Annotated in this window: 53 protein-coding genes and 1 pseudogene (2 of these 54 running past the window's edge); 26 read left to right on the top strand and 28 right to left on the bottom strand. The window is 65.8% G+C overall.

Annotation, left to right across the window (positions count from 1 at the left end):
• From sucC to D7S89_RS09770, 5 genes are all read left to right on the top strand, one after another.
• Positions 1-1009, top strand: partial view of an ADP-forming succinate--CoA ligase subunit beta gene (gene sucC, locus D7S89_RS09790; RefSeq protein WP_121277482.1) — the 3' portion only. 161 nt of this gene lie to the left of the window's left edge; 1009 of the gene's 1170 nt are visible here — the last part of the coding sequence; the start codon falls outside the window, past its left edge; it ends in the stop codon at positions 1007-1009.
• A gap of 41 nt (positions 1010-1050) precedes the next feature.
• Positions 1051-1932, top strand: coding sequence for a succinate--CoA ligase subunit alpha (sucD, locus tag D7S89_RS09785; RefSeq protein ID WP_121277481.1), 882 nt, complete (start codon positions 1051-1053; stop codon positions 1930-1932).
• Between the two features lie 234 nt (positions 1933-2166).
• Positions 2167-2910 carry a TerC family protein gene (locus tag D7S89_RS09780; RefSeq protein ID WP_121277895.1) on the top strand — a complete coding sequence of 248 codons (744 nt, stop codon included), beginning with the start codon at positions 2167-2169 and terminating at the stop codon, positions 2908-2910.
• Between the two features lie 135 nt (positions 2911-3045).
• Entirely contained in the window at positions 3046-3609 is a 564-nt protein-coding gene (locus D7S89_RS09775) for a pilin (protein ID WP_121277480.1), read from the top strand.
• A gap of 146 nt (positions 3610-3755) precedes the next feature.
• A complete protein-coding gene (locus D7S89_RS09770) occupies positions 3756-5534 on the top strand; it encodes a PglL family O-oligosaccharyltransferase (RefSeq protein WP_121277479.1) in 1779 nt (592 codons plus the stop codon).
• A gap of 101 nt (positions 5535-5635) precedes the next feature.
• Here D7S89_RS09770 and D7S89_RS09765 read toward each other — a convergent pair whose 3' ends face one another.
• The 13 genes from D7S89_RS09765 to D7S89_RS09705 form a co-directional block, all read right to left on the bottom strand.
• A complete protein-coding gene (locus tag D7S89_RS09765) occupies positions 5636-5848 on the bottom strand; it encodes a hypothetical protein (protein WP_121277478.1) in 213 nt (70 codons plus the stop codon).
• The gene (locus tag D7S89_RS09760; protein WP_220702135.1) at positions 5845-6273 is read right to left on the bottom strand and encodes a hypothetical protein; all 429 of its coding nucleotides are present in this window, start codon (positions 6271-6273) and stop codon (positions 5845-5847) included. Before D7S89_RS09760 ends, D7S89_RS09765 begins: the two co-directional genes overlap by 4 nt.
• Positions 6274-6518: 245 nt before the next feature.
• On the bottom strand, positions 6519-6998 hold the full coding sequence (gene moaC, locus D7S89_RS09755) for a cyclic pyranopterin monophosphate synthase MoaC (protein ID WP_121277476.1): 480 nt from the start codon (positions 6996-6998) through the stop codon (positions 6519-6521).
• A 119-nt stretch (positions 6999-7117) separates the two neighbouring features.
• Entirely contained in the window at positions 7118-7990 is an 873-nt protein-coding gene (locus tag D7S89_RS09750) for an amidohydrolase family protein (protein WP_121277475.1), read from the bottom strand.
• 118 nt (positions 7991-8108) lie between these two features.
• Positions 8109-8552, bottom strand: coding sequence for a hypothetical protein (locus D7S89_RS09745; RefSeq protein WP_121277474.1), 444 nt, complete (start codon positions 8550-8552; stop codon positions 8109-8111).
• A 253-nt stretch (positions 8553-8805) separates the two neighbouring features.
• Positions 8806-10122, bottom strand: coding sequence for an MFS transporter (locus tag D7S89_RS09740; protein WP_121277894.1), 1317 nt, complete (start codon positions 10120-10122; stop codon positions 8806-8808).
• Between the two features lie 66 nt (positions 10123-10188).
• Positions 10189-10911, bottom strand: coding sequence for a GntR family transcriptional regulator (locus D7S89_RS09735; protein WP_121277473.1), 723 nt, complete (start codon positions 10909-10911; stop codon positions 10189-10191).
• A 179-nt stretch (positions 10912-11090) separates the two neighbouring features.
• A complete protein-coding gene (locus tag D7S89_RS09730; RefSeq protein ID WP_121277472.1) occupies positions 11091-11687 on the bottom strand; it encodes a DUF2946 family protein in 597 nt (198 codons plus the stop codon).
• Complete coding sequence (locus tag D7S89_RS09725; RefSeq protein WP_121277893.1) at positions 11680-12732, bottom strand: YheT family hydrolase; 1053 nt, start codon at positions 12730-12732, stop codon at positions 11680-11682. Before D7S89_RS09725 ends, D7S89_RS09730 begins: the two co-directional genes overlap by 8 nt.
• Positions 12733-12784: 52 nt before the next feature.
• Positions 12785-13237 (bottom strand): nuclear transport factor 2 family protein, encoded by a 453-nt coding sequence (locus D7S89_RS09720; protein ID WP_121277471.1) that lies wholly within the window; start codon positions 13235-13237, stop codon positions 12785-12787.
• Positions 13238-13399: 162 nt separating this feature from the next.
• Positions 13400-14434: a lipopolysaccharide heptosyltransferase II gene (gene waaF, locus D7S89_RS09715; protein WP_121277470.1), complete on the bottom strand. Its 1035-nt coding sequence runs from the start codon at positions 14432-14434 to the stop codon at positions 13400-13402.
• Between the two features lie 203 nt (positions 14435-14637).
• The gene (locus tag D7S89_RS09710) at positions 14638-14832 is read right to left on the bottom strand and encodes a zinc-finger domain-containing protein (RefSeq protein WP_121277469.1); all 195 of its coding nucleotides are present in this window, start codon (positions 14830-14832) and stop codon (positions 14638-14640) included.
• 63 nt (positions 14833-14895) lie between these two features.
• Complete coding sequence (locus D7S89_RS09705) at positions 14896-15819, bottom strand: branched-chain amino acid transaminase (RefSeq protein WP_121277468.1); 924 nt, start codon at positions 15817-15819, stop codon at positions 14896-14898.
• A 192-nt stretch (positions 15820-16011) separates the two neighbouring features.
• Here D7S89_RS09705 and D7S89_RS09700 point away from each other — a divergent pair, with 192 nt between their 5' ends.
• The 9 genes from D7S89_RS09700 to D7S89_RS09655 all read left to right on the top strand — a co-directional run bounded on the left by D7S89_RS09700 (position 16012) and on the right by D7S89_RS09655 (position 25617).
• The gene (locus D7S89_RS09700) at positions 16012-16803 is read left to right on the top strand and encodes an AzlC family ABC transporter permease (RefSeq protein WP_121277467.1); all 792 of its coding nucleotides are present in this window, start codon (positions 16012-16014) and stop codon (positions 16801-16803) included.
• The gene (locus tag D7S89_RS09695) at positions 16803-17126 is read left to right on the top strand and encodes an AzlD domain-containing protein (protein WP_121277466.1); all 324 of its coding nucleotides are present in this window, start codon (positions 16803-16805) and stop codon (positions 17124-17126) included. Before D7S89_RS09700 ends, D7S89_RS09695 begins: the two co-directional genes overlap by 1 nt.
• Before the next feature lie 210 nt (positions 17127-17336).
• On the top strand, positions 17337-18530 hold the full coding sequence (locus D7S89_RS09685) for a phosphoglycerate kinase (protein ID WP_121277464.1): 1194 nt from the start codon (positions 17337-17339) through the stop codon (positions 18528-18530).
• Between the two features lie 279 nt (positions 18531-18809).
• The gene (gene pyk, locus D7S89_RS09680) at positions 18810-20246 is read left to right on the top strand and encodes a pyruvate kinase (protein WP_121277892.1); all 1437 of its coding nucleotides are present in this window, start codon (positions 18810-18812) and stop codon (positions 20244-20246) included.
• Between the two features lie 206 nt (positions 20247-20452).
• A complete protein-coding gene (gene fba, locus D7S89_RS09675; RefSeq protein WP_121277463.1) occupies positions 20453-21517 on the top strand; it encodes a class II fructose-bisphosphate aldolase in 1065 nt (354 codons plus the stop codon).
• A 203-nt stretch (positions 21518-21720) separates the two neighbouring features.
• Positions 21721-22611, top strand: a complete 891-nt coding sequence (locus D7S89_RS09670; RefSeq protein WP_121277462.1) for a phosphoribosylaminoimidazolesuccinocarboxamide synthase — start codon at positions 21721-21723, stop codon at positions 22609-22611.
• Positions 22612-22670: 59 nt separating this feature from the next.
• Complete coding sequence (gene purE, locus D7S89_RS09665; protein ID WP_121277461.1) at positions 22671-23192, top strand: 5-(carboxyamino)imidazole ribonucleotide mutase; 522 nt, start codon at positions 22671-22673, stop codon at positions 23190-23192.
• Between the two features lie 133 nt (positions 23193-23325).
• Complete coding sequence (locus D7S89_RS09660; RefSeq protein WP_121277891.1) at positions 23326-24540, top strand: 5-(carboxyamino)imidazole ribonucleotide synthase; 1215 nt, start codon at positions 23326-23328, stop codon at positions 24538-24540.
• Positions 24541-24567: 27 nt separating this feature from the next.
• A complete protein-coding gene (locus tag D7S89_RS09655; RefSeq protein ID WP_121277460.1) occupies positions 24568-25617 on the top strand; it encodes an L-threonylcarbamoyladenylate synthase in 1050 nt (349 codons plus the stop codon).
• 152 nt (positions 25618-25769) lie between these two features.
• Here D7S89_RS09655 and D7S89_RS09650 read toward each other — a convergent pair whose 3' ends face one another.
• From D7S89_RS09650 to dacB, 3 genes are all read right to left on the bottom strand, one after another.
• Positions 25770-26981 (bottom strand): SGNH/GDSL hydrolase family protein, encoded by a 1212-nt coding sequence (locus D7S89_RS09650; protein WP_121277459.1) that lies wholly within the window; start codon positions 26979-26981, stop codon positions 25770-25772.
• Positions 26982-27083: 102 nt separating this feature from the next.
• Positions 27084-28001, bottom strand: a complete 918-nt coding sequence (locus D7S89_RS09645; RefSeq protein ID WP_121277458.1) for a sterol desaturase family protein — start codon at positions 27999-28001, stop codon at positions 27084-27086.
• 208 nt (positions 28002-28209) lie between these two features.
• Positions 28210-29820, bottom strand: a complete 1611-nt coding sequence (dacB, locus tag D7S89_RS09640) for a D-alanyl-D-alanine carboxypeptidase/D-alanyl-D-alanine endopeptidase (protein WP_121277457.1) — start codon at positions 29818-29820, stop codon at positions 28210-28212.
• Positions 29821-30001: 181 nt separating this feature from the next.
• On the opposite strand from dacB, the gene D7S89_RS09635 reads away from it, so the two are divergent.
• The 8 genes from D7S89_RS09635 (at position 30002) to D7S89_RS09600 (ending at position 36449) form a co-directional block, all read left to right on the top strand.
• Complete coding sequence (locus tag D7S89_RS09635) at positions 30002-30664, top strand: response regulator (RefSeq protein ID WP_121277456.1); 663 nt, start codon at positions 30002-30004, stop codon at positions 30662-30664.
• 11 nt (positions 30665-30675) lie between these two features.
• The gene (locus D7S89_RS09630; protein ID WP_121277455.1) at positions 30676-31995 is read left to right on the top strand and encodes an ATP-binding protein; all 1320 of its coding nucleotides are present in this window, start codon (positions 30676-30678) and stop codon (positions 31993-31995) included.
• 128 nt (positions 31996-32123) lie between these two features.
• On the top strand, positions 32124-33620 hold the full coding sequence (locus D7S89_RS09625; RefSeq protein WP_121277454.1) for a DegQ family serine endoprotease: 1497 nt from the start codon (positions 32124-32126) through the stop codon (positions 33618-33620).
• 98 nt (positions 33621-33718) lie between these two features.
• On the top strand, positions 33719-34213 hold the full coding sequence (locus tag D7S89_RS09620; protein ID WP_121277453.1) for a carboxypeptidase regulatory-like domain-containing protein: 495 nt from the start codon (positions 33719-33721) through the stop codon (positions 34211-34213).
• A 126-nt stretch (positions 34214-34339) separates the two neighbouring features.
• Positions 34340-34705: a DUF427 domain-containing protein gene (locus tag D7S89_RS09615; protein WP_121277890.1), complete on the top strand. Its 366-nt coding sequence runs from the start codon at positions 34340-34342 to the stop codon at positions 34703-34705.
• Positions 34706-34736: 31 nt separating this feature from the next.
• On the top strand, positions 34737-35513 hold the full coding sequence (locus tag D7S89_RS09610; protein WP_121277452.1) for an SRPBCC family protein: 777 nt from the start codon (positions 34737-34739) through the stop codon (positions 35511-35513).
• A gap of 307 nt (positions 35514-35820) precedes the next feature.
• Positions 35821-36057, top strand: a complete 237-nt coding sequence (locus tag D7S89_RS09605; RefSeq protein WP_425470766.1) for a type II toxin-antitoxin system Phd/YefM family antitoxin — start codon at positions 35821-35823, stop codon at positions 36055-36057.
• Positions 36054-36449: a type II toxin-antitoxin system VapC family toxin gene (locus D7S89_RS09600; RefSeq protein WP_121277889.1), complete on the top strand. Its 396-nt coding sequence runs from the start codon at positions 36054-36056 to the stop codon at positions 36447-36449. The genes D7S89_RS09605 and D7S89_RS09600 overlap by 4 nt, the downstream gene beginning before the upstream one ends.
• Before the next feature lie 118 nt (positions 36450-36567).
• On the opposite strand, the gene D7S89_RS09595 is transcribed toward D7S89_RS09600, so the two are convergent.
• Complete coding sequence (locus D7S89_RS09595) at positions 36568-37545, bottom strand: GlxA family transcriptional regulator (protein WP_121277451.1); 978 nt, start codon at positions 37543-37545, stop codon at positions 36568-36570.
• A 204-nt stretch (positions 37546-37749) separates the two neighbouring features.
• Here D7S89_RS09595 and D7S89_RS09590 point away from each other — a divergent pair, with 204 nt between their 5' ends.
• Positions 37750-38394 (top strand): cysteine hydrolase family protein, encoded by a 645-nt coding sequence (locus D7S89_RS09590; RefSeq protein ID WP_121277450.1) that lies wholly within the window; start codon positions 37750-37752, stop codon positions 38392-38394.
• Positions 38395-38488: 94 nt separating this feature from the next.
• Here D7S89_RS09590 and D7S89_RS09585 read toward each other — a convergent pair whose 3' ends face one another.
• Positions 38489-39148 (bottom strand): TetR family transcriptional regulator, encoded by a 660-nt coding sequence (locus D7S89_RS09585; protein ID WP_121277449.1) that lies wholly within the window; start codon positions 39146-39148, stop codon positions 38489-38491.
• A gap of 412 nt (positions 39149-39560) precedes the next feature.
• Here D7S89_RS09585 and D7S89_RS09580 point away from each other — a divergent pair, with 412 nt between their 5' ends.
• Genes D7S89_RS09580 through D7S89_RS09570 form a run of 3 tightly spaced genes read left to right on the top strand, consistent with a single transcriptional unit; the run spans position 39561 to position 45522 of the window.
• Positions 39561-40751, top strand: coding sequence for an efflux RND transporter periplasmic adaptor subunit (locus D7S89_RS09580; protein WP_121277448.1), 1191 nt, complete (start codon positions 39561-39563; stop codon positions 40749-40751).
• Between the two features lie 18 nt (positions 40752-40769).
• Positions 40770-43976 carry an efflux RND transporter permease subunit gene (locus tag D7S89_RS09575; protein WP_121277447.1) on the top strand — a complete coding sequence of 1069 codons (3207 nt, stop codon included), beginning with the start codon at positions 40770-40772 and terminating at the stop codon, positions 43974-43976.
• 7 nt (positions 43977-43983) lie between these two features.
• On the top strand, positions 43984-45522 hold the full coding sequence (locus tag D7S89_RS09570) for an efflux transporter outer membrane subunit (protein ID WP_121277887.1): 1539 nt from the start codon (positions 43984-43986) through the stop codon (positions 45520-45522).
• 161 nt (positions 45523-45683) lie between these two features.
• On the opposite strand, the gene D7S89_RS09565 is transcribed toward D7S89_RS09570, so the two are convergent.
• The 10 genes and pseudogenes from D7S89_RS09565 to D7S89_RS09520 form a co-directional block, all read right to left on the bottom strand.
• Entirely contained in the window at positions 45684-47486 is a 1803-nt protein-coding gene (locus tag D7S89_RS09565) for a methyl-accepting chemotaxis protein (protein ID WP_121277446.1), read from the bottom strand.
• Between the two features lie 252 nt (positions 47487-47738).
• Complete coding sequence (locus tag D7S89_RS09560) at positions 47739-48791, bottom strand: pilus assembly protein TadG-related protein (protein ID WP_121277886.1); 1053 nt, start codon at positions 48789-48791, stop codon at positions 47739-47741.
• 22 nt (positions 48792-48813) lie between these two features.
• The gene (locus D7S89_RS09555) at positions 48814-49242 is read right to left on the bottom strand and encodes a TadE/TadG family type IV pilus assembly protein (protein ID WP_121277445.1); all 429 of its coding nucleotides are present in this window, start codon (positions 49240-49242) and stop codon (positions 48814-48816) included.
• Between the two features lie 23 nt (positions 49243-49265).
• Positions 49266-50024, bottom strand: a pseudogene (locus D7S89_RS09550) (tetratricopeptide repeat protein); the annotation flags it as partial.
• 55 nt (positions 50025-50079) lie between these two features.
• Positions 50080-51021 carry a type II secretion system F family protein gene (locus tag D7S89_RS09545; protein WP_121277443.1) on the bottom strand — a complete coding sequence of 314 codons (942 nt, stop codon included), beginning with the start codon at positions 51019-51021 and terminating at the stop codon, positions 50080-50082.
• Positions 51018-52004 (bottom strand): type II secretion system F family protein, encoded by a 987-nt coding sequence (locus tag D7S89_RS09540; protein ID WP_121277442.1) that lies wholly within the window; start codon positions 52002-52004, stop codon positions 51018-51020. Before D7S89_RS09540 ends, D7S89_RS09545 begins: the two co-directional genes overlap by 4 nt.
• Positions 52001-53473: a TadA family conjugal transfer-associated ATPase gene (locus D7S89_RS09535; protein ID WP_425470764.1), complete on the bottom strand. Its 1473-nt coding sequence runs from the start codon at positions 53471-53473 to the stop codon at positions 52001-52003. Before D7S89_RS09535 ends, D7S89_RS09540 begins: the two co-directional genes overlap by 4 nt.
• Positions 53473-54696: a CpaE/TadZ family protein gene (locus D7S89_RS09530; RefSeq protein ID WP_121277440.1), complete on the bottom strand. Its 1224-nt coding sequence runs from the start codon at positions 54694-54696 to the stop codon at positions 53473-53475. The genes D7S89_RS09535 and D7S89_RS09530 overlap by 1 nt, the downstream gene beginning before the upstream one ends.
• A 14-nt stretch (positions 54697-54710) precedes the next feature.
• Positions 54711-55085: a CpaD family pilus assembly lipoprotein gene (locus tag D7S89_RS09525; protein WP_425470782.1), complete on the bottom strand. Its 375-nt coding sequence runs from the start codon at positions 55083-55085 to the stop codon at positions 54711-54713.
• A 44-nt stretch (positions 55086-55129) separates the two neighbouring features.
• Positions 55130-56423 carry the 3' portion of a type II and III secretion system protein family protein gene (locus D7S89_RS09520; protein ID WP_121277438.1) on the bottom strand. The gene runs 116 nt beyond the window's last position, so only the last 1294 of its 1410 coding nucleotides appear in the window; the start codon falls outside the window, past its right edge; its stop codon occupies positions 55130-55132.

The raw sequence follows: 56423 nt of genomic DNA, 5'->3' as shown, positions 1-56423 counted from the left end.
TGGCAAGGGCGGCGGCGTGAAGGTTGCGAAGTCGCTCGAGCAAGTGCGCGAGTACTCGAACCAGATCCTCGGCATGCAGCTCGTCACGCATCAAACCGGCCCCGAAGGCCAGAAGGTGAACCGTCTTCTGATCGAAGAAGGCGCGGACATCAAGAAGGAGCTGTACGTCGGCATCGTGATCGACCGCGTGTCGCAGAAGGTCGTCGTGATGGCCTCGAGCGAAGGCGGCATGGACGTCGAAGAAGTCGCCGAGAAGACGCCTGAAGCGATCCACAAGGTCGCCGTCGAGCCGTCGACGGGCCTGAAGGACGCCGAAGCCGACGACCTCGCGAAGAAGATCGGCGTGCCCGACGCTTCGATCCCGCAAGCACGCGAGATCCTGCAACGTCTGTACAAGGCATTCTGGGAAACCGACGCGTCGCTGGCCGAAATCAACCCGCTGATCCTCACGGGCGACGGCAAGGTCATCGCGCTCGACGCCAAGTTCAACTTCGATTCGAACGCGCTGTTCCGTCACCCGGAAATCGTTGCGTACCGCGATCTCGACGAAGAAGATCCGGCTGAAGTCGAAGCGTCGAAGTTCGACCTCGCGTACATCTCGCTCGACGGCAACATCGGCTGCCTCGTGAACGGCGCCGGTCTGGCGATGGCCACGATGGACACGATCAAGCTGTTCGGCGGCGAGCCGGCGAACTTCCTCGACGTCGGCGGTGGCGCGACGACCGAGAAGGTCACGGAAGCGTTCAAGCTGATGCTGAAGAACCCGGGCCTGAAGGCGATTCTCGTCAACATCTTCGGCGGGATCATGCGTTGCGACGTGATCGCCGAAGGCGTGATCGCCGCATCGAAGGCCGTGCATCTGCAAGTGCCGCTCGTCGTGCGCATGAAGGGCACGAACGAAGACCTCGGCAAGAAGATGCTCGCCGAATCGGGACTGCCGATCATTTCGGCGGACAGCATGGAAGAGGCTGCGCAGAAGGTCGTCGCGGCTGCCGAGGGTAAGGCCTAAGCGGCCCCCAGGCGCAACAGGCTACGAACAGAGGTCAATACATGTCGATTCTGATCAACAAAGACACGAAGGTCATCACGCAGGGCATCACCGGCAAGACCGGCCAGTTCCATACGCGCGCATGCCGTGAATACGCAAACGGCCGCGAAGCGTTCGTCGCGGGCGTGAACCCGAAGAAAGCCGGCGAAGATTTCGAAGGCATTCCGATCTACGCAAGCGTGAAGGAAGCGAAGGCTGAAACGGGCGCGACCGTTTCGGTCATCTACGTCCCGCCCGCAGGCGCTGCAGCTGCAATCTGGGAAGCCGTCGAAGCGGATCTGGACCTCGCGATCTGCATCACGGAAGGCATCCCCGTGCGCGACATGATCGAGCTGAAGGACCGCATGCGTCGCGAAAACCGCAAGACGCTGCTGCTCGGACCGAACTGCCCGGGCACGATCACGCCGGACGAACTGAAGATCGGCATCATGCCGGGCCACATCCACCGCAAGGGCCGCATCGGCGTCGTGTCGCGTTCGGGCACGCTGACGTACGAAGCGGTCGGCCAACTGACGGCGCTGGGCCTCGGCCAATCGTCGGCGGTCGGTATCGGCGGCGACCCGATCAACGGTCTCAAGCACATCGACGTCATGAAGATGTTCAACGACGATCCGGATACGGACGCCGTCATCATGATCGGCGAGATCGGTGGTCCGGACGAAGCGAACGCTGCGGAATGGATCAAGGGCAACATGAAGAAACCCGTCGTCGGCTTCATCGCCGGCGTCACGGCGCCCCCGGGCAAGCGCATGGGTCATGCCGGCGCGCTGATTTCGGGCGGTGCCGATACGGCGGAAGCGAAGCTCGAGATCATGGATGCCTGCGGCATCAAGGTCACGCGCAACCCGTCGGAAATGGGCCGCCTGCTGAAGTCGGTGCTGTAAGCCGTCATTCGACCGGTCAAGTGAACGACCGGGGCTCGGCGCCTGCCGTGCTTCGGTCCTAAGTCTCACCTGACATCGAACGTCGAGCCGTCGAGCTTTTGGTATCCTTGCGAAATTCTTTCGTAAGGTATCGATCGACGATAGAAGCGAGGAAGCCATTTATGGCTTCCTCGCTTTTTTATCGCGCGTCGAGTGCCGAAATCAGGAACGCTGTCTGCGCCTATGTTCGACTCCATGCTCGAGTTCTTTGTGACGCTCCATTGGGGAGCCGTCTTTCAAATCGTCCTCATCGATATTCTGCTCGGCGGCGACAATGCCGTCGTGATCGCGCTCGCGTGCCGTAATCTGCCGGCTACGCAACGTCTGCGTGGCGTACTGTGGGGGACGGCCGGGGCTATCTTGTTGCGTGTCGCGCTGATCGCTTTTGCGGTCGTGCTGCTCGACGTGCCGCTGCTCAAGTTCACCGGTGGATTGCTGTTGCTGTGGATCGGCGTGCGGCTCATCGCGCCGGCGCACGATCCGCATGAAAACATCAAGCCTGCCGACAAGCTGCTGACCGCGATCAAGACGATCATCGTGGCCGACGCCGTGATGAGCCTCGACAACGTGATCGCGATCGCGGGCGCGGCCGAAGCGGCCGATGAGCACCATCGCGTGGCGCTCGTCGTGTTCGGCCTCGTCGTCAGCATTCCGCTGATCGTCTGGGGTAGCACGCTGGTCTTGCGGCTGCTCGATCGTTTCCCGGTCATCGTCACGCTCGGTGCGGCGCTGCTCGGCTGGATTGCAGGCGGCCTCATCGTCAACGATCCGGCCGGCGACCGCTGGCCGTTGCTCGATACGCCGGCGGCCGAGTATGGCGCACGTATCGCCGGCGCCTTGCTCGTCGTCATCGTCGGCTATTGCCTCAAGCGCCGCGCGTTGCGGCGTGAAGCGGCGCGGCCGTCCGCGGGCACCTCTCACCCGTCCGACTCGCACTGAGCGTTCGCGGCGCGCATTGGCCGGCATGAGCCCGCATTGGCCATTCGGCCGACTGCCGCGACCATTTCCTCACCGCTACGCTGTTCGAATCGCTGCCCCCTTGGTGCGGGCAGCCTCGATTCGAGGAGTGTGCCGATGGTTTTCGCTGTTCCGTTTGTTCTACTTAGCGCTCGCACCGACCGGCCGCGTGCCGGCTTCACGTTGATCGAGCTGATGATCGCGCTCGCGATCGTGGGCGTCGTGGCCGCTTACGCGATTCCTGCTTACCAGGATTACGTGGCGCGCAGCCGTGTCGGCGAGGGGCTTTCGCTGGCGTCCGCCGCGCGCCTGTCCGTCGCCGAAAATGCGGTCAGTGGGAGTTTGCTCGGCAGCGGCTACGTCGCGCCACCGGCCACGCGTAACGTCACGTCGATCGACATCGATGACGACAACGGCCAAATTGCCATCCGCTATACGTCGCGCGTGGCGCCCGCAGGCAGCGAAACGCTCGTGCTCGTGCCGTCGGTGCCCGACGATGCGGCGTCGCCCACTTCTCGTGTGGCGTTGGCCAAGGGGGCCGCGCAGGCGGGGACGCTGACATGGGAATGCTTCTCGCGCGACAAGCAGGCGTCGTCGCTGTCGGCGCCCGGTTCGGGGCCGCAACCGCGCGAGCAAGCGACGTTGCCCGCGCATCTCGCGCCTGCCGACTGCCGTGCGTAACGAGCGGGAAAAGCGGCTGGCAGGGGGCGAGCGGGGTCACCCGAGGGGCGGCCGGTTAGTTGACGGAAGACAACAGACCACGCTACCCGCGCACAGTGAAACGATTTTTTTGTATAGTGCGCCGGTTGCTGACGCCCCCATTGCTCATGACTTCCCCTTTCGCACGATATCTGTCGCTCGCGCTGCTGGCCCTTGCAGTGCTGTTGCCCTACGCGGTGACGAACCACACGTACCCGATTCCGACGTTCTATTCCGAATTCACGGCGCTGTCGCTGTATCTGCTCGTCGGTGCCGGCGTCGCCTGGATGCTCTCGAGCGCCAGGCCGCGCATCACGTTGGCGAGCCCGACGGTGGCGCTCGTGCCGCTCGCGTTCGGGCTCGTGCTCGTCGCGCAGACGTTCATCCTGCCGGTCGCGCAGCCGTCGATGAACTGGCTCGGCGCGGGCTTTCTCCTCGCGGCGTTCATGGCCACGCATGCCGGTTACGGCTTTGCGCGCGCGAATCTCGCTGAAACCGCGCTGCGCTGGATGGCTGTCGCGATGATGGTCGGCGGCGTGTTCGCCGTGTTTTGCCAGCTCGTGCAGCTGTTCCACGCCGAAGCGCACTTTGCGCCGTTCGTGGTCGCGTACAACATCACCGTTGACCGGCGCCCGTTCGGCAACATGGCGCAGGCCAATCACCTGGCCTCCGTCATCGCGTTCGCGCTGGCCGCGGCGATGTATCTCGTGCAGGCGCGCCGCTTGAATGTCGTCGCGTGGGTCGCGCTGTCGGTGATCTACGTGCTGGGGCAGGCGCTGACGGTCTCGCGCGGCCCGTGGCTGCAAACGGCCGTGGTTGCCGTGGCCGGATGGTGGATGGCGCTCTCGCTCGCACGCAGTGATACGACTGGGCGGCGGCACACGCGCGAATGGATGCTGCCGGTTCTGCTGCTGGTGCTGTTCTTCGGCGTGAACATCGCGGTGCGCTGGGCCAACGTGCACTACCACCTCGAGCTCGACGTCTCGGCTGCCCACCGCTTCCAGGACAAGGGACAGATCGCGCCGCGGCTGGCAATGTGGAAGTACGGCTGGACGATGTTCAAGGAGAGCCCGTGGCTCGGTGTCGGCTGGGGCGAGTTTCCGCGCTATCAGTTCGCGCTCGTGAAGGCGCTCGGCAGTGTCGAGATCGCCAACAACTCGCACGACATTTTCGTCGACTTGCTCGCGAAGTCGGGCTTGATCGGCGTCGGTGTGCTCGTGATCGGCCTCGTCGCGTGGTTCGTGCGCGTGCTGCGCGCGCCGCACACGCCCGCGCGCGTGTTCGGCCTGTCGCTGATCGGCGTATTGCTGATGCACGCGCTCGTCGAGTATCCGCAGCAGTACATGTTCTTCCTGCTGCCGGCGATGTTCGTATTTGGCGTGCTCGAGACGAAGCCGCTGCGCATCGTGCCGCCGCTTGTCTCGACGGGCATGTTCATGGCGCTCGTGCTCGGCGGACTGGCCGCCTTGTGGCCGATCTATCGCGACTACGCGCGTGCCGAGGTGCTGTACTACGGTGCGCATCCGGCCGACGACTATCGCGCCGATCCGTCGGTGCTGTTCGGTGCATGGGGCGAATACGGGATGGCGACGCTGCTGCCGATCGACCGCAACGATCTCGCGACGAAGCTCGCGATGCACAAGCAGGCGATCGCGCTGCTGCCGGGCGAGACGGTGCTGCGCCGTTATGCGGTCCTGCAAGCGCTCGACGGCAACGAGGCCGATGCGCTCGATACGGTCGAGCGTCTGAAGATCTTTGCCGACATGCTGCATGACTGGCCGGCGCAGCTTGCCGCGCTGTACGACCTGTGCAGCGACGAGCCGACGCTCGACACGTTCAAGGCCAAGCTTGTGAAGCTGTACGGCGTGCCGCCGAGCGGCGCGCAGGACGATAGCAGCGACGATTGATCGATCGCTATCGGGCGGTGCGCCGGATCTTGTGGTCCGGCGCGCACCCGCGCAGCGCGCTGATCAAGGCGCGCTCCAATCCCCCGATTTCCCGCCGTGCTTTACGTGTTCCGCCGTCGTCGAGGCCGGGACTCGATACCATGTTCGGCCAGCAGCTTGCGTAACCGGTGGTTCTCTGCGAACAAGCCGACGATCACGATAGTCATGATGATCGGCCCGGACCACTGACCGGTGTAGTGGTAGAAGGCCCACGCACCGAGGGCACACGCTATCGCGGTCAGCATCAGTGCGATACGGTCGAGAATCCAGTTCATGCGAGTGCCGCCTGTTTTTTGGGTGTCGCGGTCCGATGGCGGAATGCATAAGTGGCCCGAGACGGCGAATTAATGATCACCTCGGGGTTACGTTGCAGGAATGCCATCATTGTCGCTGGAACCCGAATACCGCTGCTGCCGGCCCATCGAGTGACGGCCGTCGACACCTGTGTGCTTTTGGTGCAGACCATCGAATCACTGGCTGCGACGATAAGACTACCGATCACCGCGCCGGTATAGCCCGCAGCACCGATTCCCGAGATTGCAGCGAGAACTTCCAAGCCGGTGGTTGCACCGATCATTTCTGCGACTGTTGCGTCCGCCCCCAGCTTCGACAGCGCGCCAAGCATTGCCGACAGGTTCGTTATTGCAGTGGTGTAGGTCGAAAACAGACTGTCTGGTGCAGGCAGGTGAAGCGCGGCCATGTTTTTCTGGAATGCCGCTTTGAAGCTAGGGCAAGTTATTGGCATCTTCGGACCTCGGATAATTGTTGTCCGAGCATTCTAGCGAACAGACAGGCAGCTCATGTACCTGAAAGGTGAGATAGGCGAACTGCGTAGAGCGACACGGAGAAGGCGTTGGTTCCCACGAATTTGATGGATTTGATCGCTCAGGAAGGACTATCGGTTTCGAACTCCGTTCAGCGAATTGAGGCTTGCACAACAAGACCTTAACCTTCAGCTACCCAATCTCCCGACTTCCCGCCATGCTTCTCCATCACCTTCACATCCGTGATCGTCATCCCCCGATCCACCGCCTTGCACATGTCATAGACGGTCAGCAGGCCCACCTGCACGGCTGTCAGCGCTTCCATCTCCACACCGGTCCGGCCGAGCGTCTCGACCTGCACACTACAGTGCACACCGGGCAGGGCTTCATCGAGTTCGAATTCGACGGCCACGCGAGTAAGCGCGAGCGGATGGCACAGCGGAATCAGATCGGCCGTGCGCTTGGCGCCCTGAATCGCCGCGATACGCGCGACACCGAGCACGTCGCCTTTCTTGGCATGACCGTCGCGGATCAGGGCGAGCGTGGCGGGCAGCATGCGGATCGTGCCGCGCGCAATGGCGATGCGCTTCGTTTCCTGCTTGCCGCCGACGTCGACCATATGGGCTTGGCCGGCCGCATCGAAGTGAGTGAGTTCTGGCATATCGGGCTCCGTCGAAGGGCGCTTATCTTAGCAGCGTAGTGTCGCGCCGCGCGGCTCGCGCCTGCTGCCGCTCAGTATCCTCCGATCGCCCCCCGCGTGTAGCGAGTGAGTACCTTGAGTCAACCGAACTTGAACAGCGCAGCCGGTGTATCGACGAGCACGACCTGACGTTCGTGCTCGCTCGACAGCAGCGTGCGCATCACGCAATGCGTGTCTTCGTAGGTCAGTTGCTGTTCGAATTGAGTGTGCGGCCAGTCGCTGCCCCAGACGAGCCGATCGAGACCGAACGCATCGCGCAGCAGCGTCAGCGCGGCGAGTGCCGTTTGCAGGCTCGCCGCATCGCCGATTCCATTGCGATAGGCGGCTGAAATCTTCACCCATACGCGTCGCGTCGCACCGAGTGTGAGCAGGTAGCGAAGGCCCTCGTCGGCGATGCCGAGCGTGGGCTCGGGCCGGCCGAAATGATCGACGACGACATCGACGCCATACGCGAGCAGCGGGGCAACGATGCGCGGCAGGCGGCGCGCTTCGCAGTGAACTTGCACGCACCAGTGCAATTGCGCGACCTTACGCAGCGTCGCACGCCAAGCCGGATGGTCGTATTCCGGATCGGCCATTTTGAGCACGTTGATCCGGATGCCGACGATGCCGCTCCGGGCGAGCGCATCGAGTAGTTCGGGGTGGGCGGCCACCACATGCGGATCGACGACGGCGATGCCGCGCAGGCGCCCGGGCGCGGCTGCGATGGCGCGCAACAGGTAGCTGTTGTCGGTGCCGAGAAAGCTCGGTTGCACGAGTACGCCGTGCGACAGACCATGCGCGTCGAGGCGCGCGAGAAAGTCGGCAAGCAGCGCATCGGAGGCGGGCCGATAGCGAGGCTGCTCGGCGAAGACGGAGGCGCGCGCAAACACATGCGCATGCGTGTCGATGCCGGTGATCGTGGTGTGCTGGGCGCAGCGCATGGCCGCTGCCGGGTGTTCGCGCGCGTTCATCGTGATGCGTCGGTTGGCTGGCGGCGCGTCGCGCGTTCACCGAACGCGGGGAGGGGACATCGAATGCGGGCGGGGGCGACGTCGCGGGAGGCGGTGCGTCGCGGGTGCCCGTTGGCCGTCAACGCTCGGCGGTTGCGAGGCAGGGCGCCTCGGTCTCGGCCGATGGGCGCACGATGCGCGTCTTGGGCAATGCGAAGTTGCCGAATTCGAGGCCGAGCCGATAGACCTGCGCGATGCGCATGGCGGCGTAGACGGCGCTCGGCGCGCTGACGAAGTCGAGTAGCGGGTGCTCGTTGCCGTCCTCGTCGCTGACGTAGATGCCGAAGAACTCGGGCGGCGTCGTCGCGATGCCTTGAACGGCGGTGGTCTTCGCTGTCCTGCCGCGCACGCGATGCACGGCGAGGCGCTTCGCGATCTGCGGGCGTTGGCCGAACCAGGCGAGACATTCGGTGTGGCGAGGGGCGAGCAAATCGCCGTCTTCGAAGAGATCGTCGGGAAAGTCGGGCGGATGGGGAGGTTTCGCTTGTGGCGGAACACGCTGGCGGGATGCCGGCTGGCTCATGGTCCGTTCTCCGTTGCCGATGATCGATAGCACGCTGGCCGTTACCTTCGAGGGGTTCAACGTTGGACAAAAGGGCGGTCGCTGTACGAGCCGACCGCCAAGCCGCCTGCGTCCGAGGGAGGAGAGAGACGAGGATTGCAAGCGGGACACGGCGCTGGCAGACGCCATGTCGGGGAAACCGGTAACGGTGCCGCGGCGCGTGGCCGGCTAGCAGCAGGGCGCAACGCATCGCGGCACCGTTTTGCATACGAGGCTACGCGGCAGGCGGCGAGCCCGCCGACCACTGCGGCCGTGCGGTGCCGGCCAGGCGCGCGTCGGCGAGCGTGCGTCCGCGCGTCTCGGGCAGCATCAGCACGGCGAGCGCGACGATCGCGTAGGCGATCGCGGCATCGACGCCGATCGCAAAACCGAGCGAATGCGTCTTCGCTAGATGCCCGACCATCAACGGAAACACGGCCGAGACCACGCGCCCGAAGTTGTAGCAAAAGCCGACGCCGGTGCCGCGAATGCCGTGCGGATAGAGCTCGCTGAACAGCGCGCCCATGCTGGCCGGAATGCCGGCCGCGAAGAAGCCGAGCGGAAAGCCGAGGATGAGCATGGCCGTGTTGCTGAGCGGCATCAGCAGATAGACGATCACCGTGGCCACGCACAACAGCGAGAACGTGAGGATCGTGCTGCGTCGGCCGATGCGGTCGAGCAGGTGCGAACAAACGATACAGCCGCAAAAGAACGCGACGATGATGACGGCCAGATACCCGCCCGTGCCGAGTACCGACAGGTGCCGCTCGGTTTTCAGGTAGGTGGGCAGCCAGGTCATCAGTGCGTAGTAGCCGCCGTGCGCGCCGACGCCGAGCAACGCGCCCACGAGCGTCATGCGCAGCACGCTCGGCGCGAAAATGCCGAGCAGCGGCAAGCTCGGCGCATGCTGCGAGCCTGAAGGCGTGGGCGCTTGCGCATCGAGTGCGTCGTTCATCGAACCGGGCGTCGGCTCCGGCACGGCGCGCCGCACGTAGAAAATCAGCAGTGCGGGCAGCAGGCCGATCGCGAACATGACGCGCCACGCGGTAGCGCCCGGCAGCAGCGAGAACATCGCGGCGTAGAGCAGCACGGCGGCCCCCCAGCCGACCGACCAGGCGCTTTGCACCGTACCCATCGCCTTGCCGCGGTGCGACGAGCGGATCGTCTCGGCCATCAGCACCGCGCCGGCCGCCCACTCACCGCCGAAGCCGAAGCCTTGCAGCGTCTTGAGCACGAGGAACTGCGTGTAGTCCTGAGCGAACGCGCAGGCAAACGTGCAGACGGAGAAAAAGACGATCGTGACCTGCAGCGTGCGCACGCGCCCGATGCGATCGGCGAGCGCGCCGGCGAACCAGCCGCCGAGCGCCGAGGCAATGAGCGTCACGCTGGCAACGAGGCCGGCTTCCGTCTTGCTGATGGCCCATTCGGCGATGATGGCCGGAATGACGAGACTGAAGATCTGCATATCGAGCGCATCGAGCGCCCATCCACCGAAGCACGCCCAGAAAGTGCGGCGCTCGGTTGGCGAAACCTTGCTGAACCAACTGAACATCAACGTCTCCTTCGGAATGGAATACACGATTCACGGGAAGGTGCGCGTTTGACGCAGCGCGAAAAGCTAATGAATCTCGACCTGGTATTGGAATTCGCTCGCCGATCCGCGCGAGCGTCTCCATTCGAGTGGCCGCCTGTCGTAGCCATAGGCCAGCCGCTCGATCACGATGACGGGCGTACCCGGCTCGATCCGCAGCAGCCGGGCATACGCCGCATCGACGGTCTCCACGGACAGCATTTCGCTGGCCGAGGCAATGACCTGATCGCAATGCGTCTCGTACACCGGGTACAGAAGATCGCCGATCGCAGCCATATCGAGCACCGCGAACGCCGCAAATCGGGCGTACGGCAGCCAGATCTCTTCAGCGAGCATCGGCGTGTCGTCGATCAGACGCAGACGCGACATCCGGATGACCTGCGCACCGGGCTCGATCTGCAGCCGCTCCGCGACGGCCGTCGGTGCGGGAATCACTTCGCGCACCAGAATCCGGCTGGCCGGGATGCGTCGTTCGCCGCGCCGGCTCTGAAACCGGAAGAAACGGAACAGCGAAGCATCGAAACTGGCGCGCCGCACGAACGTTCCGCGGCCCTGAAAGCGCTCGAGCAACCCGTCGGCGACGAGCTGATCGACCGCTTTGCGCACCGTGCCAATCGCCACGCCATAGATGCGCGCGAGCTCCTGCTCGGTCGGGATCGCTTCGCCCGGTCGCCATCGATGATCGGCGATCTGGGAAGCGAGTTCGTCACGCAGACGTTGATAGCGCGGTAAGCGGCTGTCGGTTTGCATGTTGGCTCTCCAACGGGACGGCAAATCGATCGGACTGCGCGATCATATATTCATTTGTATGAATTCGCATCGAATGCGACCGAGGGTCGCTTCGGTGGCAAAAAATGCAAGGGCCGATTCTTAGAAAAACGGAAAAAACGACTCGTTTGCGGTGTTAATGCGTACCGCGAACGGCGTTCTCAGGCGGGGCGGGCGGTATCGGCCAGGCGCGCGTTGGCCGGGCTTGCGACGAAGCCGAAGCGCCTGGCGACGTCGGCGTGATGGATGGCGGACAGCGGCAGCGTCGCGTCGGCACGCCACGCAAGACGGCCGGTGCAGCCGTCCGGCTCGAGGTGCGCCAGATCGGCGAACAGATCGAGATCGTGATCGTGCAGCAGCGCCACGCGGGCGGGCTGCGACGTGTCGACCAACAGGACGCCGCCTTCGTCGTCGACGAGTCCAGCGGACGGCGCGAAGGGGCGGCCGGTCTGATCGGTCAGCGTCGGCGTGCCCGAGGCGTCGAGCGCGAGCCGCACGACCCACGGTGCGTAGGCGAGCTCGACGTAGACCCGCTGCGGCCCGTTCTGAAAGAACCATTGACCCTGTTCGTCGCACTCGTAGTTGCGATTGATGAAGCCGAGCAGGGCGGCGTGGCGCACCGGTGTGCCAAGTGCGCCTTGCTGCTGTGCGGCCTCGTCGCGCATGCGCCATTGGCCGCGCCGATCGAGCAGCAGCCAGCCGGTGCAGTGCGGCACGTCAGGCCATTTGGCCAACGCCGCCTTGACGATGTCATCCATGAGGGGCGAACGGTTCGAGAAACGTGAACACGCGCCGCGACAGCCAGTCGATACGGCCCGGGAACGGACCGGTCATGAAGCCGACGTGGCCGCCCGCTTCAGGCTGATCGAGCTCGATGGCCGGCGACACCTCTGCGCGCGTGGGGAGTGCCGTGCTCGGCAGGAACGGGTCGTTGCGCGCGTTGAGCACGAGCGTGGGCACGACGACGTCGGGCAGCAGCGGCCGCGTGGTGGCTTCGGTCCAGTAGTGCTCGGTATTGCGAAAGCCGTGCAGCGGCGCAGTCACGACGTTGTCGTAGTCGTACATCGTCCGGCAGGCGAGCATCGCGTCGCGGTCGAACAGGCCCGGGTATTGCTCGAGCTTTTGCAGCGCTTTCTTCTTGAGCGTTTTCAGAAAGCTCATCGTGTAGACGAGCGCGAAGCCCTGTGACAGCGCCCGGCCGCCCGCGTGCACGTCGAGCGGCGTAGAGATCGCGGCGGCGGCGGCGACGAACGCGCAATCGCGGCCGCGCTCGCCGAGCCAGCGCAGCAACACGTTGCCTCCCAGCGAAACGCCCGCGACGACGATCGGCCCCGCGTGCGAGGCGCGCAGCCGGCGCAGCACCCAGTCGACTTCGGCACTGTCGGCAAGGTGATAAAAGCGCGGCGCCAGATTGAGCGGCCCGCTGCAGCTGCGAAAGTGCGGCACGACGCCGTGCCAGCCTTGCGCCTGTGCGGCGGCCATCAGCGCGCGTGCGTAGTGCGAGTCGGAGCTGCCCTCGAGCCCGTGAAACAGCACGAAGAGCGGTGCTCCAGCGGCGGGTTGGGCCGCGGAATCGGCTGGATGGGCGAGCCAGTCGAGATCGATGAAGTCGCCGTCGGGCGTATCCCATCGCTCGCGCCGGTAGGCCACGTCGGGCCGGCGTGCGAACAGGGCGGGGACGATGGTCTGAGCGTGGCTCGTCGGCAACCATCGCGGCGGGCAATAGAGCAGATCGACGAGCGTGTTCCTGGCGGCCGGCCCCGGGGCCGGGATCGATGCGGGCTTATCGTGCGCCGTGCTCATGACCATCCCCAAACCTGAAAACACGGACGAGGCGCGCTTCGCGCATCGTCCCTCAGTGCAGCGCTCCCTGACCGTGCCGGAACTTCGCGGCGAACTGGCTCGCCGTCTCGTCGGGCATCGGGCTTGCGTGAATGTGCGCGATGCGCCATTCGCCGCGTTCATGAACCAGCACGTAGCTCGTGTACACCATGCTCGGCGCCGCGAGCGGATCGATCGCGCGATGCGCCTCCACGACCGCGTAGACGACGGTCCCGAGACTGTCGTACACGCGGACATCGAGCGGTTCGATGGAAGTGGGCAGCGTCTTGGTGTCGATCAGGCCGACCAGGCCTGCGCGGATGTCGTCGACTCCATGCCAGTGTCCGCCGCCCGCATGGATGAAGCTCGCGAACTCTTCGTCGATCCACATGGCCATCAACGCGTCGATGTTGCCTTCGGCGATGGCTTGGTAGTACGCGTTGAGCGTGTCGGCTGCGGCTTCGAACAGGCGGGCAAAACGTGGCATGGCGGGTTGGCTCGTTGAGGTTCAAACGTCGCACGATCGAATCGGGCAACGTCGATGCGCTTGCCGCGCCATGCGCCGCGAGCCCGATCGACGCGCGTGCTCGACTCGCCGCACGGCGCCAGCAATCCATGAACGCACGAACGCGAAATGCGTGTCGGTGCGTCAGCGCTCGCCGAGCAGCATTCCGCGCAGGTCGCCGAACACCTGTTCAGCCGACAGATCGCGCAGACACTTCAGATGGCCGAGCGGGCATTCGCGCGCAAAGCAGGGACTGCATTCAAGGTGCAGCCATTGTACCTTTGCGAGGTCCGATAACGGTGGGGTGTGGCGTGGATCACTCGAGCCGAAGACGGCGACGAGCGGACGGCGTAGCGCCGCAGCCACATGCATGAGCCCCGAATCGTTGCTGACGACGGCGCCGGCACGCGAGATCAGCGCGCACGCTTCGCCGAGCGAGGTCTGCCCGCAGAGATTGCGCACCTGCGGGGCACGCTCGACGATCGCTTGCGCAAGCGGCGCATCCTTGTTCGAACCGAGGGCGACGATCTGCGTATAGGGGAACGATTGGCCGATCATCTGCGCGAGCGCCGCGAAATGCTCGGGCGGCCAGCGCTTGGCGCTGCCGTATTCGGCGCCGGGGCAGAACACGACGAGCGGCACGCGCGTGTCGAGATGAAAGCGCGTCGAGACGCGGGCCGATTCGTTCGGGTCCGCCTCCAGGCGCGGCATCGGCAGGCGCGTCTCCAGATCCGGCACGTTGGCGCCCGGCGCGTAGGCCAGCGCCGCATAGTGCGCGGCCATCGGCCCGCGCTCGTCCTTGCGCGGATTGGCGTGACGGACGTTCAGCAGTCCGTAGCGGCTTTCGCCGGAGTAGCCGATGCGCAGGCGGATGCCTGCGAGCCATGGGATCAGCGCCGACTTCAGCGAGTTCGGCAGCACGTAGGCGGCGTCGTAGCCGACTTCGCGCAGATCGCTCGCGAGCTGCCAGCGGCGCAGCAGTTGCAGTTTGCCGTGCGCGAGATCGGTCGCATGGACATCATGGATCTCCGGCATGCGTTCGAGCACGGGCGCAACCCAGGTGGGTGCGACCGCGTCGATGACGATGCGCGGATGCAGTTGCTTGAGCAGCGCGAACAGCGGCTGCGCCATCAACGCGTCACCGATCCAGTTCGGTGCGATAACCAACGCGCGACGCATCAGTAGGAATGTCCGAGGTGGTGGGGCACGAAATGTACGACATGCGGCGCCCGCGGGCGCCGCATGCTATCTGCAATGGAAAAAACGATGCGGGGAAGCGGCCGCCATGCGCGGCCGGTCTCGCCGGTTCGGCGTCGCGTTTGGCCGCTCGCGCGCGCTCTGGCCGAGCGCACGCACAAGCGGTGCACGCGAACGGAGCGGCTTCAGTGACCTTTGACGACTTCGCCGTCGCGCAGCTTGTAGCGCGTGCCGCAGTACGGGCAACGTGCTTCGCCGTGCGAGACATCGATGAACACGCGCGGATGCGAGCTCCAGCGCGGCATCGACGGGTTCGGGCAATATGCGGGCAGATCTTTGGCCGACAGCTCGACCAGCGGCATTTCCTTGAGTTCGCTCATGGGGACCAGTTCTCGTTTCTCGTTATAGCGGGTGGGGTGCGGCCGGATGGCCGCGCCTTGCGTTCAAATCTTCGTCAGCCAGTGCGCGTGCTTCTCGTCCTTGCCGGACACGATGTCGAAGAACGCCGCTTGCAGTTTTTCGGTGATCGGGCCGCGCGTGCCGGCGCCGATCGTGCGGTTGTCGAGCTCGCGGATCGGCGTGACTTCGGCGGCCGTGCCGGTGAAGAATGCTTCATCGGCCGTATAGACTTCGTCGCGCGTGATGCGCTTCTCGATCACCTCGATGCCGGCCTCCTTGGCGAGCCGGATGATCGTGTCGCGCGTGATGCCGTCGAGGCACGAGGCCAGATCGGGCGTGTACAGCTTGCCGCCGTTCACGAGGAAGAAGTTCTCGCCCGAGCCTTCCGACACGTAACCGTCGACGTCGAGCAGCAGGGCTTCGTCGTAGCCGTCGGCCGTCGCTTCCTGGTTCGCGAGAATCGAGTTCACGTACCAGCCCGAGGCTTTGGCGCGCACCATCGACACGTTCACGTGATGGCGCGTGAACGAGGACGTCTTCACGCGGATGCCCTTCGCCATGCCTTCCTCGCCGAGGTAGGCGCCCCACGGCCAAGCCGCGATCGCGACGTGGATCGTATTGCCGCGCGCCGACACGCCGAGCTTTTCGGAGCCGACCCAGATGATCGGACGCAAATAGCAGGATTCGAGCTGGTTCGCGCGCACGACCTCGCATTGCGCCGCGGCAAGCGTGTCGTGGTCGAACGGCACGTCCATCTGGAAGATCTTCGCCGAGTTGAGCAGACGTTTCGTGTGTTCCTGCAGGCGGAAGATGGCCGTGCTGCCGTCGACGGTCTTGTATGCGCGCACGCCTTCGAAGACACCCATGCCGTAATGCAGCGTGTGCGTGAGGACGTGGATCTTGGCGTCGCGCCACTCGATCAGCTTGCCGTCCATCCAGATCTTGCCGTCGCGATCGGCCATTGACATACGTATCTCCTAGCGATGCAGCGTGAAGCGCGTGCGGTGAAGCGTAAAGCTAAAGCGACAAGATCTCTATTTTAGCGTCTTTTGCATGACGCCCGACCATGCAATGTGCGAAGCGACTCTATAATCGGGCTCCACCTTGATTCCTCCGAAGGCGGCTTCGCACGTACGGAGCCGCCGCGGCACGCTGCCCACATGCTTGCTCGTTTCTCGCCTGTCGATCGCGCCGCCTTTCGCGAAGGCCTGCGCGACTACGCCCCGACCTTCTTCGCGTTGCTGTCGTGGGGCCTCGTCACCGGCATCGCCATGAACAAGTCGGTGCTGACCGTGCCGCAGGCCATCGCCATGTCGCTGTTCGTGTACGCGGGCTCGTCGCAACTGGCCGTGCTGCCGCTGCTGGCCGCGAAGCTGCCGTTGTGGGCCGTGCTGTTGACCGCCGCGATGGTCAATACGCGCTTCGTCATCTTCAGTGCAGGTCTCGCGCCGCATTTCGCCTATCAGCCGCTGTGGCGCCGGCTCGTGATCGGCTATTTCAACGGCGACGTCGTCTATCTGCTGTTTCAGCGCAAGCCGTTCGCGAACGGCTACGTGCCGGGCAAGGAAGCCTATTTCTGGGGCATGGCCGCCGTCAGCTGGATCGGCTGGCAGATCTCCTCGATCGTCGGCATCCTGCTCGCGAGCCTGTTTCCCGACAATTGGGGCCTTAGCCTGGCCGGTACGCTCGCGCTCGTGCCGCTGCTCGTGGCGGCGGTCGTCAACCGCTCGACGCTCGCGGCAGTCGGCGTGGCCGGCATCGTCGCGCTCGTGGCGATCGACCTGCCTTACCGGCTCGCGCTGCCGCTGGCCGTCATCGCCGCGCTGGGCGCCGGCAGCGTCGTCGACATGCTGGTCGAGCGCGCCGATCTGCGGCGCATCCGCCGCCACACCGGCCAGGGCGCACCGGGGCAGGTGCCGCGCGTGCTCGACGCGAACGAGGAGAAGAGGTGATGACGAGTGCTTACGTCTGGTGGGTCATTGCCGGGATGACGTTGGTGACGGCCGTGACGCGCGCGTTCTTCCTGATCGGCGGCGAGCGCGCCGTCCTGCCCGAGCGCGTGCAGCGCGCGCTGCGCTATGCGCCGGCTGCGGCACTGATGGCCGTGGTGTTGCCCAACGTGCTCCAGACGTCGCACGGCATCTCGTTCGCGCCCGCCAATCACGCGTTCTACGCGACGCTTGCGGGGCTCGCTTGGTTCCTGTTGCGACGCGGCATGCTCGGTACGATCGTCGTCGGCATGCTGGTGTTCACGCTGCTGCGCTTAGTCGGCTGAAATGGCAGGCGCGCGGGCGGCAAGCTGCGCCATGCGCGCCGCAAAATACGCGAGATTCGTTGCGACGGCGGCCGGATGCAGGCCTCGATCGGCTAAAATGCACGTCTGCTGCTGCTCGGCGTATTGCTCGGGCGCACCGGTTTCAGGCCGGCACCGCCACGTCGCCAGGGCAGCGTTTCGCCCGCCACTAACCCGCATGCGTACATTCCCATGAGCCAAGTATTGCGTCTCTCCGATCTGATTGCCGCAGGCAAGCTGTCCGGCAAGCGTGTCTTCATCCGTGCCGACCTGAACGTTCCGCAGGACGATCAAGGCAACATCACCGAAGACACCCGCATTCGCGCCTCCGTGCCGGCGATCCAGGCCGCGCTCGGCGCGGGTGCAGCCGTGATGGTCACCTCGCATCTCGGTCGTCCGACGGAAGGGGCGTTCAAGCCCGAAGACTCGCTCGCACCCGTGGCCAAACGCCTCGGCGAACTGCTCGGCCGTGAGGTGCCGCTCGTGGCCAATTGGGTCGAGAACGGCGTGAGCGTCGCGGCAGGCCAGGTCGTGCTGCTCGAGAACTGCCGCGTCAACCAGGGCGAGAAGAAGAATTCGGACGAGCTCGCGCAGAAGATGGCGCGACTGTGCGACATCTACGTGAACGACGCGTTCGGCACGGCGCACCGCGCCGAAGCCACGACGCACGGCATCGCCAAGTATGCCGAGGTCGCCTGCGCAGGCCCGTTGCTGGCGGCCGAGCTCGATGCGCTCGGCAAAGCGCTTGGCAATCCGAAGCGTCCGCTCGTGGCGATCGTCGCGGGTTCGAAGGTCTCGACCAAGCTGACGATCCTGAAGTCGCTGGCCGAGAAGGTCGATCAGCTGATCGTGGGCGGCGGCATCGCGAACACGTTCATGCTCGCAGCGGGCCTGCCGATCGGCAAGTCGCTGGCCGAGCACGATCTCGTCGACGAAGCCAAGGCCATCATCGAAGCGGCGCGCGCGCGCGGCGCCTCGGTGCCGATCCCGACCGACGTCGTGACGGCCAAGGCGTTCTCGGCGACGGCCGCGGCGACGACCAAGTCCGTCGCGCAGATCGAAGCCGACGACCTGATCCTCGACATCGGTCCGCAGACGGCCCGTGCGCTGGCCTCGCAGCTCGCCAGCGCCGGCACGATCGTCTGGAACGGTCCGGTCGGCGTGTTCGAGTTCGATCAGTTCGGCGGCGGCACGAAGACGCTCGCCGAGGCGATCGCGCATTCGTCTGCGTTCTCGATCGCCGGTGGCGGCGACACGCTCGCGGCTATCGCCAAGTACGACATCCAAGACAACGTCAGCTACATCTCGACCGGCGGTGGCGCGTTCCTCGAGTTCCTCGAGGGCAAGAAGCTGCCGGCCGTCGAAGTGCTCGAATCGCGGGCCTGACGCGTGGCCTCGCGCGCGCCCAAGGCCGCCAGGTCGTCCGCGCCCAAGCGGGCGGCCAAGCCGGCACGGCCGGCGCAACCGGCGGCCGGCGTGGCAATCGCACACGCCGCGGGCAGCGACAACAACTTCTGGGGCGGCGCGGCAGCCGCCCCATCCAACGACAAAGCGACGCCGGCACGAACCGGCGCGCAACCGGGCGGGCACGCTCAAGCGCTGCTCGCCCTCACGCATCCGTCTCGCAGCGCTTCCACCCGCGATCTCACCCAGACGAGGAGACACATGCATCGCGCCACCAAGATTGTCGCCACCATCGGCCCGGCATCGAGCTCGCCCGATATCCTGCTGCAGATGATGCAGGCGGGCCTGGACGTCGTGCGCCTGAATTTTTCACACGGTACGGCCGACGATCATCGCCAACGCGCTGAGTACGTGCGCGAGGCGGCACGCAAGGTCGGCCGCGAAGTGGCCATCATGGCCGATCTGCAAGGGCCGAAAATCCGCGTCGGCAAGTTCGAGAGCGGCAAGACGACGCTCGTGCCGGGCTGCGCCTTCATCCTCGATGGGGCCTGCGAGCTCGGCAACGACGAGCGCGTCGGTCTCGACTACAAGGATCTGCCGCGCGACCTGAAGCCCGGTGACGTGCTGCTGCTCAACGACGGCCTGATCGTGCTGACGGTCACGCGCGTGGTGGGCGAGGAAATCCACACGATCGTGAAGGTCGGCGGCGAGCTGTCGAACAACAAGGGTATCAACCGCCAGGGCGGCGGCCTGACGGCGCCGGCGCTGACGGCCAAGGACATGGAGGACATCCGCACGGCGATGTCGATCGGTGTCGACTACATCGCCGTGTCGTTTCCGAAGAACGCGACCGACATGGAGATGGCGCGCCAGCTCGCCAACATCGCGGGCATGCCGTACGGCCTGAAGCCGAAGATGATCGCGAAGATCGAGCGCGCCGAGGCGATTCCCGTGCTGCAAGGGATTCTCGATGCGTCGGACGGCATCATGGTCGCGCGCGGCGATCTGGCCGTCGAAGTCGGCAACGCGGCGGTGCCGGCGCTGCAAAAGCGCATGATCCGCATGGCGCGCGAGTCGAACAAGCTCGTGATCACGGCGACGCAGATGATGGAGTCGATGATCCACGCGCCGGTGCCGACGCGTGCCGAAGTGTCGGACGTCGCCAACGCGGTGCTCGACGGCACCGACGCGGTGATGCTGTCGGCCGAGACGGCGGCTGGCAAGTATCCGGTGCAGACGATCGAGGCGATGGCCGCGATCTGCATCGAGGCCGAGAAGTCGGAGCACGTCGAGCTCGACAAGGATTTCCTCGACCGCACGTTCACGCGCATCGATCAGTCGATTGCAATGGGCGCACTTTTCACCGCCTACCACCTCGGCGCCAAGGCGATCGTCGCGCTGACCGAATCGGGCGCGACGGCACTGTGGCTCTCGCGTCACTGGACGCACGTGCCGATCTTCGCGCTGACGCCGCGCGTGGGCAGCGAACGCGCGATGGCGCTGTTTCGCAACGTCACGCCGCTGGCCGTCGAGATCAACCAGGATCGCGATCAGGCGCTCAAGCAGGCCGTGGAAGTGGTCGTCGCCAAGGGCTTTGCGTCGCGCGGCGACATGATCGTGCTGACCGTCGGCGAGCCGATGGGGCAGGCGGGGGGCACGAACACATTGAAGATCGTGCGCGTCGGCGATCCGTACTGAGCCGCGCAAGTTGAAAACAAGGGAACGCCGGCCACGAGCCGGCGTTCGCCGTCAGGGGCGATAGCAGAGCAGATTGACCGCGATTGTTCGCGCGAACACGCTCAATCGACCCCGAATGCGGGAGTGCCGCCCGCTTCGCGATAAAATCGCGTAATTCGCACAAAAGTGCCGACCGAGCACCCGATTTCAATCCAAGGAGTAACAGCATGCCTCTCGTATCAATGCGTCAACTGCTCGACCACGCTGCCGAGCACGGCTACGGCCTGCCTGCGTTCAACGTGAACAACCTGGAGCAGGTTCAGGCGATCATGGCCGCGGCGGATCAAGTTGGCGCCCCGGTCATCATGCAAGCCTCGGCCGGTGCACGCAAATACGCGGGCGAGCCGTTCCTGCGCCACCTGATCGAAGCGGCGATCGAGTCGTACCCGCATATTCCGGTCGTGATGCACCAGGACCACGGCCAGTCGCCGGCCGTCTGCATGGCTGCGATGCGCAGCGGCTTTACCAGCGTCATGATGGACGGTTCACTCGAGGCCGACGGCAAGACCGTTGCGTCGTATGAATACAACGTCGACGTGTCGCGCAAGGTCGTCGAGATGGCGCACTCGATCGGCGTGACGGTCGAGGCCGAGCTCGGCGTGCTCGGTTCGCTCGAGACGATGAAGGGCGACAAGGAAGATGGCCACGGCGCGGAAGGCACCATGACGCGCGAGCAGCTGCTGACCGACGTCGAGCAGGCGGCCGACTTCGTGCGCGCGACGCAATGCGACGCGCTGGCCATCGCGATCGGCACCTCGCACGGCGCCTACAAGTTCACGAAGAAGCCGACCGGCGACATCCTCGCGATCGAGCGCATCAAGGAAATCCATGCGCGCATCCCGAACACGCACCTCGTCATGCACGGTTCGTCGTCGGTGCCGCAGGAACTGCTGGCCGAGATCCGCGAGTTCGGCGGCGACATGAAGGAAACGTACGGCGTGCCCGTCGAAGAGATTCAGGAAGGCATCAAGCACGGCGTGCGCAAGATCAACATCGACACCGACCTGCGTCTGGCGATCACGGGCGCGATCCGTCGCTACCTGTTCGAGAACCCGAGCAAGTTCGACCCGCGCGACTACCTGAAGCCCGCACGCGAAGCGGCCAAGAAGATCTGCGTCGACCGCTATCTGGCGTTCGGTTGCGAAGGCCAGGCGGCCAAGATCAAGGTGGTGCCGCTCGATAAGATGGCCGAGAAGTACAAGGCGGGCGAGCTCGCGCAAGTCGTGCGCTGACGCCGCCTGGGCCGGTCGTGCTCTCGCGAATGCGCGTTAGCCGGTCGGCCAGGTTGTAGATCGATCGCCGTTCCCGCATCATCGTTGGGAACGGCGTTTGCCTTTTGTTTTGAACGCTTTATTTGATCGTTTTCGAACGCTTGACTGAACGCTTCACCAGCCCCGTGTTCACCTTGGTTTCCATCCACTGACGGTTTACGACGATGTCTACCCTTTACGAATCCTCGCTTCGCTCGCTGCCCATGCTGGGCCGCGGCAAGGTCCGCGACAACTATGCCGTCGGCAACGACCGCCTCCTGATCGTCACGACCGATCGCCTGTCGGCATTCGACGTCGTGATGGGTGAGCCGATTCCCGACAAGGGCCGCGTGCTGAACCAGATGGCCAATTTCTGGTTCGAGCGCCTTCAGCATATCGTGCCGAATCACCTGACGGGCGTGGCGCCCGAGAGCGTCGTGGCTGCCGACGAGGTCGAGCAGGTCAAGGGCCGGGCCGTGGTCGTCAAGCGCCTCGAGCCGATCCTCGTCGAAGCCGTCGTGCGTGGCTATCTGGCTGGCAGCGGCTGGAAGGACTATCAGGCAACGGGCGCCATTTGCGGCGTCGCGCTGCCCCCTGGCCTGCAAAACGCAGAGAAGCTGCCCGAGCCGATCTTCACGCCGGCCGCGAAGGCCGAAATGGGGCAGCACGACGAGAACATCAGCTTCGAGGATATGGAGCGCCGCATCGGCACCGAGCTGGCCGCCACGATCCGCGACATTTCGATCAAGCTGTACCAGGAAGCGTCCGAGTATGCGGCGACGCGCGGCATCATCATCGCCGATACGAAGTTCGAATTCGGCCTCGATACCGACGGCAAGCTCTACCTGATGGACGAAGCGCTCACGGCCGACTCCTCGCGCTTCTGGCCGGCGGACCAATACCGCGTCGGCACGAACCCGCCGTCGTTCGACAAGCAATTCGTGCGCGACTGGCTCGAGACGCAGGACTGGGGCAAGACGGCGCCCGCGCCGCAGCTGCCGGCCGATGTCGTCGCCCGCACGAGCGAGAAGTACTGCGAAGCGCTCGAGCGTCTGACCGGGCAAAAGCTTGCCTAACCTCGCGTAACCACTAGCATCGATATCGAGAACGCATTCTCGAAGAAGGAAGACCGCTGATGAGCGAACAAGTCCAGACCGCCCACACGCATCACGCGCCGCTCGTCGGCGTGGTGATGGGATCGAGCTCGGATTGGGACGTCATGAAACATGCGGTGACGATCCTGCGCGACTTCGGCGTGCCGTACGAAGCGAAGGTTGTCTCCGCGCACCGCATGCCCGACGAGATGTTCGATTACGCCGAGCGCGCGCGCGAGCGCGGCTTGCGCGCGATCATCGCGGGCGCGGGCGGTGCGGCACACCTGCCCGGCATGCTGGCGGCCAAGACGACGGTGCCCGTGCTCGGCGTGCCCGTTGCCAGCAAGTATCTGAAGGGCGTCGATTCGTTGCACTCGATTGTGCAAATGCCCAAGGGTGTGCCCGTCGCGACGTTCGCGATCGGTGAGGCCGGTGCCGCGAATGCGGCGCTGTTTGCCGTCGCGCTGCTGGCCGGCACGTCCGAAGATTTTACGCAGCAGTTGGCGGCATTTCGCGTGCGGCAGAACGAGGCCGCGCACGCCATGGTGCTGCCCGAGCTTTGAGCGTCGTCGGGCGCCGAGCCTCTCGCGAAGGCGCCATTCGACTTCGACCGTTTTACCGTGTGACCCCGGCCCGATCGACATGAGCGGCGATGCTTGCCGCGCTGGTGCGTATCGGGCGCGACCGACCACTGAGATGACTCCAGAGAACACCCCCGTTTCCCCGATCATGCCCGGCGCCTGGCTCGGCATGGTCGGCGGCGGCCAGCTCGGCCGCATGTTCTGCTTCGCCGCGCAAGCGATGGGCTATCGCGTGGCCGTGCTCGATCCCGACGAGACGAGCCCTGCCGGCAGCGTCGCCGACAAGCATCTGCGCGCCGCTTACACCGACGAAGCTGCGCTGACCGAGCTCGCGCGGCTGTGCGCGGCGGTGTCGACGGAGTTCGAGAACGTGCCGGCCGCGAGTCTCGACTTTCTCGCGCGCACGACGTTCGTGAGCCCGGCGGGCCGCTGCGTCGCGATTGCACAGGACCGCATCGCCGAGAAGCGTTTCATCGCGTCCTCGGGTGTGCCGGTGGCGCCGCATGTCGTGATCGAGTCGGGGGAGGCGCTCGCGGCGCTCACCGACGATGCGCTGCAAGCGGTGCTGCCCGGCATCCTGAAGACCGCACGGCTTGGCTACGACGGCAAGGGGCAGGTCCGCGTGACGAACGCGCAGGAAGTGCGCGACGCGTACGCCGCGCTCCGCGGGGTGCCGTGCGTGCTCGAGAAGCGGCTGCCGCTCAAGTTCGAAGTGTCGGCGCTGATCGCGCGTGGCACGAGCGGCGCGACGGCCGTTTATCCGCTCGCGCAGAACGCGCACCGCAACGGCGTGCTCGCGCAAACGATCGTGCCGGCGCCCGACGCGAGCCCGTTGCTCGTCGCGCAGGCCCAGCAGGCCGCGCTGCGCATCGCCGAGGCGCTTGGCTACGTCGGCGTGCTGTGCGTCGAATTCTTCGTGCTCGAAGACGGTTCGCTCGTCGCCAACGAAATGGCGCCGCGGCCGCATAACTCGGGCCATCACACGGTCGACGCATGCGCCGCGAGCCAGTTCGAGCAGCAGGTGCGCGCGATGACGGGCATGCCGCTCGGCGACACGCGCCAGCATTCGCCGGCCGTCATGCTGAACATCCTCGGCGATGTCTGGTTCACGACGGGCCCGAGCGGCGCGCCGCAGACCAGCGCCACGCCGATTACGCCACCGTGGCACGAAGTGGCCGCGATGCCAGCTGCGCGTCTGCATCTGTACGGCAAGGAAGACGCACGTCCCGGCCGCAAGATGGGGCATATCAATTTCACGGCCGCGACGCTCGACGAGGCGCGTACCGCGGCGCGCGACTGCGCGCGTCTGTTGCACATTCCGCTCGGCTGAAGCCGGCTTTGCCATTGCGTTGAACCGATGTCCGATCGACCGACCCCACCCATTGTGTCCGCCACGCCCTTCGTGACGGACGCGCAGATCGCCGAGGCCGCCGCGCTGCTCGATGCGGGCCAGCTCGTCGCATTTCCGACCGAGACCGTCTATGGTCTGGGCGGCGACGCCGAGAATCCGCAGGCTGTCGCGCGCATCTACGAGGCCAAGGGGCGGCCGGCGAACCATCCGGTGATCGTCCACCTCGCGCCGCATGGCGACCCGCAGTACTGGGTCGAGCATTTGCCTGCCGACGCGCAGCGGCTCATCGACGCGTTCTGGCCGGGCCCGCTCACGCTGATCCTGAAGAGGGCCGCCCGCATTCCGGCGGCCGTCAGCGGCGGGCAGGATTCGGTCGGCCTGCGCTGTCCGTCGCATCCGGTCGCGCAGGCGCTGCTCGCGGCTTTCGGCGCGCGGCGCGGCGGCCACGGCGGTGTCGCGGCGCCGTCGGCCAACCGTTTCGGCCACGTGAGCCCGACGACGGCGCAGCACGTGCGCGACGAATTCGGCGCGGGCGTGCATGTGCTCGATGGTGGGGCCTGCGAGGTCGGGATCGAATCGACGATTCTCGATCTGTCCCGCGGCTTCCCGGCGCTGCTGCGCCCCGGGCGCGTCACACCGCATGAGATTGCCGACGTGCTCGGCGTTGCACCGCGTTTGCCCGATGGCAGCGATGCGACTGCGCCGCGCGCTTCGGGCACGCTGAAGGCGCACTACGCGCCACGTACGCCGCTCGCGCTGTTGCCGTTCGAAGCACTTGAGCCGCTGCTCGCACAAGCACGGGTGAGCGGCACGCGCGTCGCGCTCGTGGCGCGGGCGTCGCGTGCGGGCGCATGGGCCGACATGGCCAACGTGCATTTCGTCGCAGCACCTGAAGACCCGCACGTGTACGCGCGCGAGCTGTACGGCTTGCTGCGCGCGCTCGATCGCGCCGACGTGTCGCGCATCTTCGTCGAGAAGCTGCCCGACACGCCTGACTGGATTGCCGTCAACGACCGGCTCGGCCGTGCGGCGGCGGCTTTCGAGGCGAGCGAATGATGTCGGTTCGCGCTGCGCGCTAACGCTACCTCGCCTAGGCCTGCACCAAAAACAACGCCCGGTAATCGCGAACGATACCGGGCGTTGTCACATCTACATCTGCGCGAAGGCGCGGTAACGAAGACGCGCCAACGCGCCTTCGCGCGCGACGATCAGTGGCCGAGGCCCGTCGCAGCGATCTGTTGCTCGACATACTGCGCGAACAGCGCGTGCAGGTGCGTCGTCGGATGGACCGAATCGGCGAACATGTACGTTTGGTCCGCGCCCGCAACGGTCAGCGTCTGCGGCGAGCAGAACAGCGACGAGGCCAGTGCCGCGCCGAATTGGGCCGCCGTCTGTCCCGGCAGCAGCACGCTCGGGTTCTGCTGCGCGTAGCTGGTGGCTGAGGCCTGCATGGCTGCCAGGTTGCACGCCGTGGCCGTGTTCGACACGGTAAAGCCGTTGGACTGGTAGCTGGCGAGAATCTTGTCCTGCCAGGTGGCTGCGTCGATCAAAGTCACCGTGCCGGCCGGCAGATTGGCTCCTTGCAGATAGGCGCCCACCAGCCCGTTGAACGTCTGGACGATGCCCGACAGCAGTTGCTGTGCCGCCGCGCCTTGTTGTTGAGCGGTCGCTACGCCGAGCGGGGTTTGGCCGATGTCGGGAACGTTCGACAGCACGACGTGCGTGGCACCCTTGCTGACGATCGTCGCAACCTGAGCAACGAGTGCCTGTGCGGCAGGGCCGAGGGTCGTGCTCACTTCCTTCAGCGTAGCGGCCTGCGGCGTCATGCCGCCCGCGATGTCCGTCTGAATGGCCGTCACGAGCGCGGTCGTGTTGGCGAAGATGTCATTCGCGCCGCCCTGGATCAGCACCAGCTGATTCGAGTTGAACGTGCCATGTGTGGCCAGGTAGTTCGCCACCTGCGTGACGATCGGGGTCGTGGTCGCCGCGAGATTGTTGGGCGCCCAGCCGAGACCTTGCGGATTGATCACGCGTGCACCGCCTTGCGCGTAACCGAGCCCGCCTGTCGCTTGCGGCGTGACACCAAAGCCACCTTGAACGGCGGGCGTGAGCGTGTCGCCATAGTAGTTCGCCACGTCCTGGGCCCAGACCTGGCCCGGATTCGTCGTGAACTGGCCGCCGCCGAACTGCAGCTTGATGGCCGAGTAGGTGCCGACGTCCGAGAGGCTGTCGCCGAACGACACAACTTGCAGCGCCACGCCGCCCGGGGGCGTGCTGCTCGAAGACGAACTATTGCCGCCACCACCACCGCCGCCACAGGCGGCGAGCAAAGCAAAGGCCGCGCAGGCGACCGCGGTTTGCGCTACGCGCAGCAGGCTCTTGTTGTTGTGTGTTTTCTTGCGCTGTTCCATCGACTTCATCTCCTCGTAGGTGCGGCTTGGCCGTGATGTGATGCAAATGCAAAAACAAAAACGCACCTGCCGTGATGGTCGGGCGGTCAGGCGCAGGTTGAAGCGAAACGGTCAGGTTCTGCTGGGCGTCCCCGTGCTCTTGAGGCCGGCGCGGTCGCTCTCCACTGTGCGAGCGTGCTCGGCGTGAAATGCGGTGGCCCACTCGGGCGGGCCGAACAGCGCGCGCAGCTTGTTGCCAAGCCCCCGTGCGCGTGCGACGTCGGAGAACATCGACCCCCACTCGTGGAACGTTGCCTTGAGGGGGTTATACGTATCGAGGGGCTCGACGATACCGTATTGCGGTGCCTCGAGTGGATCCTCTTCGACGTAGGTGCCGAACAGGCGGTCCCAGATCACGAGTACGCCGGCGTAGTTGCGGTCGATATAGCGCGGGTTGCACGCATGGTGCACGCGATGGATCGAAGGTGTATTGAACACGTATTCGAGCCAGCCGAGCTTGCCGATCGCCTGCGTGTGCACGAAGAACTGGAACGCGAGGTTGATGAGGACGATCGCGACGATCTGCTTCGGCGGGAAGCCGAGCACGGCAAGCGGTGTCCAGAATGCCCACATGCCGGCGATCGGATACATGAGGCTTTGGCGGAAAGCCGTCGACAGATTGAGCCGCGACGACGAATGATGCACGACGTGCGCAGCCCAGAACCACCGTACGCGATGGCTGCAACGATGAAAAACGTAGTAGAGCAGGTCCTGCGCCACGAACAGGGCGGCGAACGCGAGCCAGCCGGGGTGCCAGTCGATCACGCGGAAGTGGCGGTAGACGTAGGCATAGACGGGCACGACCGCGAGCCAGGCGAGCTTGTCGGCGCTCTGGTGCATCAGGGCGAGCGCGGCGTTGCAGACGGTGTCGTACCAGTTGTAGAGGCGGGCTTGGGGCCGCGTGCGCGCGAGGTGCCACGCTTCCCAGCCGATACATGCGAGAAAGACGGGCGCCAGGGCGAGCAGGAGCAATTCGGCGTCGAATTGCATGACGTCTTCCTCCTAGAGTCTCGTATTCGTGTCTTTGCAGCGTGAGCGCTGTCGCCTTGTGCGGAACGTGTGCGGTGCATGGTGCCCGACGCCGCATCGAACGTTGCCGACAGCGTACACGCTCGCGCTTCGCGCGGCGCCTTTTCTCGTAGAAGAAGTACTCGATGGCGCAAGCCCGGCAACGTTTTCCGGGCTTGCGCCGTCAGCCTTAGCGCAAACCCCGATAGACCCACTCGAGCAGTGCGTCGTGGGCGGCGCGTGCCGCTTGCGCGTGCTCGTCGTTGATGAGGCTCACGACGACGTAGCTCTCGCCGTTGGCGGCGGCCACGTAGCCCGCGATCGCGCGCACGTCGCGCAGCGTGCCGGTCTTGATGTGCGCGTTGCCGAGCACGGGCTCGTTTTGCAATCGGTTGCGCATCGTGCCGTCGACGCCGGCTACCGGCAGCGAGGCCACGAACACCTGGCCGACCGGGCTCGCGTTCGCGCTTTGCAGCAGATCGGCGAGCGAGAGTGCGCTCACGCGTTCATCGCGCGAGAGGCCCGAGCCGTTGGTCAGCGTGAGCTCGGGCATCGGCAGGCCGTTCGCGTGCAGGAAGCTGCGGATCGCGCCAGCCGACTTCTCGGGCGTGGCGGGCGGCGAATCGGACACGGCGCCGATCGTGAGGAACAGGTTGCGCGCCATCACGTTGTTGCTGAACTTGTTGATGTCGCGAACGATGTCGGACAGCACGGGGCCATGATGCGTGGCGACGGGGCGGGCACCGACGGGCACCGGACCTTCGCGTGTCGCGCCCGTGAACGTGCCGCCCGCTTGCCGCCACAGCGCGAGAAAGCCGCCCGCGAAGAACGCCGTGTGGTCGAGCACGGCCAGGTTGAGCGTGCGCGCGCCGCAGCGCAGCGGGTAGTCGCCGGCAAACAGCGCGTCGACGGTGCCGTTGGGCTCGGGTGTGACGTTCGGCGTCAACGCCGAGTCCACGCCGACGCATGCGCCGGCGCTCGCGTGCAGTGTGTTGTCGATTTGCAGTTGAGCCAGCTGCGGCACCACGTCGATCGACACGGTGCCGTCCGGCGACGGCGTGAGCGTAAACGAGAGCGACTTGAACGCGTACAGCAGCGGATCGGGGCCGACGTTGTAGGGTGCGTTCGCCTCGTCGTCGAACGGCGGCAGGTCGCGCGTCGCCGGGTCGAAGAAGCGCTTGTCGAGTACGAGCGAGCCCTCGATGCCCGTGATGCCGGCCTTGCGAATCTTGTCGACGAGATCGATGAGCTCCTCCGGAACGAGCTTCGGGTCGCCGGTGCCCTGGATGTACAGATCGCCGTGCAGCACGCCGTTCGCGTCGACGGTGCCGTCGGCGTAGGCGCTCGTGCGCCAGCGATAGTCGGGACCGAGGATCGACAGGCCTGCATAGGTGGTCACGAGCTTCATCGTCGAGGCGGGCAGCATCGCAAGGCCCGCGTTCATCGCGACGATCGGCGTGCGGTTGCCGATGCGCTCGATGACGACGCTCATCGACGAGGGCGGCACGTTCGCGCGCCGCAGCGCCTGCATGACCTGTGGCGGCAACTCGGTGCTCACCGACACGCGCGGGTGGTGGCGCAGCTTGTGGGCATCGGCTGGCGCGACGGCGGTGAGCGTCAGGCAGGCGAGCAGGGCCGACGCAGCGCGCACCAACGTGCGCGCGCGCGGGCGGCGCGGCGCACGTATGCGTGGCGGCGAGGCCGGGGGCTGGGGCGGGCTGCCGTTGCAAAACGGAGAGGCCGTGGGTACGGCAAAGCACGTGGCAAGCGGGGAGTGGCGAATGAACGAAGCAGGCGTCATCGAGGGCACGGCACGGAAAATCGGAAGCGGTTGCGCGCGGATCGCACGGCCTTGAGCCGCGCAAAGCGCTCATTGTAGGGGCAGTTGCGCGCGGCGGGCTCGAGACGGCTGCGCGTGCCGAAATCGCTACAATGCACTCCATGAATGACTTCGGAACGCGCTCGAGCGCGAGCGCCAGGCAATGCGGATACTGCTAGTCGAAGATGACCGGATGATTGCCGAGGGCGTGCGCAAGGCGTTGCGCAGCGAAGGCTTTGCGGTCGACTGGGTGCAGGACGGCGAAGCCGCGCTGACGGCGGCCACGAGCGAGACCTACGACCTCGTGCTGCTCGATCTGGGCTTGCCCAAGCGCGACGGCCTCGACGTGCTGCGCTCGCTGCGCGCGCGCGGCAAATCATTGCCGGTGCTGATCGTCACGGCGCGCGACGCGATCGCCGATCGCGTGAAGGGACTCGATGCCGGCGCCGACGACTACCTCGTCAAGCCGTTCGATCTCGACGAGCTCGGCGCTCGTATGCGCGCGCTGATCCGCCGACAGGCCGGGCGCAGCGAATCGGTGATCCGCCACGGCACGTTGACGCTCGATCCGGCCGCGCATCAGGTGACGCTGGACGGCGCGCCCGTCGCGTTGTCGGCGCGCGAGTTCGCCTTGCTCGAGGCGCTGCTGGCGCGCCCCGGTGCCGTGCTGTCCAAGAGCCAGCTCGAGGAGAAGATGTACGGCTGGGGCGAAGAGATCGGCAGCAACACCGTCGAGGTCTACATTCACGCGCTGCGCAAGAAGCTCGGGGCCGACCTGATCCGCAACGTGCGGGGCCTCGGCTACATGATCGCCAAGGAAGCCTGAGTCCGATACCGATGCGTTCGATTCGTCGTCAACTATTGATCTGGCTGCTCGCGATCGTCGTCGCCGGCGTCGGTGCCGCGGGCTGGCTCATTTATCGGCAAGCGCTTGCCGAAGCCAACGAGCTTTTCGACTATCAGTTGCAGGAGATCGCCGCCGCGCTGCCGTCCGAGCCGTTCGCGCAGATTTTCGGCGCGCACAACGATGCCGACGAAGGCATCGTGATCCAGATCTGGAGCCGCACGGGTGCGCTGATGTACTACTCGCATCCGCGTGCGCCGCTCGCGCCGCGCGCCGAGCTCGGGTTCTCGACCGAGCGCACCGAACGCGGCGACTGGCGCGTGTACGGCGCGATCGTCGGCGACAACGTCGTCCAGCTCGCCCAGCCGATCTCGGTGCGCAACCGGCTCGCCGCCAACGTCGCCTGGCGCACGCTGTGGCCGCTGATCGTGCTGCTGCCGTTTCTGGGGCTCGCCGTGTGGATGATCGTCGGGCGCGGTCTCGCGCCGCTCGCGCGCGTCACGCGTGCGCTCAATGCGCGTCGGCCCGATGCGCTCGAGCCGCTGCCCGACAGGCGTCTGCCGCAAGAAGTGCGGCCGCTCGTGCACGCCTTGAACGGCCTGCTTGCGCGGCTCGCCGCGGCGCTCGACACACAGCGCGCCTTCGTCGCCGATGCCGCGCACGAGCTACGCACGCCGCTGGCCGCCGTGCAGATCCAGTCGCAGCTCGTCGCCCGCGCGCAGGACGACGAGGCGCGCCGCGAGGCACTGGCCGATCTGCAGGCGGGTGTGACGCGCGCCACGCGGCTTGCCGAACAGCTGCTCGCGCTCGCGCGGGCCGAGCCCGAGGCCGGCGCGGAGAAGGCGCAGGTCGACTTGCGGACCATCCTGGCCGAATGCGTGGCGGCCCATGCGCCGCTGGCCGAGCGCGGTGGCGTCGATCTCGGCTTCGAAGACTATGAAACCTCGGAGCCGGCGATGGTGCGTGCCGATGCCGATGCGCTGCGCGCCATGTTCGGCAACCTGCTCGACAACGCGGTCAAATACACGCCGAGCGGTGGCCGGATCGACGTGACGCTGTCGCTCGACGCCGGCGCGGGCGCGGGCGCGGGCGCGTGCGTGCGGATCGCCGACAGCGGTCCCGGCATCCCCGAGCAGGAGCGCGCCCGCGTGTTCGACCGCTTCTATCGCGACGAGTCGGCGCGTTCGCGCACCGACGTGTCGGGCAGCGGACTCGGGCTGGCGATCGCCAAGCGCGTCGCGCAGCAGCATGGCGCGAGCGTCGAGCTCGGCGACGCGCAGCTCGGCGGCCTGCTCGTCACGGTGCGGTTCTGACAACGGAGCGCCACGCGCAAGCGGTGCGCGCTGGCCCACGCCGGGCCTGGGCACCCACGGTTTCGCGATTAAGTCTCCTTTAAGGCAATCCCCTTACTCTGCGTACGTCAAGCTAGGAGGCCCCTTCAATGCAAGCAAAAACCCTGTCTCGCGGCGCCGTCGCCATTGCAGTGGCCGCCGCGCTTTTGGCCGGTTATTTCGCCGGCACGCGCCATGCCGAGCCGCAGCTCATTTCCTCGGCGCAGGCGGCCGCGTTGATGCCAGCCGAGGCCGCCGCCAAGACCGGCATTCCCGATTTCTCCGGCCTCGTCGAGACGTACGGGCCGGCCGTCGTCAACATCAGCGCGAAGCATGTCGTCAAGCGCACCTCGCAGCGCTCGACGCGGCAGCTGCCGATCGACCCGGCCGATCCGTTCTACCAGTTCTTCAAGCGGTTCTATGGCCAGTTCCCCGGCTTCAATGGCGGCGACGACGGCGACGGCCCGCAGCAGGACGATACGCCAAGCGCGAGCCTCGGATCGGGCTTCATCATCAGCAACGATGGCTACATTCTGACGAATGCGCACGTCGTCGACGGCGCGAACATCGTGACCGTCAAGCTCACCGACAAGCGCGAGTTCCGCGCGAAGGTGATCGGCTCGGACAAGCAGTCGGACGTTGCGGTGCTCAAGATCAGCGCTGCCAATCTGCCGACGGTCAAGATCGGCGATCCGAACCAGAGCAAGGTCGGCCAATGGGTCGTCGCGATCGGCTCGCCGTACGGCTTCGACAACACGGTGACCTCGGGCATCATCAGCGCGAAGGCGCGTTCGCTGCCCGAGGAGAACTACACGCCGTTCATCCAGACCGACGTGCCCGTGAACCCCGGCAATTCGGGCGGGCCGCTGTTCAACCTGCAAGGACAGGTGATCGGCATCAACTCGATGATCTATTCGCAGACAGGCGGCTTCCAGGGCCTGTCGTTCGCGATTCCGATCGACGAGGCCATCCGCGTCAAGGATGAGCTCGTGAAGACCGGCCACGTGAGCCGCGGCCGTCTGGGCGTGGCTGTGCAGGGCGTGAACCAGACGCTGGCCGATTCGTTCGGTCTGCAAAAACCGTCCGGCGCGCTCGTGAGCTCGGTCGATCCGGGCGGCCCGGCCGCGAAGGCGGGCTTGCAGGCAGGCGACGTGATCCTGGCCGTCAACGGTACGCCCGTCAACGACTCGACCGATCTGCCGTCGCAGATTGCGAACATGAAGCCGGGCTCGAAGGCCACGCTCGATGTCTGGCGCGACAAGGGGAAGAGGCAGTTGAGCGTGACGCTCGGCGCGATGACCGACGCGAAGGTGGCCGATCGCGGCACGCCGAACGGCGATCCGGGCCGGCTAGGCGTGGCGGTGCGGCCGCTCACGCCGCAGGAGCGCAGCGGCACGTCGCTGTCGCACGGGCTGCTCGTGCAGCGCTCGTCGGGCCCGGCGGCCAGCGCCGGTATCCAGCCCGGCGACGTGATCCTGGCCGTCAACGGCCATGCGGTATCGAGCCCCGATCAGCTGAAGGAAATCATCGCGAAGGCGGGCAACAGCGTGGCGCTGCTGATCCAGCGCGATAACGCGCAGATCTTCGTGCCGGTGGATCTTGGCTGACGGATGACCCGGCGCGCGAGCGCGCGCCGGGCACATTGCTTGCTCGATCCATTGATGGGCTGCGTGCGGTGCGCGCAGCAAAGATAAGGAGCGATGCTATGAGAATGTCATGCAACAGACGAATGGGCGTAGCGGCGATCATCATTGCAGCCGCGTCGCTCAGTTGTGCGGGCGCGGCGCTAGCACAGCAAGCATCGGGTGCGGTCGGCGGCAATCCCGCCGACATGACGAGCGCCGGTAACGTCAATGGCGGCGGCATGCCGCAAATCCAGCATCAGGGCGATATCGCCTACGTGTCGGGCGGTGTGGGCCTCGACGAATCGACCGCACTCAAGCACGCTCAGCACGACTGGCCGCTCGCCATGAGCTTTACGGGACCGGGCGCCGACTATCTGTCGGACGTGCACGTACGGATCGTGGGCGACCATGCGCAGGTGCTCAAAGCCGATGCGCGCGGCCCCTATATGCTCGTGAAGCTGCCACCGGGGCGCTATACGGTGCATGCAAGCTACAAGGACGATGAACAGACCCGTGCGATCACGGTATCGAAGCCGGGCAGCGCCAAGGCCGACTTCCACTGGAATATGCAATAGCGCACAGGCGGCCCGCACAAGCGGCCAAGCTTTATCAGATAATGAAAGCCACGGTGTCCGATCCGTGGCTTTTTTTGCATCGCCGCAAATCGGGCACCGTCGTGAACCCGTGCGAAGGGAATGGTCATGACGAATGCCGATACGCCTCACCGTGTCGAAATCGCGCCAAACGAACATCGTCTGCGCGTGATTCACTATGGCATCACGATCGCCGATACGACGAGGGGTTTTACGCTGCGGGAAACGGGTTTGCCCGATGTGCTGTATTTCCCGCGCGAGGACGTGAACATGTCGCGGCTGCGTCCTTCCGACTACACGACCTTCTGCCCGTACAAGGGCACGGCCACGCACTTTCATCTGGTGACGGAGGAGGCCGGCATGGTGGAGAACGTGGCATGGAGCTACGAGGATCCGCTCGAGACCGCAGCGAGAATCAAAGGGTGCATCGCGTTTTATCCGGCCCGCGTCGAACAGATCCATCAGACATCGTGAGGAAGGCGAGGCCCGTGAAGCGAGAACGACGATGGAACTGACCGACGCGCTGCGTATTCCGCTCGCGCCTTCAACGGTCTGGGACGCGCTTACCGACACTGCGCTGTTGCGGGCCAGCCTCGAAAACTGCGAGTCGTTCGGGCGGCTGCCGAGTGGCGAGTACACGCTGACGCTGACGGTGCCCGTGGGGCCGCTGCGCGCGCGCTACGACGTGCGCGCGCATCTGGCCTCGCTCGAGGCCGCCACAGAAAAGGCTTCCGACGCCGCCACTCCGCTGCATCGCACGTTGAACTTCAAGGCCTGTGCGACCGGAGTCGGCTCGTTGCGCGGACAAATCGACATTGCGTTGGCGCCCGACGATACCGTGCAGCCGCAAAGCGACGGCTCGCCGCAAACTACGCGCATCGATTATTCGATCTGGGCCACGCTGACGGGGCCGCTGGCGGAACTGCCGCCGCGCCAAATTGAAAGTGCGCTGCACGAGCTTGCCGACGATTTCTTCGCGGAGTTTTGTGCGGTCATCGAGACCAAACATGGCAAGCGGCCCAATCGCGCGCGCACGGCACACGCGCGACGCCAGCACGTGTTTCTGCGCCCGATCAGCCTGGCGGGGCTCGGTCGCCGCTCGGCCGCGCTCGATGCGCCGGGCTCCGTGAGCGGGACCACGGACGGCACGCTGGTCGGCCGCCGCGGCACACACGGGATGCCGCACCGTCCGTCGTCGCCGCAAGCGATGCCCGTCTGGGCCTGGGGGGCGGCAATCGTGTTCGTCGCTCTCGTGCTGTACGCGCTGCATTGGCTTCGCTGAGCGCGGCCGGCGACCTTTCGCGTCGCCGTGCGCTTGCTGTCCTTCCCCCCTCGGGTGTCCGTGCTTCGCGGTTGATGGATGCTGCGGCACGGCGATAGGGCGTAAGCGTTGCGTCGGCGATTTTTCCGAGGAGCATGCGGCTCTTAGAGCCGTTTTTTCCTTGGTGACGAGAAAATCCCCCTAACAGGTGCTATATAGCGGAGCGTGCGTTACGAGTGATCGGCCACCCTTGAGGTGATTCAAAATGACTTGTGATGATGGTCATTTTTGACTACGATTCTGACTATGTCAGATGACTATGGGGAAGATGATGGAAGGCAACCAGGTTTCCAAGACGGAATTCAAGGCAAAGGCGCTTGAGTTTTTCCGACAGGTTGAGGCGTCCGGCGAAAGCGTGGTCGTAACCGATCACGGCAAGCCGGCGTTGGAAGTCCGGCCGTACCGCAGCCATGAGCGCAATCCGTTCGACGTGTTGCGTGGCTCGGTTGTCCGCTATATCGATCCCACGGCACCGGTGGATGTGGTGTGGGAGGCGGCTCGGTGATCGTTCTCGATACGCACGTGCTGGTGTGGTGGGTGAACGGTGATGATGCCCTGAGCGCGAAGGCTGGGAAGGCTATTGAGCGGGAGTTGGATGGCGGTCAGATTGTGATCTCGGCAATTTCGGCGTGGGAAATCGCGATGCTGGTAGAACGCGAAAAGCTAGTGCTATCGATGGACGTCGGGAGCTGGCTTAACACCGTGGCACAAATCGAGGCGGTGCGCTTCATGCCCGTCGACGTTGAAATTGGTCTGAAATCGGTGGATTTGCCAGGAGAGTTTCACAAGGACCCGGCCGATCGCATGATCGTGGCGACGGCGCGTAAGCTGGCTGTTCCACTCGTGACTCGTGACGAAAAGATTCGCGCTTACAAGCATGTCAAGACGATCTGGTGATGGGACGGGAAACACCTTATCGTTGCACCGTAGCATCTATCAACCGCGAAACGGGGATATACCTGTCTTCGTTTTCGCTCGCAGCCGTTGCATATAGCCGCGCGTCACGACGCGTCTTTCACGCGCCGCGAAACTCGCGCCGATAAGCGGTCGGCGATGTCTTGAACACTTCGCCGAAATGCTGGCGCAGCGACACGGTCGAGCCGAAGCCGGCTGCTTCGGCGATTGCGTCGACAGTCTGATCCGTCATCTCGAGTAACTGTTGTGCATGGGTGAGTCGCGCCTGGAGCAGCCACGCGCCGACGGTCGTGCCCGTCGCCTGCTTGAAGCGTCGCGTGAAGGTGCGTCGGCTCATCAAGGCGCGCTCGGCCAACGTATCGAGCGAATGCGCCTCGCGCAGGTTCGCGCGCACCCAGTCGAGCAGGCTCGCGAGCCGCGCATCGCGTGCGTCGGCGCTGACCGGCTGCTGAACGAACTGTGCCTGCCCGCCCTGGCGATGCGGCGGTACGACGAGGCGTCGCGCGACATAGTTGGCCACCTGCGCGCCGCAGCGCTTGCGCAGCAAATGCAGACAGCAGTCAATGCCGGCCGCCGTGCCGGCCGATGTCATCACCGTGCCGTCGTCGACGTAGAGCACGCCCGCATCGACCTGCACGGCCGGGAAGCGGCGCGCGAACTCGTCGGCCCAGGCCCAGTGCGTCGTGGCGCGGCGGCCGTCGAGGATGCCGGCGTAAGCCAGCACGAACGCGCCGAGGCACAGTCCGATCAGTTCGGCGCCGCGTGCGTGGGCGGCCCGTAGCGCGTCGAGGAGCGCCGCGTCGGGCGTGTCGCGGACGTTGTGCCAGCTCGGCACGATGACGACGTCGGCGGCGGCCAGCGCGTCGAGACCGTGCGAAGCGGCGATCGTGAAGCCGGCTGTCGTCGCCAGCCGCCCGGGCAGCGGCGCACATACGCGCAAGTCGAAGCGCGGAGCCCCCCCGGCGCTGTAGTCCTCACCGAGCACGATGCACGGCACGGACAAATGAAACGGGCTGATGCCGTCGAACGCGACGACGGCCACGACAGGATTGGGCGTGGAGGCTGGGCTGGCTGGCATGGGCGGGCGTTCGGCGTAACGGGTAAAGGAGGCGTCGAGGAGGGGCGGCAGAAGTGGCCCGATTATATCGATTAATGGCATTTGGGCCGCTATCGACGAAGGGGCAATAAGGGAACAATGGATCCCGTCGCCAAGCATGAAGCGAGGCGAGAAAAACCCCGAAGACGCACCCGAAACCGAACCGTTACGAACCAGGAGCCGAACATGTCCAACGCACCGCGCCGCGCCCTCATCGTCATCGACGTGCAAAACGAATACGTGACCGGCGATCTGCCGATCGAATACCCGCCTGTGGAAACGTCGCTGGCGAACATCGGTCGTGCAATGGATGCGGCGAACGCCGCCGGGGTGCCGATCGTCATGGTTCAGCAGATGGGGGCCGCCACCGATCCGATCTTTGCGCAAGGCTCGCACGGCGGCGAGTTGCATCCCGTCGTCGCCGGACGTGCCTACGACCACCTCGTGAAGAAGGATCTGCCGAGCGCCTTTACCGGCACCGATCTCAAGCAATGGCTGGCGGACCATGACATCGATACGCTGACGATCGTAGGCTACATGACGCACAACTGCGATGCCTCCACGATCTACGAGGCCGCGCACGCTGGCCTGCACGTCGAGTTTCTGGTCGATGCGACGGGCAGCCCGTCGTACGAGAACGATGCCGGCTACGCGAGCGCCGAGGACATTCACCGCGTATTCAGCGTCGTGTTCCACTCGCGCTTCGCGGCGGTCGTCGGCACCGATAAGTGGATCGACGCCGTGAAGGCCGGCACGCCAGTGCCGCGCGGCTCGATCTACGCGTCGAATCAGGCCGCAAGGGCACGCGCACGGGCCGCTGCGGCAGCGTAACGGCGCGCCGGGTCGCCGTCGGACAGGACAAGGCTATGCCGCCGCGCGGGCCTTGTCCGTCTCGAGCCCGGTTCAACCCGGCATAAAACCGGCCTCAAGCCCGTGTGTTCGCGGCGCTGGTCGGGCGACGCAGGGCCGGGCTCGTGCGCAGCATATCGAGGCACGCGTCGACGAACGCCTCGGTGTGCGATCCGAACGCGAGGCCAGGGGCCAGCAGCAGGCTGTCGCGCAGGCAACCGCCGATGAACGCGTGTAGAAACAGCGCGCCGCGGCGCGTATCGAGGTCCGCCGGCAACTGCCCCAGCGCCACCGCATTCGTCAGCCCGGTTTCCATCTTGCTGATGCCTTCTTCCATGCTCGCTTGATGACGCGCCTTGACGGGCCCCATCTCTTCGACGAACTCGCACTTGAGAAACAGGATGTCGAACGCGCGGCGCCTGCGCGGATCGCTAGCTGCCATATGCAGGCACCACTTGAGCGCCTGCGTGAGCCGCCCGAGCGGATCGGGATCTTGTTCGCCCTCAGCCGGCCGGGTCAGCTCGTCGAGCGGTAGCAGCACGCGGTCGAACATCGCCGTGAACAGGTCGCCCTTGTTCGCGAAATGCCAGTAGATGGCGCCGCGCGTGACGCCCGCGTGGGCCGCGATGTCGGCCAGCGACGTGCGCGAGACGCCCTTGTCGTAAAAAACCTGCTCCGCCGCATCGAGTATGCGGTTGCGCGTAGCGAGCGCTTCTTCCTTGGTTCGTCTGACCACCGTTTCTCCTTCCCCTGACAGGCCTACCTGACCGCATTGCGCATGGCGTGCGTCCGGTTTGCTTGCCGGCCCGCCACGTCGGGAGGCGATTCTTGTCCTCGTCCGACATATCCGGTAATTATATGCTTTTACATACAATCATGAATGTATAATACAATCCTGTCCGACGAGACAAGGGTGTTCGCGCAATTCCCGGTAATATCCGTCACTGTCGTTCGCGCGCCTGCAACAAGCCTCATCTAAGGCGGGCGCCATCGCGCAGATCTTTCGGCACGGCGAGCCTTTGGTCGTGCTGCCAGGCAAGCGCCTGTCGTATTCATCAAGTGTTCCGCGACGCGAGTCGCACCGCGCGCCTCTTGGGGTGAGGCGCCGCGGGCTCATTTGTTCCCAGTCATTGTCCAGAGGTCGCTCCATGCGTGTCGAACCGGTTCCCTTTCGCCTAATCAGCGTCGCGATGGCTGCCGTGATCCTTACGGCGTGCGGGCCCAAGCAATCGGCGCCGCCACAACAGACGCCCGAAGTCGGCGTCTATACCGTACAGACGAGCGCTGTGCCGGTGGTCACCGAACTGCCGGGCCGCACGAACGCCTTCCTCGTCGCGCAAGTGCGTGCACGCGTGGACGGCATCGTGCAGCGCCGTGACTTCATCGAAGGCAGCGAAGTGAAGGCAGGCCAACGCCTGTACAAGATCGATCCGGCGCCCTACATCGCGGCGCTCAACAGCGCCAAGGCTGCGCTCGCGAAGGCGCAGGCCAACCTCGCGACGACCACCGCGCAGGCCAATCGCTACAAGGTCCTGGTGGCCGCCAATGCGGTCAGCAAGCAGGACTACGACAACGCCGTGGCCGCGCAAGGGCAGGCCGAGGCCGATGTCGCCTCGGGCCGTGCCGCTGTCGATACGGCGCAGATCAATGTCGGCTACACCGACGTCGTTGCGCCGATCAGCGGTCGCACGGGCGTGTCGCAAGTGACACCGGGCGCCTATGTGCAGGCGGGGCAGGCCACGCTGATGGACACGATCCAGCAGCTCGACCCGGTCTATGTCGACCTCACGCAATCGAGCCTCGACGGCCTGAAGCTGCGCCGCGACATGCAGGAAGGCCGCCTGAAGACGAGCGGCGCCGGCGCGGCGAAGGTCACGCTGATCCTCGAAGACGGCCGGCCGTACCCGTTGACGGGCAAGCTGCAGTTCTCCGATGTGACCGTCGACCAAACGACGGGCTCGGTCACCGTGCGCGCGATCTTCCCGAACCCGAACCGCGTGCTGCTGCCGGGCATGTTCGTGCGCGCGCACATCGAGGAAGGCGTGAACGAACGCGCGATGCTGGTGCCGCAGATCGGCGTGACGCACAACCAGAAGGGTGAGGCGATCGCGCTCGTCGTCGGCGCTGACGGCAAGGTTGCGCCGCGCACGATCGTGACCACGGGCATGCTGGGCGCGGACTGGGTGGTCGACAGCGGCTTGCAGCCTGGCGATCGCGTGATCGTGCAGGGCACGGAGAAGGCGCGTCCGGGCATGACGGTGAAGGCGGTACCTGCCCAGCTTCCCGCGGCCGCGACCGCCACGAGCAGTGCCGCCCCGCAGGCGGCTTCGGGCGCGTAATTCAGGGAGTTCGCTCTTATGTCTAAGTTTTTTATCGATCGCCCGATCTTTGCGTGGGTGATCGCGATCGTTCTGATGCTTGCCGGCGTCGCATCGATCTTCAATTTGCCGATCGCGCAGTATCCGACGATCGCGCCGCCGTCGATCCAGATCAGCGCAAGCTATCCGGGCGCGTCGGCCAAGACCGTCGAAAACACGGTGACGCAGGTGATCGAGCAGCAGATGAGCGGTCTCGATCACTTGCTGTATCTGTCGTCGACGAGCGATGACTCGGGCACGGCCACGATCACGCTGACGTTCGCGGCCGGCACGAACCCCGACATCGCGCAGGTGCAGGTGCAGAACAAGCTGTCGCTGGCCACGCCGCTGCTGCCGACCGTCGTGCAGCAGCTCGGCACGAAGGTGACGAAATCGAGCAGCAGCTTCCTGCTCATTCTCGCGTTCGTGTCCGAAGACGGCAGCATGAAACGCAACGATCTGGCGAACTACGTCGCATCGAACATCCAGGATCCGATCAGCCGTCTCGACGGCGTCGGCACCGTCACGCTGTTCGGCACGCAGTATGCGATGCGTATCTGGCTCGATCCGCACAAGCTCACGAACTTCAACCTGACGCCGGCCGACGTGTCCACGGCGCTGCTACAGCAGAACGTGCAGATCGCGGGCGGTCAGCTCGGCGGCACGCCGTCGGTGCCGGGGCAGATGCTGCAGGCGACGATCACCGAGCAGACGCTGCTGCGCACGCCGGCCGACTTCGGCGACGTGCTGTTGAAGGTGAACCCGGACGGCTCGCAGGTGCGCATCAAGGACGTCGCGCGCATCGAGCTCGGCGGCGAGACGTACAACTTCGACACGCATTACAACGGTGCTCCGGCCGCCGGCATGGGCATTCAGCTCGCCACGGGCGCGAACGCGCTGCAAACGGCGAAGGAAGTGCGCACGAAGATCGACGAGCTGTCGAAGTACTTCCCGCACGGCCTCGTCGTGAAGTACCCGTACGACACGACGCCGTTCGTGCGGCTGTCGATCGAGGACGTGATCAAGACGCTGCTCGAAGGCATCGTGCTCGTGTTCCTCGTGATGTATCTGTTCCTGCAGAACCTGCGCGCGACATTGATCCCGACGATCGCGGTGCCGGTGGTGCTGCTCGGTACGTTCGCGATCATGAATGCAGTCGGTTTCTCGATCAACGTGCTGTCGATGTTCGGGCTCGTGCTCGCGATCGGCTTGCTCGTCGACGATGCGATCGTGGTGGTCGAGAACGTCGAGCGCGTGATGAGCGAGGAGGGACTCTCGCCACGCGAGGCGACGCGTAAGGCGATGGGGCAGATCACGGGGGCACTGGTCGGCGTGGCGCTCGTGCTGTCGGCCGTGTTCGTGCCGGTGGCGATGTCGAGCGGTTCGGTCGGCGCGATCTATCGGCAGTTTTCACTGACGATCGTGTCGGCGATGGTGCTGTCGGTGCTCGTGGCGCTGATCCTGACGCCCGCCCTGTGCGCGACGATTCTCAAGCCGCTCGAGCCGGGCCATCACGAAGCGACGACGGGCTTCTTCGGCTGGTTCAATCGCACGTTCAATGCGAGCCGCGACAAGTACCATTCCGGCGTGCACCACGTGATTCGCCGCTCGGGCCGCTGGCTGCTGATCTATATCGCGGTGATCGCGGGGGTCGGGCTGCTGTTCGTGCGGATGCCGAAGTCGTTCCTGCCCGACGAAGACCAGGGCGTGATGTTCGCGATCGTGCAGACGCCGACGGGCTCGACGCAGGAGACGACGGAGCGCACGCTTCAGAACATCAACAACTATCTGCTCTCGCAGGAGAAAGGCCTCGTCGAATCGGTGTTCACAGTGAACGGCTTCAGTTTCGCGGGCCGCGGCCAGAACTCGGGCCTCGTGTTCGTCAGGCTGAAGGACTATGCACAGCGCCAGCACGCGGATCAGAAGGTGCAGGCGATCATCAAGCGCATGTTCATGCACTACTCGCGTTATAAGGACGCGATGGTGATTCCGTTCAACCCGCCGTCGATCCCTGAACTCGGCACCGCATCGGGCTTCGACTTCGAGCTGACCGACAACGCGGGTCTCGGCCACGACACGCTGATGGCGGCCCGGAATCAGCTGCTCGGCATGGCCGCGAAGGACCCGATTCTCGCGCTCGTGCGTCCGAACGGCCTGAACGACACGCCGCAGTTCAAGGTCGATATCGACCGCGAGAAGGCCTCGGCACTTGGCGTCACGCCGCAGGCGATCGACCAGACGTTCTCGATCGCATGGGCGTCACAGTACGTGAACAACTTCCTCGATACCGACAACCGGATCAAGAAGGTGTACGTGCAGGCCGATGCGCCTTTCCGCATGAAGCCCGAAGACCTGAACGTGTGGTACGTGCGTAATGCATCGGGCGGGATGGTGCCGTTCGGCGCGTTCGCGACGGGTCACTGGACTTACGGTTCGCCGAAGCTAGAACGCTATAACGGTGTGTCGTCGATCGAAATCCAGGGCGCCGCCGCAGCCGGCAAGAGTACGGGCCAGGCGATGCAGGCGATGGAACGCATCGCGGCCAAGCTGCCGGCCGGCATCGGCTACTCGTGGACGGGCTTGTCGTTGCAGGAAATCCAGTCCGGTTCGCAGGCCCCGATCCTGTACGGCGTGTCGATTCTGGTCGTGTTCCTGTGCCTGGCCGCGTTGTACGAGAGCTGGTCGATTCCGTTCTCGGTCATCATGGTCGTGCCGCTCGGCGTGATCGGCGCACTCCTGGCCGCGACGCTGCGCGGGCTCGAGAACGACGTGTTCTTCCAGGTCGGTCTGTTGACGACGGTGGGCTTGTCGGCGAAGAACGCGATTCTGATCGTCGAGTTCGCACGCGATCTGCAACAGAAGGAAGGCATAGGTCCCGTCGAGGCGGCGATGGAAGCGGCACGGCTGCGGCTGCGTCCGATCCTGATGACGTCGCTGGCGTTCATTCTCGGCGTGCTGCCGCTTGCGATCAGCAACGGCGCGGGCTCGGCGAGCCAGCACGCGATCGGGACCGGCGTGATCGGCGGCATGTTGACGGCGACCTTCCTCGCGATCTTCTTCATTCCGATGTTCTTCGTCGTGATTCGCGCGAAGTTCGCGGGCGAGACGGAGGATGCGGACACCGCGGCGGCGCGTGCCGAGGCGCATCACCACGCACAATCGCATGCGGGTGGCAATGACAACGGCCAGAGCAACGAAGGACAGTGATATGCAGATGCGAAAACATTCTTTGATTGCCGTGGCCGTGACGTTGTTCTCTGCCGGCTGCACGCTGCAGCCGCACTACGAGCGCCCGGCCGCGCCTGTCGCGGCGACGTTCCCGAGCTCGGGCGTGTACGCCACGCAACCGACCGCGTCGGGTGCCGCGAGCGCGCACGGCCAAGCGGCGGCCGACATCGGCTGGCGCGAATTCTTCGCCGATCCGCGCCTGCAGCGCATCATCGAGATCGCGCTCGCCAACAACCGCGACTTGCGCGTCGCGGTGCTCAACGTCGATCAGGCGCGCGCGCAGTACCGCATCGCACGCGCCGAGCTGTTCCCCGCGATCGATGCGAAGGGCGGCAAGAGCGTAACGCGCACGCCGAAGGACTTCTCGCAGTTCGGTCAGACGATTTCGGAGCAGTACACGGTCGGGCTCGAAGCCTCGTGGGAACTCGACTTCTGGGGCCGCGTGCGCAGCCTGAAGGACCAGGCGCTGGAGCAATATCTGTCGACCGCGCAGGCGCGCAAGGCGGCGGAGATTGCGCTCGTGTCGCAGGTCGCCGATCAATACCTGCAGATGCTGTCGGTCGACGATCTGCTCAAGGTGACCGAGGACACGCTCAAGACGGCGCAGTCGTCGTACGACATCACGAAGCTGAAGTTCGACAACGGCACGGGCTCCGAGCTCGATGTGCGGCAAGCGGAGACGGTGCTCGAAGCGGCGCGCGCGAACCAGCAGGCGCAGGCTAGAGCGCGGGCGCAGGCCGAGAACGCGCTCGTGCTGCTGATCGGCGAACCGCTGCCGGCCGATCTGCCCACAGGCCGTCCGCTCGACGATCAAGGCCTCTTGACCGATATCCCGGCAGGCTTGCCTTCGGATCTGCTCACGCGGCGTCCCGACATCATGGAAGCCGAGGCGTCGCTGCTGGCGGCCAACGCGAACATCGGCGCGGCGCGCGCGGCGTTCCTGCCGAAGATCACGCTGACGGGCTCGGGCGGGACGACGAGCCTGACGCTCGACGGGCTCTTCAAGCCGGGCTCGGCCACCTGGAATTTCGCGCCGCAGATCACGCTGCCGATCTTCGAAGGCGGTCAGAACCTCGCGAACCTCGATCTCGCGCACGTGCAGAAGAACATCGGGATCGCCAAGTATGAGAAGGCGATCCAATCGGCGTTCCGCGAAGTGGCCGACGGTCTTGCCGCGCGTAGCACCTACGACGAGCAGATCGCCGCACTCGAGCGCAACACGTTCGCGCAGCAGCGCACGCTCGATCTGTCGCAACTGCGCTATCAGAACGGCGTCGACAGCTATCTCCAGGTGCTGACCGCGCAGACGAACCTGTACTCGGCGCAGCAATTGCTGATCGATGCGCGCGCGGCACGGCTCGCGAACCTGGTCGACCTGTACACCGCGCTGGGCGGCGGCTGGCTGCAACATACGGGCGAGACGCCGCGTCCGGCCGATGCGCCGGTCGACTACCAGGCGGCGCAAGCAACGGTGCCGGCTTCGGCTTCAAAGGCTGCTCCGGCCAAGGCCGCGTCGGCCAGCTAAAGCCTCTTGTCCGCTTGTCCGCCCGGGTGCGGACAAAGCAACGGCGAGCCTCCAGCAGCAGGCTCGCCGTTTTTTTTCGTCGGTCACCAGCGGCGCGGCGCGCGCGATCGCCATCGTTCTCCCTATCGCGCGCGCACCTGCAGTCTGTGACGACCTCGCGTCTACACCCCGCGCAGCCTGAACGTGCCGACCACACCCGAGAGGCCGTGGGCCTGCTCGTTCAGCGTCGACGACGCGGCCGTCGACTGCTCGACGAGCGCTGCGTTCTGCTGGGTCGCATTGTCCATCTCGGCGACGCTGCGATCGATCTGGCTGATGCCGGCGCTCTGTTCGTTCATCGCGGTGTCGATCTCGGAGATGATGCGGCTCACGCGCTGGATGCCGTCGACGATCTCGTGCATGGCGGCGCCGGCCGCTTGCACACGCTCGGCGCCGACGTTCACGCTGGCCTCCGACGCCTGAATCAGATCCTTCACTTCGCGGGCGGCGCTCGCGCTGCGCTGCGCGAGGGTGCGCACCTCGCCGGCCACGACCGCGAAGCCACGGCCGTTTTCGCCCGCGCGCGCCGCTTCGACGGCGGCGTTGAGCGCGAGGATGTTGGTCTGGAACGCGATGCTGTCGATGACGGCGATGATCTCGGTGATGCGCGCCGAGGCTTTGGCGATGTCGTCCATCGTGCCGACGGCGCTCGTGACGACCTCGCCGCCGCGCACGGCCGCGTCGCTGGCCGAGTTGGCGAGGCGCGTGGCCTGCATCGCCGCTTCGGCCGAATTCTTGACGCTGGCCGTCAGCTCGGTGAGGGCGGCCGACGTACGCTGCAGGTTGCCGGCCGACGTCTCCGTGCGCTGCGACAGATCGCGGTTGCCCATCTCGATCTCGCTCGTGGCCGTCTTCATGCTGTCGACGCCGGCGCGCACCTCGATCAGTACCGAGCTGATCTTGTCGACGAACGCGTTGAACGAGACGCTGATCTGCGCGACTTCGTCGCTGCCCGTCACGGGCAGGCGATGCGTGAGGTCGCCGCCGCCCGAGCCGATCGTGTCCATCGCGTCGCGTACCTGCGAGAGCCGCTTGAACGAGTGCGAGGTGAACCATGCCGCGATGCCGACCGCTGCCAGCGTCATCAACAGCATGGCGGCGCCGAGCGTCTTGAGCACGTTGCGCAGCCCGGCCGTCGCTTCGGCCTTGTCGAGCGCGATCACGAGGTACCAGTCGGTGCCGTTGACGGCCTGCGCCTTCAGCAGCTTCGTCGCGCCGCCGAGTTCGACCTCCATCGGCGTGCTGGCCTGCGCAAGCGAGTCCAGCGCCGACGGCGTGAGCTCGGGCGACACGTCGGTGGCGGACTTGAGGATCAGTTTCGCATCGGGGTGCGCGATGACCTGGCCGTCGCGCGAGACCACGAATGCGAGGCTCGAAGGTGTCGGATGCACGGCGCTCACGACTTCGCGCACGCCGTCGAGCGGCACTGCGCCACTGACCGCCCCGACCGTCTCGCCGTTGCGGATCATCGGCGCCGCGAACGCGACGTAGGGTACGCCCGTCGAGGCATCGCCGTATGGCTTCGTGACGGTGAGCTTGCCGGCCGCGACGGCCGTCTTGTACCAGGGGCGAGCGGTCGGATCGTAGTCCTTCGGCGTCGTGCCGCTCGTGGAGAAAAACGTCTTGTCGGTCCAGCCGACCGTCGTAATCGGAAAGCCGTCGGCGCGGCTCAACTGCTTGACGTAGCCCTGCGGATCGCCGTGCTCGACGGTTTCGGCGGCAGCCGTAACGGCCTGGGCCTTGGCTGCGGCCCACTTGTCGATCGCCAGCGTATTGGCGCTCGCGACGGCGGCGAGGCTCTCCTCGATCGCCTGCATCGTGTTGGCACGGACGGTGGCATACGTAGCGGCCCCGGAGAGCACGAGCGCGCCGACGACGGTCGCGCAGGAGATGATGAGGATGCGGGTTCGGAGGGACGAAATCATCAGATTCTCAAGAGGGTTGTACAGCTCTGCCGGAATCGAACATGCGTACCGCAACAACGAGGCACCGGCGCGAAACGCGCGCCTTCCCGCGGCCACGGCGCCACATCGTCAACTACGGCAGAAAGTCGGTGAAACTTGAGGCGGGTGGCACGCCGCGCTTGCAATCGTCGGGTTTCGACGCGTTTCCGTAAGGAAGCGTAAGGAAACAGCAGGGCAGGAATATGAAAGCGTGAAAGTGACGCTTGTCCCGCGCTAAAGCGCGAGCCGTGGCGCGACATACGCGCCGTAATTCGGGCCGACGCCCGAAGCCTGCGTGGGAATGCGCCAGCCCCCGACGAAGTGCCCCTGGATGTACTTGCTGCTGCCGTCGTAGGAGCCGTCGATATAGAACGCCGCGAACGCGACGATCGGCACGTAGGAATGCGTATCGATCTGCGTCGCGACCGGCACCACGACGGTCGTGCCGACCGGCACGCTGCGGTAGATCGTCGTCTTCACGCCCGGCTCGATCCAGATGCTGTCGCCGATCGACAGCGGCGTCGGATTGCCCGAGGCGATGAGGCCGCGCACGGTCGGCACGTCGTTGGCGTTGATGAGGAACGAGGTCCACTGGCCCGCGTTGCAGGTGCCGCCGTACGTATGGCCGTTGCCGATCTGAAATTCGTAAGGCAGGCCCGTCGACGGGTCGGTCATCGGCTCGTTTGTCTCCGCGTCCCAGTACTCGTTCAGCACGCATTGATCGATGACGACCGGAAAGAGCCCGCCCGCATCGACCGTCGACGGTGCAGCCGCCACCGCAACGGCCGTCGCGCTGCCCGGCGCGGTGAGCACGTCGAGAAAGCCACCCATCAGCAAGGCGATCGCGCCACCGTTCTGGCTCGCCGAGCGCGTGACCGTCACCTGCACGGCCGGCGCGTCGTAGAGCCCGGGCAGAATCGTCGTTGCTTCGAGCGTCGATGGGCTGCCCGTCAGGTTCCAGAAGCCCGTTTGCACATTGCCGACAGTCAACTGCGCACCATCGGACGCATTGAGCGAGACGGCCGCGCTCGTCGCACTGGCGGCATCCGTCCAATCGGGGCCAGCCGTGCCTGCGAGCAACTGCGCGGCGCCGCTCAGCGCCGCGGCATCGGCCGCGTTCTGGAGTTCGTTGCGCGCCGTCGCCACGCGCGGCAGGTCGATGGCAAACGCGCCGAACGTCATGACTAGCGCGACCATCAGCAGGAACCACAGCACGACCGAGCCGCGCTCGCGCGAAGACGCACGCGAAGGCCTCGGCGCGCCGCCATGCCAGCGGGCAAGCGGCATGCGGCGGCTCGCGAGCGCACGTTCACTCATAGTTCATGACCGTGACGGCGCTGATCGTGACCGGCCCCGTCAGTGAACTGAACGCAGCGCCCAGTACGAGCCCGCTATACGTGTAGCTGACGGTGACCTTGAGCGGGTCGCCCGGCGCAGTGCCGGCAGACTGGTCGACGGCGACGGTCGGCGTCGTGGCCGTGCCACCGGTCACGAGGTTGCCCTGCGCGTACGAAAGCGCGACGTTGGTGATGTCGGTCGAGGACAGCTGCGGCACGCGCACGACGATTCCCGCGCGCGCTGCCTCGCGGCTCGCATTCGTGATGACGGCCTTGTCGCACAGCAGCAGGCTCGTGTCGACGATGCCGAACACTACCGTCATCACGAATGGAAACACGAGCACGAACTCGAGTGCGACGACGCCGCGCTCGTCGCCGGGAAGACGCGCGAGGCGCTTCATTGCGGTGCCCCGGCCATCGACCACTTCTCGCGCACGATTCGATAGAACTGCAGATTATCGTCGGCGGTGGCGGCCGGCATTTGCGTGACGAGAATGCGCTTGGCCGCCTCGCCGTTGCCGAGCAACCCATAGGCGAGCGCGAGGTTCTCGCGTGCCTGCGGCGGCGCATCGGGCAGTGCGGCGATGTCGAGCAGCACGTTCGCGCCTTCGCGCGCCTGCCTGCCGAGAATCAGCGACAGGCCCAGGTCCGCCTTCAGGCCTTGCTCTTCGGGATGCCGCGCAAGCGCCGCACGGTAGACGGCCTGGGCTTCATCGTGCTTGCCTTGGAGATCGAGCGCCGTGCCGAGTCCTTCGGCGGCCACCGCGTGGTCGGGATGGGCGGCGACGAGCTGGCGATAGCGTGCGACCGCATCATCGAGCCGGCGCTCGCGCAGCGCGACGCGAGCGAGGCCCAACTGAGCGCGCGGATCATCGGGCGCTTGGGAGGCCACGCGTGCATACAGCACGCCGGCGCGTGCGAGATCGCCGGTCTGATACATGACGTCAGCCAGCCCGATCTGCGCAGCGCTCGATTGCGGGTCGGCTTTCAGCGTCTTTTCGAACAGCGTCGTCGCGAGCTCCGTGTCGCCGCTGGCAAGCGCCGTCTCGGCCAGACGCAGATCGGTCGACGTATCGGTGCCGTGCTGGGTGAGCACGGGCCGCGGAGTGAAATTGCCGCCGCTCGAGCAGCCGGCCAGCAGCATGGCTGCGATGAGCGGCACGGCAACGAGGCAGCGGCGCATAGGTAGGGCAGAAGTGCGGGACGTGTTCATGAGACCTCTGCAAGCGATGCGACCATCATTTGTGGAAGACGGCGATGAGCCGGATCACGGCAGGCCCCGCTGCGATCAGCGCCACGGTCGGCATGATGAACAGCATCATCGGCAGCGTCATCTTCGGGGCGAGCTTCGCGGCCTTTTCCTCGAGCGCGATGATTTGCATGGAGCGCTCGGTGCGCGAGAGCATGCGCAGCGATTGCGTGATCGGCGTACCGTACTGCTGCGATTGCACGAGTGTCGTCACGAGGGCGCGCATCGATGCAAGGCCGATGCGCGCGGCCATCGCGTTCAAGGCGACGGCGCTGTCGCCGCCGATACGCAACTCGTCGGCCGTCACCGAAAATTCGTCGGCCAGTGCGGGGCAGATCGTGTTCAGCTCCGTGGCCACGCGCCTGACGGCCACGACGAGGCTGTTGCCCGCGTTCGTGCAGATCACGAGCAGATCGAGCGCATCGGGCAGCGCGGCTGCAATCGCCTTTTGGCGGCGCCTGATCAGAAAGCCCAGCGCATACTCGGGCAACATCATGCCGACGATGAACGCCCCCGCCATCATCAGCACGCGAAACACGAAGTACTCGCCGATGCGCGGCACGTGTCCGCCGACGACGATCGCACCGATCGCCAGGCACGCGCCGCCCACGATCTTGAGCCCGGCCATCACCGACACGGCGCGCCGTTCGCGGAACCCCGCGCCCGCGAGCCGCGCCGCGAGTTTCATGCGGTGTGCGGCATCGATGACGGGCATATGCTCGCCGAGCGTCGCGACGCGCTTCGCGAGCCGTTGCGGCACGCTGCCCGCGCCAGCGCTCGGCGCGTATTCGTTGGCTGAGCGCGCGACCCCGGCCCGCGCGCGGTGGGCGATGCGTTGGCGTGTGCCCGTGCCGCGCAGCACGAGCCATAGCGTGCCGAGTGCCAACAAGGCGAGCAGGGCGGCCGTGCGCCACAGATCGGGGCCGTTCATCGCGAGGTATCCAGGTTCGAGATCTTGCGGATCAGCGTCAGGCCGATCGTCAGCAGCACGCACGCCAGCACGAGCATCTTGTGGCCGGCGCGCGTGCGAAACAGCAGTTCGATGTACGGCCGATTCACGACGTACAGAAAGCCGGTGATGGCGAACGGCACCGCCGAGATGATCTTGCTCGCGATGCGGCCTTCGGCCGTCAGCGCCTTGGTCTTCATGCGGATGTCGCGCCGCGTGCGCACGATCGAGGCGAGGTTCTCGAGCGTTTCGGCCAGATTGCCGCCCGTCTCGCGTTGCAGGATCAGGCACACGCTGAAGAACGAGAAGTCGGCCAGTTGCAGGCGTTCGGCCGCTTGCTCGAGCACGTCCTTCACTTCGGCGCCGACGAGCAGGGCATCGCCCATCGTGCGGAACGTCGTGCGCACGGGCTCCTCGCTTTCGACGCCCGCCGTGCAGATTGCCTGGACGGCCGGGATGCCGGCGCGCACGGCGCGGATGATGAGGTCGAGCGTATCGGGGAACACGGCCAGAAAGCGCAGCCGGAATCGTGCGACGAGCCAGACGTAAACGGCGCGGATCGCAATCAACGGCGCGGCGATCGCGCTTGCCAGGCACCACCCGAACGACAAGCCGATGAGCGACGTGACGACGGCAGCCAGCACGAGCGCGAGCGCGGCGCACACGCCGATCAGGCGCAGCGCGCCGGGGCCGCCCACCGTCTGCACGCGTTCGCGGCGGGTACGCAGCCACGCGAGCCATGCCGCTTGCTTGCCGTGGTGCCGTTCGAGACTCACGAGTGCGTGTGACGGCGTGTCGATGCGTTCTCGCTTGGCTTGTGCGCGCGGATCGCGCAGCGCGTCGACGCGTTGCCGGATGCGCTGCGATGGACTATTGCGCGCGATCCCGCGCAGCGAGCGCACGATCAGGCCCGCGACCAGGATCGCAAAGAATGCACCGACGGCGACGACGTCCGCGGGCGTCACGATTGCATGGCTCCGATCAAGTCGTCTTCGAGCCCGTAGTAGGCCGCGCGCTGCGCGAACACGGGCCGTAATGACGAGTTCTCGAACGTGCCGCGCACCTGCGCTTCATAGGCGCTCGCGTTGTAGCGGAACGTGAACAGATCCTGCGTGATGACGACGTCACCTTCCATACCCGAGATCTCGGTCACGCGCGTGACGCGCCGCACGCCGTCGCGCATGCGCTCGATCTGCAGGATCATGTGCACGGCGCTCGCGATCTGTCGGCGGATCGATACGAGCGGCAGGTTGCCGTTGGCCATCATGACCATGCTTTCGAGCCGGGTGATCGCATCGCGCGGCGTGTTCGCGTGAACGGTCGTCATCGAGCCGTCGTGGCCCGTGTTCATCGCCTGCAGCACGTCGAACGCTTCGGTGCCGCGCGTTTCGCCGAGGATGATGCGATCGGGGCGCATCCGCAGCGAGTTGCGCACGAGATCGCGCTGTGAGATGCCGCCGAGGCCCTCGCTGTTCTCGGGACGCGTCTCGAGACTCACCACGTGCGGCTGCTGCAGTTGCAGCTCGGCCGCATCCTCGATCGTGACGATGCGCTCGTGCGGATCGATGAAGTGCGACAGCGCGTTGAGCAGCGTGGTCTTGCCCGAGCCGGTACCGCCCGAGATGATGATGTTCAGGCGGCAGGCGCTCGCGATGCGCAACACTTCGACCATCGCGGGCGAGATGTTGCCTTGCTGCGCCATGCGTGCAAGCGTGATGTTGCGCTTGGCGAACTTGCGGATCGAGATCGACGCGCCGCGCAGCGCGATGGGTGGTAGCACGACGTTCACGCGGCTGCCATCCGCGAGGCGCGCATCGACCATCGGACTGCTTTCGTCGACGCGTCGGCCGACGGCTGCCGCAATGCGCTGCGCGACGTTGATCACGTGCGCGTTGTCGCGGAACTTGAGCGGCGTCAATTCGAGCTTGCCGCTGCGCTCGGCATAGACCTGATCGGGGCCGTTCACCAGGATGTCGGTCACGCGTTCGTCGGCGAGCAACGGTTCGATCGGGCCGACACCGAACATGTCGTTGAGGATTTCGTCGACGATCTGAGCCTGCTCGGACAGCGTGATCGTGAAGCGCTCGCGGAGAATCGCGTCGGCCGCGATCTGCTCGATGCCTTCGCGCACCTGCGCGCGCGACATCATCAGCGCGGCCGACATGTTCATCGACGAGAACACCGCCGAGCGGATCGACTTGAACGTGTCGGAGCGGATCAACGCTTCGTGGCGATCGACGGCCGAGGCGCCGCCGCCGGTTGGTGGCGCAGTCGATGCAGAGTGGGCGGAGGACGGTGATGGCGAGTGCGTGTGTGAATGCGACGTCGACGGAGCAACATCGGCGCTCGGTGGCGCGGCTGTCGACGGTGAGCTTTCGAGCGAGCGCGTTGGTTGCGTCGGCTCGTCCGGCATCATGCTTCGGCGTCCGAACATTATCCGGCCCTCCGCTTCGACAGCAGGCGCGCGTACCACGGCGCGTCGTCGACGGCCGGTCCCTCGCTGCCGGTGATCGCGTCGGCCAGCGAGACGACAGCGCGCGAGAAGGCCGAATGCTTCGCATCGGCCAGCGCTTCGCCGAGGTTCTCGGCCAGCGCGAGCGTATTCGGTTCGTAGGGGAACTCGTGTACCGAGGCGCGTGCGAGCGCGTGCGTGAAATCGGTCGTGGCGACACGTCCGCGCACAGGCTGCTGCGCGTTGTTGAGCAATACCGAGATCGCGGGGTCGGCCGGCCTGCCTTCGGCGAAGCGGCACAGGCGCGCCGCTTCGCGCGTCGCGTGGACGGAGCGGTCGGCCACGACGTGGATCATCGCGCACGCATCGAGCGCCTCATCGACGAGACCGCCTGCGCGCTCCGGCAGATCGAGCACGACGTAGTGGAAATGGTGCTTCAGCGCCGTTACGAGCTCGGTCACGGTGCCGGGCCGCAAGGTGAAGTCGTGATCGTAGGGCAACTCGGCGGCGAGCACGAACAGACGGTCGCTCTGCGCGACCACTGCCTGGTTGATCAGCTGCTGATCGAGCCGTTGCGTGTTTTGCAGCAGCTCAGCAAGGCCGTTGTTGCAAACGACCCCGAGCATCGTCGGGGCCGCACCGCCGTGCAGGTCGAGGTCGACGTAGGCGATGCGTCGGCGCGTCTTGTCGGCCAGGAATCGCGCGAGGCTTGTCGCGATCGTCGTCACGCCGACGCCGCCGCGTGCGCCGACGAAGCCGATCGCCTTGCCCGTGCGCGCCGAGGCGGCCGGGTCCGTGGAGGCCAGCGCCCGTTGCACGAGCTCGACCGTCAGCGGCTTCACGAGGTAGTCCTGGACGCCGATGCGCAACAGATTGCGAAAGAGCCCGACATCGTTGCGATCGCCGGCCACGACCACCGTGACCGACGGATCGACCACTTCGGCAAGCCGCATCAGGTCGGACACCGGCATCGTCGATGACGACACATCGACGAGCAGATGTCGCGGCGAGTGGCCCAGGTCGCGCATGAGCTCGATCGCGTCGTCGAGGGTGCCGCGTGCGACGTGTGCGTTAGCGATGCCCTGATCGAGCATGAGGTTCTTGATGACTTCCTCGCTGCCGGCGTCGGATACGACGGCAATGAGTCGATCGGTCGCCGACGGCTGTGCGCGGCGTGTGAGCAGAGTGGTGTCGAAGACGCCCATCGTTCGTCGCTCCGTCAATGCGAGGCAGGCGCCGTCGTCGACGTCGGATTGAGCGGCGTGACGTGCCCTTCGTCGTAGCGGCGCACGGCACTGGCGGCAAGCGCGGCGTCGGCGCCTGCGTACGGCAGCGGGGCCACGAGATCGGCGGGGCGCGCGAGCATCGCCGCGAGATTCGTGTAGGTCGCGCAACCGAACGCGACGCCCGGGCGGCCAGCGCCTGCGTCGATCATGTGCGACGGCTGATTCAGCGCCGCGCACTCCGGCGGGACCGCTCGAGCGCTTGGCGCATCGAAGCCGATGACCGAATCGTCAGGCATCCCGAGCGGCGGGTGCATCGACATGCAGCCGGACAGGCTCGATGCCAGCGCGCAGACCAGCGCGGCAAGCATCGGCGAACAGGTGAACCGTGCGTTCATCGAACGTCTCCTCGAGTTCAGTAGACGAAGCCGGCCGCGCCGACGAGGCGCGGAGTTTGCCCCGACAACGGATCGAGGCCGAGCGATCGCTGCAGCGCGTACTCGATGTCGCTGGCCGGACGCGTCACGCCGTCGAGCGCGTCGTGCAACTGGCCCGGACCGGTGGGCTGCACGATGTACGGCGTGACGATCACGACCACTTCGGACTTGTTGTTCAGATAGTCCTTCGATGAGAACAGCTTGCCGAGCACGGGCAGACGGCTAAGGCCCGGCAGTTGCGACAGCACGTCGCTGGTCTTGCTTTGCAGCAGCCCGCCGATCGCGAAGCTTTGCCCGCTCGAGAGCTCGACGGTCGTATCCACGCGCCGCACCGTCAGTGCCGGCACTTTGATCGAGCCTGTCGTCACGCTGTTGGTCGGATCGATCTCGCTGACCTCGGGACGTACCTTGAGGCTGATGCGGTTGTTCGCGAGCACGGTCGGCGTGAAGTCGAGCGAGACGCCGTAGGGCTTGAACTCGATCGTGATGGCACCGGTCGTGTCCTGCGCGACCGGGATGGGGAACTCGCCGCCCGCGAGGAAGCTCGCAGTCTGACCTGACATCGCGGTCAGGTTCGGTTCGGCGAGCATCGTGATCAGGCCTTCCTGATCGAGCGCGTCGAGCACGCCATCGATCGAATAGCGCGAGGTGTGAAAGCCGCCGAGCACCGAGAACGCGCCCGAGGAGGAGAGGTTGAACAGCTTCGAGGTGGAGTCGAACAGCGTGCGGCCGTTGAAGAGCCCGCCGATGAAATTGCCGCTCGAGCCTAACGCGCTCCAATTGATGCCGAGTTGCTGCGTGATGTTGCGGTCGATCTCGGTGATGCGCACGCGCAAGTGCACCTGAATCGGCTGCGCGAGCGTCAGGCGGTTCACGAGCGCTTCCTGATCGTGCAGGTAGGGCTTCAGCGTCTGGACGATCGCGTCTGCGTCGGCCGCGCTGGGCACGCGGCCTGCGACCATCAGCGAGCCCGGTGCGCTAGTGACCGTCACGCGCAACTGCGGGAAGCGCGCATCGACGAGGCGCTGGATCGACGCGGTGTCGGTTGCCACGTTGATCGTCTTGCGCAGGATCGTGCGATTGTTGGGGCCGAGCGCGAACAGCGTCGTCGTGCCCGCTTTCTTGCCGAGCACGAAGACGGTTTGCGGCGTCGGCACATGGACGTCGGCGACGTCGGGATCGGCCACGAACACGGCCACCGCCGGCTCGGGCAGCTTGACCATCTCGCCGCTGCCGGCCGGCACTGCGAGCACGGCATTCGTGTCGGCGGCC

The sequence above is a fragment of the Trinickia fusca genome (genome assembly GCF_003628145.1).
GTDB classification, from domain to species: Bacteria; Pseudomonadota; Gammaproteobacteria; order Burkholderiales; family Burkholderiaceae; genus Trinickia; species Trinickia fusca.
The sequence above is the reverse complement of the archived record's forward strand: the minus strand, read 5'-3'. Positions and strand labels throughout refer to the sequence as shown.

Excerpts from the sequence above, each read along its gene's own strand:
- D7S89_RS09740 (WP_121277894.1), bottom strand. The coding sequence starts at position 10,122 with ATGTTCAGTTGGTTCAGCAAGGTTTCGCCAACCGAGCGCCGCACTTTC.
- D7S89_RS09660 (WP_121277891.1), top strand. The coding sequence starts at position 23,326 with ATGACTCCAGAGAACACCCCCGTTTCCCCGATCATGCCCGGCGCCTGG.
- D7S89_RS09730 (WP_121277472.1), bottom strand. The coding sequence starts at position 11,687 with ATGGATGACATCGTCAAGGCGGCGTTGGCCAAATGGCCTGACGTGCCG.
- D7S89_RS09560 (WP_121277886.1), bottom strand. The coding sequence starts at position 48,791 with ATGCCGCTTGCCCGCTGGCATGGCGGCGCGCCGAGGCCTTCGCGTGCG.
- D7S89_RS09645 (WP_121277458.1), bottom strand. The coding sequence starts at position 28,001 with ATGCAATTCGACGCCGAATTGCTCCTGCTCGCCCTGGCGCCCGTCTTT.
- D7S89_RS09570 (WP_121277887.1), top strand. The coding sequence starts at position 43,984 with ATGCGAAAACATTCTTTGATTGCCGTGGCCGTGACGTTGTTCTCTGCC.
- D7S89_RS09760 (WP_220702135.1), bottom strand. The coding sequence starts at position 6,273 with ATGGCCGCGCTTCACCTGCCTGCACCAGACAGTCTGTTTTCGACCTAC.
- D7S89_RS09630 (WP_121277455.1), top strand. The coding sequence starts at position 30,676 with ATGCGTTCGATTCGTCGTCAACTATTGATCTGGCTGCTCGCGATCGTC.
- D7S89_RS09710 (WP_121277469.1), bottom strand. The coding sequence starts at position 14,832 with ATGAGCGAACTCAAGGAAATGCCGCTGGTCGAGCTGTCGGCCAAAGAT.
- D7S89_RS09670 (WP_121277462.1), top strand. The coding sequence starts at position 21,721 with ATGTCTACCCTTTACGAATCCTCGCTTCGCTCGCTGCCCATGCTGGGC.
- D7S89_RS09525 (WP_425470782.1), bottom strand. The coding sequence starts at position 55,085 with ATGCTTGCCGCGCTGGTCTGCGCGCTGGCATCGAGCCTGTCCGGCTGC.
- D7S89_RS09555 (WP_121277445.1), bottom strand. The coding sequence starts at position 49,242 with ATGAAGCGCCTCGCGCGTCTTCCCGGCGACGAGCGCGGCGTCGTCGCA.
- D7S89_RS09620 (WP_121277453.1), top strand. The coding sequence starts at position 33,719 with ATGAGAATGTCATGCAACAGACGAATGGGCGTAGCGGCGATCATCATT.
- sucD (WP_121277481.1), top strand. The coding sequence starts at position 1,051 with ATGTCGATTCTGATCAACAAAGACACGAAGGTCATCACGCAGGGCATC.
- D7S89_RS09565 (WP_121277446.1), bottom strand. The coding sequence starts at position 47,486 with ATGATTTCGTCCCTCCGAACCCGCATCCTCATCATCTCCTGCGCGACC.
- fba (WP_121277463.1), top strand. The coding sequence starts at position 20,453 with ATGCCTCTCGTATCAATGCGTCAACTGCTCGACCACGCTGCCGAGCAC.
- D7S89_RS09530 (WP_121277440.1), bottom strand. The coding sequence starts at position 54,696 with ATGGGCGTCTTCGACACCACTCTGCTCACACGCCGCGCACAGCCGTCG.
- D7S89_RS09700 (WP_121277467.1), top strand. The coding sequence starts at position 16,012 with ATGCTTGCTCGTTTCTCGCCTGTCGATCGCGCCGCCTTTCGCGAAGGC.
- D7S89_RS09655 (WP_121277460.1), top strand. The coding sequence starts at position 24,568 with ATGTCCGATCGACCGACCCCACCCATTGTGTCCGCCACGCCCTTCGTG.
- dacB (WP_121277457.1), bottom strand. The coding sequence starts at position 29,820 with ATGACGCCTGCTTCGTTCATTCGCCACTCCCCGCTTGCCACGTGCTTT.
- D7S89_RS09725 (WP_121277893.1), bottom strand. The coding sequence starts at position 12,732 with ATGAGCACGGCGCACGATAAGCCCGCATCGATCCCGGCCCCGGGGCCG.
- D7S89_RS09735 (WP_121277473.1), bottom strand. The coding sequence starts at position 10,911 with ATGCAAACCGACAGCCGCTTACCGCGCTATCAACGTCTGCGTGACGAA.
- D7S89_RS09695 (WP_121277466.1), top strand. The coding sequence starts at position 16,803 with ATGACGAGTGCTTACGTCTGGTGGGTCATTGCCGGGATGACGTTGGTG.
- D7S89_RS09635 (WP_121277456.1), top strand. The coding sequence starts at position 30,002 with ATGCGGATACTGCTAGTCGAAGATGACCGGATGATTGCCGAGGGCGTG.
- D7S89_RS09590 (WP_121277450.1), top strand. The coding sequence starts at position 37,750 with ATGTCCAACGCACCGCGCCGCGCCCTCATCGTCATCGACGTGCAAAAC.
- moaC (WP_121277476.1), bottom strand. The coding sequence starts at position 6,998 with ATGCCAGAACTCACTCACTTCGATGCGGCCGGCCAAGCCCATATGGTC.
- D7S89_RS09720 (WP_121277471.1), bottom strand. The coding sequence starts at position 13,237 with ATGCCACGTTTTGCCCGCCTGTTCGAAGCCGCAGCCGACACGCTCAAC.
- D7S89_RS09650 (WP_121277459.1), bottom strand. The coding sequence starts at position 26,981 with ATGAAGTCGATGGAACAGCGCAAGAAAACACACAACAACAAGAGCCTG.
- D7S89_RS09580 (WP_121277448.1), top strand. The coding sequence starts at position 39,561 with ATGCGTGTCGAACCGGTTCCCTTTCGCCTAATCAGCGTCGCGATGGCT.
- D7S89_RS09625 (WP_121277454.1), top strand. The coding sequence starts at position 32,124 with ATGCAAGCAAAAACCCTGTCTCGCGGCGCCGTCGCCATTGCAGTGGCC.
- D7S89_RS09545 (WP_121277443.1), bottom strand. The coding sequence starts at position 51,021 with ATGAACGGCCCCGATCTGTGGCGCACGGCCGCCCTGCTCGCCTTGTTG.
- D7S89_RS09770 (WP_121277479.1), top strand. The coding sequence starts at position 3,756 with ATGACTTCCCCTTTCGCACGATATCTGTCGCTCGCGCTGCTGGCCCTT.
- D7S89_RS09615 (WP_121277890.1), top strand. The coding sequence starts at position 34,340 with ATGACGAATGCCGATACGCCTCACCGTGTCGAAATCGCGCCAAACGAA.
- waaF (WP_121277470.1), bottom strand. The coding sequence starts at position 14,434 with ATGCGTCGCGCGTTGGTTATCGCACCGAACTGGATCGGTGACGCGTTG.
- D7S89_RS09775 (WP_121277480.1), top strand. The coding sequence starts at position 3,046 with ATGGTTTTCGCTGTTCCGTTTGTTCTACTTAGCGCTCGCACCGACCGG.
- D7S89_RS09765 (WP_121277478.1), bottom strand. The coding sequence starts at position 5,848 with ATGAACTGGATTCTCGACCGTATCGCACTGATGCTGACCGCGATAGCG.
- D7S89_RS09685 (WP_121277464.1), top strand. The coding sequence starts at position 17,337 with ATGAGCCAAGTATTGCGTCTCTCCGATCTGATTGCCGCAGGCAAGCTG.
- purE (WP_121277461.1), top strand. The coding sequence starts at position 22,671 with ATGAGCGAACAAGTCCAGACCGCCCACACGCATCACGCGCCGCTCGTC.
- D7S89_RS09575 (WP_121277447.1), top strand. The coding sequence starts at position 40,770 with ATGTCTAAGTTTTTTATCGATCGCCCGATCTTTGCGTGGGTGATCGCG.
- D7S89_RS09780 (WP_121277895.1), top strand. The coding sequence starts at position 2,167 with ATGCTCGAGTTCTTTGTGACGCTCCATTGGGGAGCCGTCTTTCAAATC.
- D7S89_RS09595 (WP_121277451.1), bottom strand. The coding sequence starts at position 37,545 with ATGCCAGCCAGCCCAGCCTCCACGCCCAATCCTGTCGTGGCCGTCGTC.
- D7S89_RS09705 (WP_121277468.1), bottom strand. The coding sequence starts at position 15,819 with ATGTCAATGGCCGATCGCGACGGCAAGATCTGGATGGACGGCAAGCTG.
- D7S89_RS09535 (WP_425470764.1), bottom strand. The coding sequence starts at position 53,473 with ATGTTCGGACGCCGAAGCATGATGCCGGACGAGCCGACGCAACCAACG.
- D7S89_RS09610 (WP_121277452.1), top strand. The coding sequence starts at position 34,737 with ATGGAACTGACCGACGCGCTGCGTATTCCGCTCGCGCCTTCAACGGTC.
- D7S89_RS09745 (WP_121277474.1), bottom strand. The coding sequence starts at position 8,552 with ATGAGCCAGCCGGCATCCCGCCAGCGTGTTCCGCCACAAGCGAAACCT.
- D7S89_RS09605 (WP_425470766.1), top strand. The coding sequence starts at position 35,821 with ATGATGGAAGGCAACCAGGTTTCCAAGACGGAATTCAAGGCAAAGGCG.
- D7S89_RS09750 (WP_121277475.1), bottom strand. The coding sequence starts at position 7,990 with ATGAACGCGCGCGAACACCCGGCAGCGGCCATGCGCTGCGCCCAGCAC.
- pyk (WP_121277892.1), top strand. The coding sequence starts at position 18,810 with ATGCATCGCGCCACCAAGATTGTCGCCACCATCGGCCCGGCATCGAGC.